This is a genomic window from Sphingomonas sp. BL-S-28 (assembly GCF_055521515.1).
This window is the reverse complement of the sequence record NZ_CM145484.1, coordinates 3,849,338-3,902,205: the sequence shown is the minus strand read 5'-3', so window position 1 is coordinate 3,902,205 and position 52,868 is coordinate 3,849,338. Positions and strand designations below refer to the sequence as shown.

The 52,868-nt window shown below is 64.6% G+C and carries 62 protein-coding genes and 1 tRNA gene (2 of these 63 running past the window's edge); 32 read left to right on the top strand and 31 right to left on the bottom strand.

Annotation, left to right across the window (positions count from 1 at the left end; translation table 11 throughout):
- From ACZ1JC_RS26850 to ACZ1JC_RS26840, 3 genes are all read right to left on the bottom strand, one after another.
- Window positions 1-227, bottom strand: the 5' portion of a protein-coding gene (locus ACZ1JC_RS26850; RefSeq protein WP_465137263.1) for an ArsR/SmtB family transcription factor. The gene continues 112 nt to the left of window position 1, outside the view; 227 of the gene's 339 nt are visible here — the first part of the coding sequence; it begins with the start codon at window positions 225-227; its stop codon lies beyond the left edge, outside the window.
- Entirely contained in the window at window positions 224-724 is a 501-nt protein-coding gene (locus ACZ1JC_RS26845) for an SRPBCC family protein (protein ID WP_465137264.1), read from the bottom strand. The genes ACZ1JC_RS26850 and ACZ1JC_RS26845 overlap by 4 nt, the downstream gene beginning before the upstream one ends.
- Window positions 725-796: 72 nt before the next feature.
- Window positions 797-2,074: a cytochrome P450 gene (locus tag ACZ1JC_RS26840; RefSeq protein ID WP_465137265.1), complete on the bottom strand. Its 1,278-nt coding sequence runs from the start codon at window positions 2,072-2,074 to the stop codon at window positions 797-799.
- A gap of 182 nt (window positions 2,075-2,256) precedes the next feature.
- Here ACZ1JC_RS26840 and ACZ1JC_RS26835 point away from each other — a divergent pair, with 182 nt between their 5' ends.
- The 3 genes from ACZ1JC_RS26835 to ACZ1JC_RS26825 all read left to right on the top strand — a co-directional run bounded on the left by ACZ1JC_RS26835 (window position 2,257) and on the right by ACZ1JC_RS26825 (window position 4,440).
- The gene (locus tag ACZ1JC_RS26835; protein ID WP_465137266.1) at window positions 2,257-3,525 is read left to right on the top strand and encodes an amidohydrolase family protein; all 1,269 of its coding nucleotides are present in this window, start codon (window positions 2,257-2,259) and stop codon (window positions 3,523-3,525) included.
- A gap of 169 nt (window positions 3,526-3,694) precedes the next feature.
- Window positions 3,695-3,964: a hypothetical protein gene (locus tag ACZ1JC_RS26830; protein ID WP_465137267.1), complete on the top strand. Its 270-nt coding sequence runs from the start codon at window positions 3,695-3,697 to the stop codon at window positions 3,962-3,964.
- A gap of 209 nt (window positions 3,965-4,173) precedes the next feature.
- Complete coding sequence (locus ACZ1JC_RS26825; protein WP_465137268.1) at window positions 4,174-4,440, top strand: hypothetical protein; 267 nt, start codon at window positions 4,174-4,176, stop codon at window positions 4,438-4,440.
- 226 nt (window positions 4,441-4,666) lie between these two features.
- On the opposite strand, the gene ACZ1JC_RS26820 is transcribed toward ACZ1JC_RS26825, so the two are convergent.
- The 7 genes from ACZ1JC_RS26820 to ACZ1JC_RS26790 all read right to left on the bottom strand — a co-directional run bounded on the left by ACZ1JC_RS26820 (window position 4,667) and on the right by ACZ1JC_RS26790 (window position 10,481).
- Complete coding sequence (locus ACZ1JC_RS26820) at window positions 4,667-5,503, bottom strand: alpha/beta fold hydrolase (protein ID WP_465137269.1); 837 nt, start codon at window positions 5,501-5,503, stop codon at window positions 4,667-4,669.
- A 210-nt stretch (window positions 5,504-5,713) separates the two neighbouring features.
- On the bottom strand, window positions 5,714-6,115 hold the full coding sequence (locus ACZ1JC_RS26815) for a DUF1489 family protein (protein ID WP_465137270.1): 402 nt from the start codon (window positions 6,113-6,115) through the stop codon (window positions 5,714-5,716).
- Window positions 6,116-6,218: 103 nt separating this feature from the next.
- Window positions 6,219-7,241 carry a zinc-dependent alcohol dehydrogenase gene (locus ACZ1JC_RS26810; protein WP_465137271.1) on the bottom strand — a complete coding sequence of 341 codons (1,023 nt, stop codon included), beginning with the start codon at window positions 7,239-7,241 and terminating at the stop codon, window positions 6,219-6,221.
- Window positions 7,242-7,598: 357 nt separating this feature from the next.
- Complete coding sequence (locus tag ACZ1JC_RS26805; RefSeq protein WP_465137272.1) at window positions 7,599-8,558, bottom strand: right-handed parallel beta-helix repeat-containing protein; 960 nt, start codon at window positions 8,556-8,558, stop codon at window positions 7,599-7,601.
- A gap of 482 nt (window positions 8,559-9,040) precedes the next feature.
- Window positions 9,041-9,343 carry a hypothetical protein gene (locus tag ACZ1JC_RS26800; protein WP_465137273.1) on the bottom strand — a complete coding sequence of 101 codons (303 nt, stop codon included), beginning with the start codon at window positions 9,341-9,343 and terminating at the stop codon, window positions 9,041-9,043.
- Complete coding sequence (locus ACZ1JC_RS26795; protein WP_465137274.1) at window positions 9,340-9,549, bottom strand: type II toxin-antitoxin system antitoxin; 210 nt, start codon at window positions 9,547-9,549, stop codon at window positions 9,340-9,342. The genes ACZ1JC_RS26800 and ACZ1JC_RS26795 overlap by 4 nt, the downstream gene beginning before the upstream one ends.
- 20 nt (window positions 9,550-9,569) lie before the next feature.
- On the bottom strand, window positions 9,570-10,481 hold the full coding sequence (locus tag ACZ1JC_RS26790; protein ID WP_465137275.1) for an SPFH domain-containing protein: 912 nt from the start codon (window positions 10,479-10,481) through the stop codon (window positions 9,570-9,572).
- A gap of 387 nt (window positions 10,482-10,868) precedes the next feature.
- On the opposite strand from ACZ1JC_RS26790, the gene ACZ1JC_RS26785 reads away from it, so the two are divergent.
- The 3 genes from ACZ1JC_RS26785 to ACZ1JC_RS26775 all read left to right on the top strand — a co-directional run bounded on the left by ACZ1JC_RS26785 (window position 10,869) and on the right by ACZ1JC_RS26775 (window position 12,748).
- Window positions 10,869-11,045, top strand: a complete 177-nt coding sequence (locus ACZ1JC_RS26785) for a DUF465 domain-containing protein (protein ID WP_465137276.1) — start codon at window positions 10,869-10,871, stop codon at window positions 11,043-11,045.
- A 103-nt stretch (window positions 11,046-11,148) separates the two neighbouring features.
- On the top strand, window positions 11,149-12,111 hold the full coding sequence (locus ACZ1JC_RS26780; protein WP_465138479.1) for a TerC family protein: 963 nt from the start codon (window positions 11,149-11,151) through the stop codon (window positions 12,109-12,111).
- An 88-nt stretch (window positions 12,112-12,199) separates the two neighbouring features.
- On the top strand, window positions 12,200-12,748 hold the full coding sequence (locus tag ACZ1JC_RS26775) for an rRNA large subunit pseudouridine synthase E (protein WP_465137277.1): 549 nt from the start codon (window positions 12,200-12,202) through the stop codon (window positions 12,746-12,748).
- A 159-nt stretch (window positions 12,749-12,907) separates the two neighbouring features.
- Here the strand turns inward: ACZ1JC_RS26775 and ACZ1JC_RS26770 are convergent, their stop codons facing one another.
- The gene (locus ACZ1JC_RS26770) at window positions 12,908-13,849 is read right to left on the bottom strand and encodes an MJ0042-type zinc finger domain-containing protein (protein WP_465138480.1); all 942 of its coding nucleotides are present in this window, start codon (window positions 13,847-13,849) and stop codon (window positions 12,908-12,910) included.
- A 207-nt stretch (window positions 13,850-14,056) separates the two neighbouring features.
- Here ACZ1JC_RS26770 and ftsE point away from each other — a divergent pair, with 207 nt between their 5' ends.
- From ftsE to ACZ1JC_RS26750, 4 genes are all read left to right on the top strand, one after another.
- Complete coding sequence (ftsE, locus tag ACZ1JC_RS26765) at window positions 14,057-14,770, top strand: cell division ATP-binding protein FtsE (protein WP_465137278.1); 714 nt, start codon at window positions 14,057-14,059, stop codon at window positions 14,768-14,770.
- A gap of 47 nt (window positions 14,771-14,817) precedes the next feature.
- The gene (locus ACZ1JC_RS26760; protein WP_465138481.1) at window positions 14,818-15,720 is read left to right on the top strand and encodes a cell division protein FtsX; all 903 of its coding nucleotides are present in this window, start codon (window positions 14,818-14,820) and stop codon (window positions 15,718-15,720) included.
- Between the two features lie 27 nt (window positions 15,721-15,747).
- Window positions 15,748-16,299 (top strand): YdcF family protein, encoded by a 552-nt coding sequence (locus ACZ1JC_RS26755; RefSeq protein ID WP_465137279.1) that lies wholly within the window; start codon window positions 15,748-15,750, stop codon window positions 16,297-16,299.
- Window positions 16,300-16,376: 77 nt separating this feature from the next.
- Complete coding sequence (locus ACZ1JC_RS26750) at window positions 16,377-17,006, top strand: lysophospholipid acyltransferase family protein (RefSeq protein ID WP_465138482.1); 630 nt, start codon at window positions 16,377-16,379, stop codon at window positions 17,004-17,006.
- 142 nt (window positions 17,007-17,148) lie between these two features.
- On the opposite strand, the gene ACZ1JC_RS26745 is transcribed toward ACZ1JC_RS26750, so the two are convergent.
- The 3 genes from ACZ1JC_RS26745 to ACZ1JC_RS26735 form a co-directional block, all read right to left on the bottom strand.
- Complete coding sequence (locus ACZ1JC_RS26745; protein ID WP_465137280.1) at window positions 17,149-17,928, bottom strand: transglutaminase-like domain-containing protein; 780 nt, start codon at window positions 17,926-17,928, stop codon at window positions 17,149-17,151.
- A gap of 72 nt (window positions 17,929-18,000) precedes the next feature.
- A complete protein-coding gene (locus ACZ1JC_RS26740) occupies window positions 18,001-18,918 on the bottom strand; it encodes a prephenate/arogenate dehydrogenase family protein (RefSeq protein ID WP_465137281.1) in 918 nt (305 codons plus the stop codon).
- A complete protein-coding gene (locus ACZ1JC_RS26735) occupies window positions 18,915-20,033 on the bottom strand; it encodes a pyridoxal phosphate-dependent aminotransferase (RefSeq protein WP_465137282.1) in 1,119 nt (372 codons plus the stop codon). The genes ACZ1JC_RS26740 and ACZ1JC_RS26735 overlap by 4 nt, the downstream gene beginning before the upstream one ends.
- A gap of 470 nt (window positions 20,034-20,503) precedes the next feature.
- On the opposite strand from ACZ1JC_RS26735, the gene metX reads away from it, so the two are divergent.
- The 5 genes from metX (at window position 20,504) to ACZ1JC_RS26710 (ending at window position 24,673) form a co-directional block, all read left to right on the top strand.
- A complete protein-coding gene (gene metX, locus ACZ1JC_RS26730) occupies window positions 20,504-21,619 on the top strand; it encodes a homoserine O-acetyltransferase MetX (protein ID WP_465137283.1) in 1,116 nt (371 codons plus the stop codon).
- 1 nt (window position 21,620) lies between these two features.
- Complete coding sequence (locus ACZ1JC_RS26725) at window positions 21,621-22,061, top strand: GNAT family N-acetyltransferase (protein ID WP_465137284.1); 441 nt, start codon at window positions 21,621-21,623, stop codon at window positions 22,059-22,061.
- Window positions 22,061-22,648 carry a methionine biosynthesis protein MetW gene (gene metW, locus ACZ1JC_RS26720; RefSeq protein ID WP_465138483.1) on the top strand — a complete coding sequence of 196 codons (588 nt, stop codon included), beginning with the start codon at window positions 22,061-22,063 and terminating at the stop codon, window positions 22,646-22,648. Before ACZ1JC_RS26725 ends, metW begins: the two co-directional genes overlap by 1 nt.
- A 287-nt stretch (window positions 22,649-22,935) precedes the next feature.
- Window positions 22,936-23,922 carry a sterol desaturase family protein gene (locus ACZ1JC_RS26715; protein ID WP_465137285.1) on the top strand — a complete coding sequence of 329 codons (987 nt, stop codon included), beginning with the start codon at window positions 22,936-22,938 and terminating at the stop codon, window positions 23,920-23,922.
- Between the two features lie 124 nt (window positions 23,923-24,046).
- A complete protein-coding gene (locus ACZ1JC_RS26710; RefSeq protein WP_465137286.1) occupies window positions 24,047-24,673 on the top strand; it encodes a hypothetical protein in 627 nt (208 codons plus the stop codon).
- A gap of 316 nt (window positions 24,674-24,989) precedes the next feature.
- Here the strand turns inward: ACZ1JC_RS26710 and ACZ1JC_RS26705 are convergent, their stop codons facing one another.
- On the bottom strand, window positions 24,990-25,376 hold the full coding sequence (locus ACZ1JC_RS26705) for a VOC family protein (protein ID WP_465137287.1): 387 nt from the start codon (window positions 25,374-25,376) through the stop codon (window positions 24,990-24,992).
- Window positions 25,377-25,434: 58 nt separating this feature from the next.
- Window positions 25,435-25,818, bottom strand: coding sequence for a VOC family protein (locus ACZ1JC_RS26700; protein ID WP_465137288.1), 384 nt, complete (start codon window positions 25,816-25,818; stop codon window positions 25,435-25,437).
- Between the two features lie 270 nt (window positions 25,819-26,088).
- On the opposite strand from ACZ1JC_RS26700, the gene ACZ1JC_RS26695 reads away from it, so the two are divergent.
- Window positions 26,089-26,760, top strand: coding sequence for a glutathione S-transferase family protein (locus ACZ1JC_RS26695; protein ID WP_395333964.1), 672 nt, complete (start codon window positions 26,089-26,091; stop codon window positions 26,758-26,760).
- A gap of 63 nt (window positions 26,761-26,823) precedes the next feature.
- Here ACZ1JC_RS26695 and ACZ1JC_RS26690 read toward each other — a convergent pair whose 3' ends face one another.
- Entirely contained in the window at window positions 26,824-27,777 is a 954-nt protein-coding gene (locus ACZ1JC_RS26690) for a complex I NDUFA9 subunit family protein (protein WP_465137289.1), read from the bottom strand.
- A gap of 267 nt (window positions 27,778-28,044) precedes the next feature.
- Here ACZ1JC_RS26690 and ACZ1JC_RS26685 point away from each other — a divergent pair.
- The 3 genes from ACZ1JC_RS26685 (at window position 28,045) to ACZ1JC_RS26675 (ending at window position 29,757) form a co-directional block, all read left to right on the top strand.
- Window positions 28,045-28,131 (top strand) — tRNA-Leu (locus ACZ1JC_RS26685).
- Between the two features lie 53 nt (window positions 28,132-28,184).
- On the top strand, window positions 28,185-28,739 hold the full coding sequence (locus ACZ1JC_RS26680; RefSeq protein ID WP_465169093.1) for a tyrosine-type recombinase/integrase: 555 nt from the start codon (window positions 28,185-28,187) through the stop codon (window positions 28,737-28,739).
- An 82-nt stretch (window positions 28,740-28,821) separates the two neighbouring features.
- Window positions 28,822-29,757: a tyrosine-type recombinase/integrase gene (locus tag ACZ1JC_RS26675; RefSeq protein WP_465137290.1), complete on the top strand. Its 936-nt coding sequence runs from the start codon at window positions 28,822-28,824 to the stop codon at window positions 29,755-29,757.
- A gap of 138 nt (window positions 29,758-29,895) precedes the next feature.
- Here the strand turns inward: ACZ1JC_RS26675 and ACZ1JC_RS26670 are convergent, their stop codons facing one another.
- Complete coding sequence (locus ACZ1JC_RS26670; RefSeq protein ID WP_465135341.1) at window positions 29,896-31,098, bottom strand: IS256 family transposase; 1,203 nt, start codon at window positions 31,096-31,098, stop codon at window positions 29,896-29,898.
- Between the two features lie 680 nt (window positions 31,099-31,778).
- Between ACZ1JC_RS26670 and ACZ1JC_RS26665 the strand changes: the two genes are divergently transcribed.
- Both ACZ1JC_RS26665 and ACZ1JC_RS26660 read left to right on the top strand, forming a co-directional pair.
- Entirely contained in the window at window positions 31,779-32,708 is a 930-nt protein-coding gene (locus tag ACZ1JC_RS26665) for a DUF1214 domain-containing protein (RefSeq protein WP_465137291.1), read from the top strand.
- A gap of 27 nt (window positions 32,709-32,735) precedes the next feature.
- A complete protein-coding gene (locus tag ACZ1JC_RS26660) occupies window positions 32,736-33,695 on the top strand; it encodes a DUF1214 domain-containing protein (RefSeq protein WP_465137292.1) in 960 nt (319 codons plus the stop codon).
- A gap of 376 nt (window positions 33,696-34,071) precedes the next feature.
- On the opposite strand, the gene ACZ1JC_RS26655 is transcribed toward ACZ1JC_RS26660, so the two are convergent.
- Entirely contained in the window at window positions 34,072-34,401 is a 330-nt protein-coding gene (locus ACZ1JC_RS26655; RefSeq protein WP_465148420.1) for a putative quinol monooxygenase, read from the bottom strand.
- 286 nt (window positions 34,402-34,687) lie between these two features.
- Between ACZ1JC_RS26655 and ACZ1JC_RS26650 the strand changes: the two genes are divergently transcribed.
- The 5 genes from ACZ1JC_RS26650 to ACZ1JC_RS26630 all read left to right on the top strand — a co-directional run bounded on the left by ACZ1JC_RS26650 (window position 34,688) and on the right by ACZ1JC_RS26630 (window position 38,148).
- Window positions 34,688-35,095, top strand: coding sequence for a (R)-mandelonitrile lyase (locus ACZ1JC_RS26650; protein WP_465137294.1), 408 nt, complete (start codon window positions 34,688-34,690; stop codon window positions 35,093-35,095).
- Window positions 35,092-35,562: a (R)-mandelonitrile lyase gene (locus ACZ1JC_RS26645; RefSeq protein WP_465148421.1), complete on the top strand. Its 471-nt coding sequence runs from the start codon at window positions 35,092-35,094 to the stop codon at window positions 35,560-35,562. Before ACZ1JC_RS26650 ends, ACZ1JC_RS26645 begins: the two co-directional genes overlap by 4 nt.
- Before the next feature lie 9 nt (window positions 35,563-35,571).
- The gene (locus tag ACZ1JC_RS26640) at window positions 35,572-36,339 is read left to right on the top strand and encodes a glucose 1-dehydrogenase (protein ID WP_465137296.1); all 768 of its coding nucleotides are present in this window, start codon (window positions 35,572-35,574) and stop codon (window positions 36,337-36,339) included.
- A 64-nt stretch (window positions 36,340-36,403) separates the two neighbouring features.
- On the top strand, window positions 36,404-37,117 hold the full coding sequence (locus ACZ1JC_RS26635) for a carboxymuconolactone decarboxylase family protein (RefSeq protein ID WP_465137297.1): 714 nt from the start codon (window positions 36,404-36,406) through the stop codon (window positions 37,115-37,117).
- A gap of 86 nt (window positions 37,118-37,203) precedes the next feature.
- Window positions 37,204-38,148 (top strand): LysR family transcriptional regulator, encoded by a 945-nt coding sequence (locus ACZ1JC_RS26630; protein ID WP_465137298.1) that lies wholly within the window; start codon window positions 37,204-37,206, stop codon window positions 38,146-38,148.
- 399 nt (window positions 38,149-38,547) lie between these two features.
- On the opposite strand, the gene ACZ1JC_RS26625 is transcribed toward ACZ1JC_RS26630, so the two are convergent.
- A complete protein-coding gene (locus tag ACZ1JC_RS26625) occupies window positions 38,548-39,576 on the bottom strand; it encodes an MBL fold metallo-hydrolase (protein WP_465137299.1) in 1,029 nt (342 codons plus the stop codon).
- 200 nt (window positions 39,577-39,776) lie between these two features.
- Here ACZ1JC_RS26625 and ACZ1JC_RS26620 point away from each other — a divergent pair, with 200 nt between their 5' ends.
- Window positions 39,777-40,259: a hypothetical protein gene (locus ACZ1JC_RS26620; protein ID WP_465137300.1), complete on the top strand. Its 483-nt coding sequence runs from the start codon at window positions 39,777-39,779 to the stop codon at window positions 40,257-40,259.
- Between the two features lie 138 nt (window positions 40,260-40,397).
- Here the strand turns inward: ACZ1JC_RS26620 and ACZ1JC_RS26615 are convergent, their stop codons facing one another.
- From ACZ1JC_RS26615 to ACZ1JC_RS26595, 5 genes are all read right to left on the bottom strand, one after another.
- Window positions 40,398-40,601, bottom strand: a complete 204-nt coding sequence (locus ACZ1JC_RS26615; RefSeq protein WP_465137301.1) for a hypothetical protein — start codon at window positions 40,599-40,601, stop codon at window positions 40,398-40,400.
- The gene (locus ACZ1JC_RS26610) at window positions 40,601-40,792 is read right to left on the bottom strand and encodes a DUF4169 family protein (protein ID WP_465137302.1); all 192 of its coding nucleotides are present in this window, start codon (window positions 40,790-40,792) and stop codon (window positions 40,601-40,603) included. The genes ACZ1JC_RS26615 and ACZ1JC_RS26610 overlap by 1 nt, the downstream gene beginning before the upstream one ends.
- Window positions 40,793-40,801: 9 nt before the next feature.
- Window positions 40,802-42,274 carry a helicase HerA domain-containing protein gene (locus ACZ1JC_RS26605; RefSeq protein ID WP_465137303.1) on the bottom strand — a complete coding sequence of 491 codons (1,473 nt, stop codon included), beginning with the start codon at window positions 42,272-42,274 and terminating at the stop codon, window positions 40,802-40,804.
- A gap of 84 nt (window positions 42,275-42,358) precedes the next feature.
- Window positions 42,359-42,952 carry a uracil-DNA glycosylase family protein gene (locus tag ACZ1JC_RS26600; protein ID WP_465137304.1) on the bottom strand — a complete coding sequence of 198 codons (594 nt, stop codon included), beginning with the start codon at window positions 42,950-42,952 and terminating at the stop codon, window positions 42,359-42,361.
- A 7-nt stretch (window positions 42,953-42,959) separates the two neighbouring features.
- Window positions 42,960-43,586 (bottom strand): SOS response-associated peptidase family protein, encoded by a 627-nt coding sequence (locus ACZ1JC_RS26595; RefSeq protein ID WP_465137305.1) that lies wholly within the window; start codon window positions 43,584-43,586, stop codon window positions 42,960-42,962.
- 246 nt (window positions 43,587-43,832) lie between these two features.
- On the opposite strand from ACZ1JC_RS26595, the gene thiC reads away from it, so the two are divergent.
- Together thiC and ACZ1JC_RS26585 are read left to right on the top strand one after the other, a co-directional pair.
- The gene (gene thiC, locus ACZ1JC_RS26590; RefSeq protein WP_465148422.1) at window positions 43,833-45,731 is read left to right on the top strand and encodes a phosphomethylpyrimidine synthase ThiC; all 1,899 of its coding nucleotides are present in this window, start codon (window positions 43,833-43,835) and stop codon (window positions 45,729-45,731) included.
- A gap of 122 nt (window positions 45,732-45,853) precedes the next feature.
- A complete protein-coding gene (locus tag ACZ1JC_RS26585; RefSeq protein WP_465137307.1) occupies window positions 45,854-46,138 on the top strand; it encodes a hypothetical protein in 285 nt (94 codons plus the stop codon).
- Between the two features lie 24 nt (window positions 46,139-46,162).
- Here the strand turns inward: ACZ1JC_RS26585 and ACZ1JC_RS26580 are convergent, their stop codons facing one another.
- Window positions 46,163-46,471, bottom strand: a complete 309-nt coding sequence (locus ACZ1JC_RS26580; RefSeq protein WP_132387184.1) for an alkylphosphonate utilization protein — start codon at window positions 46,469-46,471, stop codon at window positions 46,163-46,165.
- A 72-nt stretch (window positions 46,472-46,543) separates the two neighbouring features.
- On the opposite strand from ACZ1JC_RS26580, the gene ACZ1JC_RS26575 reads away from it, so the two are divergent.
- From ACZ1JC_RS26575 to ACZ1JC_RS26565, 3 genes are all read left to right on the top strand, one after another.
- The gene (locus tag ACZ1JC_RS26575; protein WP_465137308.1) at window positions 46,544-47,308 is read left to right on the top strand and encodes a DUF72 domain-containing protein; all 765 of its coding nucleotides are present in this window, start codon (window positions 46,544-46,546) and stop codon (window positions 47,306-47,308) included.
- A gap of 113 nt (window positions 47,309-47,421) precedes the next feature.
- The gene (locus ACZ1JC_RS26570) at window positions 47,422-48,024 is read left to right on the top strand and encodes a hypothetical protein (RefSeq protein ID WP_465137309.1); all 603 of its coding nucleotides are present in this window, start codon (window positions 47,422-47,424) and stop codon (window positions 48,022-48,024) included.
- 48 nt (window positions 48,025-48,072) lie between these two features.
- Window positions 48,073-49,353, top strand: coding sequence for a multidrug effflux MFS transporter (locus ACZ1JC_RS26565; RefSeq protein ID WP_465137310.1), 1,281 nt, complete (start codon window positions 48,073-48,075; stop codon window positions 49,351-49,353).
- Between the two features lie 151 nt (window positions 49,354-49,504).
- On the opposite strand, the gene ACZ1JC_RS26560 is transcribed toward ACZ1JC_RS26565, so the two are convergent.
- The 5 genes from ACZ1JC_RS26560 to ACZ1JC_RS26540 form a co-directional block, all read right to left on the bottom strand.
- Window positions 49,505-49,651 carry a lmo0937 family membrane protein gene (locus ACZ1JC_RS26560; protein ID WP_395327998.1) on the bottom strand — a complete coding sequence of 49 codons (147 nt, stop codon included), beginning with the start codon at window positions 49,649-49,651 and terminating at the stop codon, window positions 49,505-49,507.
- Window positions 49,652-49,947: 296 nt separating this feature from the next.
- The gene (locus tag ACZ1JC_RS26555) at window positions 49,948-50,937 is read right to left on the bottom strand and encodes a phytoene/squalene synthase family protein (protein WP_465137311.1); all 990 of its coding nucleotides are present in this window, start codon (window positions 50,935-50,937) and stop codon (window positions 49,948-49,950) included.
- An 8-nt stretch (window positions 50,938-50,945) separates the two neighbouring features.
- Window positions 50,946-51,542, bottom strand: coding sequence for an LOG family protein (locus ACZ1JC_RS26550; RefSeq protein ID WP_465137312.1), 597 nt, complete (start codon window positions 51,540-51,542; stop codon window positions 50,946-50,948).
- A gap of 1 nt (window position 51,543) precedes the next feature.
- Window positions 51,544-51,981: a hypothetical protein gene (locus tag ACZ1JC_RS26545; protein WP_465137313.1), complete on the bottom strand. Its 438-nt coding sequence runs from the start codon at window positions 51,979-51,981 to the stop codon at window positions 51,544-51,546.
- On the bottom strand, window positions 51,978-52,868 hold the 3' portion of the coding sequence (locus ACZ1JC_RS26540) for a phytoene desaturase (protein WP_465137314.1). Its footprint extends 606 nt past the window's final position; 891 of the gene's 1,497 nt are visible here — the last part of the coding sequence; its start codon lies beyond the right edge, outside the window; the stop codon is at window positions 51,978-51,980. The genes ACZ1JC_RS26545 and ACZ1JC_RS26540 overlap by 4 nt, the downstream gene beginning before the upstream one ends.

The following is a 52,868-nucleotide window of genomic DNA, read 5'->3' as shown; positions in this document are numbered from 1 at the left end:
TGCCAGTGGCGATCGCGGCCGACGCGGAAGCTTTCCACCAAGCCCGCTTGCTCCAGCACCCGCAAGTGTTTGGTCAGACCCTGCCGCGAAACCGCCAGTTCGGCGCTGTTCAGCCGCAGGGTCGAGAGCGGACCCTCCGCCCCCAGCCGCGTGACGATGGATAGCCGGCACATGTCACCCAGCGCCGCGAAAACCGGCGCGGTGCCCTGCAAGTCTCCGCCGATCACGCTGTGCCCGGATCTGTCTGCAACAGGTACTTGCCGATAAGCCGGGACTGATGTTCCCACCCACCGCTGTTGGCGTTGAAGGCATCCACCCGCCGGTCGGCCGGGATCTGCGCGAAGCCGGATTCGGTGATCGTCAGCCGAGTGCCGCCCTCCGCATCCCCCAGTTCGAAAGTCACGAGCGTCATCGGCTCATCGTCGTAGTTCCGCGCGGGATCGATGGCGAAGGGGTGCCAGCGGAACGCAAACAACGTCATCGGCTCGATCCGCTCGATGCGAAACCGTGCGGGCTTGCCGCGATGCGGCTCCTGCATTTGCGCGACCTCGGGATCGACCTGGGTGGGCACGATCCTGCCGGTGGCATCCTGCCCGGCCACGAAAGGCCTGTCGAATTCCATGCCGAACCACGCGCCGAAGCGGGCGGAATCGCTGATGGCGTTCCAAACGCGCTCGCGGCTGGCGCGCAGCACGACGGTCTTCTCGATGCGGTCTTGATCCATAAGCAACCTCCTGGTTGCTCCTTGCCTACCACGTGGCAGTGGCAGGGGCAACCGATCGGTTGCGTATGGGCCTCAGTTCACATCCCAGACGATCGGCAGGTTGCGGATCGAAAGCAGGCCAGGGAACACCGTGGTGTCCGCCCCCGGCTTCACCCGGAACGGGGGAATCCGCTTGAACCATTCCTCCAGCAGCACGCGCAATTCGCGCCGGGCGAGGTGTGCGCCCAGGCAGATGTGCACGCCGCCCACGAAGGTGAAATGGCGGTTCGCCTTGCGCTCCGGATCGAATTCACGCGGGTTTTCGAAGCGGGCGGGGTCGAAATTGCCGGCGGGGTTCAGGCAGGAGAACGAATCGCCCTTGCGCACCTGAATCCCGTGCCACTCGAAATCCTTCGTCGCCGATCGGGCGCTGGACAGGATCGGCTGGGTGCGCAGGAATTCCTCGACCGCCGAATTGATCAGTTCCGGATTCTCGCGGATGCGCCGTTGCAGATCGGGCTGCAGCGCCATGCGGCGGAACATCTGGGCGATGGTGGCGGCCACGGTATCGAGCCCGCCCAGCCAGAGGAACCAGACCATGCCGATCTTCTCGTCCTCGGTCGGCGCGCGGCCTTCGATCTTGCCGTGGACGATGGAGGAGACGAGATGCTCGTCGGGATTGGCCTCCTTCTCGGCGATGAAGGCACGCAGGAAATCGAGCACGCCGCGCAGCGCCGCCTGCATCTTTTCCAGGCTGCCGGAATGGAGAATGTCCCACTCCCAATCGAGGAACTGGTCGAACTTCTCGTCCGGAAAGCCCATCAGCCCCATGAAGATCCGCACCGGGAACACCCGCGCGAAGTCCCAGGCCATGTCGACCTCGCCCTTCGTTTCGATGGCGCCGATCATCTCGTCCACCACGTGGCGGATGCGCGGTTCCAGATCGCGGGTGATCCGCGCCGGGCTGAAATAGGGCATCAGGTAGAGCCGGTACTTCTGATGGTCCGGCGGATCGATGGCGAGGGGGATGGACTTGAAGGTCTCCCCGATCAGGCGCTGGAATTCGGCGGTTCCGGCGTTCGAGAAGTGGTCGTTGTCCGAATAGACGCGCTCGATATCCTCGTAATGCGTCACCACCCAGTTGCCGCGTCCCCGGCCGCTGATCGCGCCCAGGCCGTGCATGGCAGGCGGGTTGTAGAGCAGGCGCGGAATGTCATCCCCGGCCAGCCAGCCCATCGGCTCGTACGGGTCCACCAGATCGTTGGGCACGGTGCCCATCGCGAAGCCAAGGTCGACGATGCGGTCCTTCGGCACATTGTCCGGCGCATCGAAATCGACACGGATATCGTCGAGCGTCTGCATTTGTGGCATGATGTTCTCTCCCGAGAGCATGGATGCCCGGACGGCCCCTTCGCGGCAAGGCGAAGTGAGACTGCTGTATCATAGCAGCGCGGGCCAAAGACCATTCATCGTCTCGGCGTTGGGCTCATCGATTGATTGCAGCCCCGTGGGTTGCGACATGAGTCCCCAATACGTTTTTGGGAGATACGGCCATGGCCGACGCAGACACCAAGGAAATGAAGGACTCGGCACGCAAGTACTGGTCCTCCGAAGGCTACACCAAGGGCGGCGTGATCCGCGAGGTGGACTACGCCACCCAGTCCGGCGGGCTCGACCCGTCGCTGGAAGGGATCAAGATAGTCGATACCGACACGCACCTCAGCGAACCGCCGACGCTGTTCACCGACCGCGCGCCGATCGGCCTGAAGAGCAAGATGCCGTTCGTGAAGCGCGATGCCGATGGCGTCGACCGCTGGTACATCGGCGATCGCAACTGCGGCTCGCTGGGCGGCAACGTGATCCGCAAGGACAACAACAAGCTGCTCGGCCGCCTTGCTTTCCCGACGCTGGAAGAAGCGCATCCGGGCGGTCACGAGATTGCCCCGCGCCTTAAGGCGATGGACGACATGGGCGTCTATGCGCAGATCTGCTTCCAGAACTCGGGCGTCACCCAGGCGGGCATGCTGATGACGCTGGGCGACGACGATCTGGCCGTCACAATCATGAAGACGTTCAACGATTTCAACGCCGATTATCAGCGTGAATCGGGCGAACGCCTGTTCCCGATGGCGCACCTGCCGTTCTGGAACAAGGCGGAGATGGAGAAGGAAGCACGCCGCTGCATCGACATGGGTCTGCGCGGCTTCGTGCTACCCGACACGCCCGAGCGCGTGGGCGTGCCCAGCTTCAACCATGAATACTGGACGCCTTTCCTGGAGATGATCGACGCCGAAGGCATCTCGCTCAACTTCCATCTCAACGCCGCGATCGATCCGAACACGCTGACCTGGGAAGGCTTCCAGTTCGAGCAGACGCTGTCGGTCGTCGCGACGATGTTCTCGATCGGCAATGCGGCGACGCTGGGCAACTGGATGGTCTCGGGCCGTCTGGACCGCCACCCGAACCTCAAGATCGGCCTGATCGAAAGCGGCATGGGCTGGGTGCCCTTCGCGGTGGAAGCGCTGGAGCACCAGTTCCAGGAAATGCTGCCCAGCAAGCGCAACGTGCTGAAGAAGCAGCCCTGGGACTACTTCCGCGATCACTTCATGTGCACCTTCTGGTTCGAAAAGATCGCGCCCAAGCTGCTGCTGGAAACCATCGGCGTGGAGAACGTGATGTTCGAAACCGACTTCCCGCACCCCACCTCGCTCTATCCGGGCGTGCAGGCACACATCAAGGACGTGCTGGGCGGCTACGACTTCGCCACCAAGAAGAAGGTCCTGCAGGACAACGCAGTGCGGTTCTACAAGCTGCCGTTCTGATTTTTGGATTGAACCTCAAGAAAAAGGCCGGGGGCGGGCAACCGCTTCCCGGCCTTTTCTTTTGGGTGCGGCAGGGCTGGCGCAACGCCGCATCGTCGTCATGTGCTTCCGTAAGAATGCAAGGCATTCTCGTCGTCGTCGCGGGAGGGAGACACTTTCGGACAATTTGATGCGGGAACGGCAAAGCGCTGCGACATCCACCCGTCACAACGGCAGCATCGATTTCCTTAGAGAACGGGGTGCACCGCCGATGATCCGCCTTTTGCCTGCTCTGGCCGCCGTGGCCGCTTCATCCTCGCTTGCCTACGGCATTGCCCCCAAGCCGTCGGAACCTGCACGCGAGACCCACCGCGCCGAGGCGCCGGCCATCATCGGCAACGACAGACCGATTTTCCTCGGCCGCATGACCGTCACTGCAACGGCCCTGCCGTCGAATTGATGGAACGCTCCCAAGGGAGCGACCATTTGGCATTGCCTGCCTGACGCTGATCGGCGGTCTACAAGGTTCAATCTAAAAGCGGACAGTCGCCAAGCGCCCCATTTGGGCCGTTCAATTGCCTGGTGGCGCTTCCCGAAAGCAGCCGGTAAGCTAAGTCGATGACAGCATTCCCAGGAGCGCTACGCCCGTCGGCATTCGGATTTGCTGCGTTGGTCGCAATCGCTTCGTCATCTCTGCAAGCCGCACCCCAGATGCCGCTGGCAGCAGGAACCGACGCGCAGTTGAGTTTGGTGAAAGCGGCAGCGAAAAAGTGCGGATTCCGGCGTTTCCGCGTCGGGGAGAGCGCATTCTCGTATAGGTATCTCTATACTGACGACGATCTCGGGTCCTATCCCTGCATCAAAAGCTGGCTGAAAAAGTCGGCACGAGGCATCGGCCTTGCACCTCGTTACGAAGGTGATGCCTACGAGCGCTGAAAAGCACAACGTCCGCTATCTACGACCCGTTTCCTCAGAGCGCCATGTCAGCAATCCCACCCATCTCAGCCATACAAAGGCCGAACGGGCGGTAAGCCCGCACCTCAAACCCCGTCATCCCCGAGAAGGCGGGGATCCCGCTTGTTCTTGCGCGCGTGGCGAAAGGCAAGCCGGGCCCCCGCCTGCGCGGGGGCGACGGAGCGTGAGGCAAGCGGACGACGCGCGATCAGCTCTTGATGAATTCCAGCAGATCGGCGTTGATCGTATCCGCGTGGGTGGTGTGCATGCCATGCGGGAAGCCGGCGCGGACCTTGATCGTTCCGTTGGGCAGCAGTTCCACCGACTTGCGCGAGGCATCGTCGATCGGCACGATCTGGTCGTCGTCGCCGTGCAGGCAGAGCGTCGGCACGGTGATCGCCTTCAGATCTTCGGTCTGGTCGGTTTCGGAGAAGGCCTTGATCCCTTCGTAATGCGCCTTGGCGCTGCCGATCATGCCCTGCCGCCACCAGTTGTCGATGGCGCCCTGGATCACCGTCGCGCCCGGGCGGTTGAAGCCGTAGAACGGGCCGGCCGGCACATCGATGTAGAACTGCGCGCGGTTGGCGGCGAGGGCGGCGCGGAAACCGTCGAACACCTCGATCGGCAGGCCGCCGGGGTTGTCGGGCGTCTTCAGCATCAGCGGTGGCACCGCGCTCATCAGCACCGCCTTCGCCACGCGCCCGGCCGGCTGGCCGTGCCGCGCGACATAGCGGGCGACTTCGCCGCCGCCGGTCGAATGGCCGATGTGGACGGCGTTCTTCAGGTCCAGGTGCTCCACAACGGCAAAGGCGTCGGCAGCGTAGTGGTCCATCGTGTGCCCCTCGCTCACTTGCGAGGATCGGCCGTGGCCGCGCCGGTCATGCGCGATTACGCGGAAGCCCTGGCCCAGGAAGAACAGCATCTGCGCGTCCCAGTCGTCGGCCGAAAGCGGCCAGCCGTGATGGAACATGATCGGCGGGGCATCCTTCGGGCCCCAGTCCTTGAAGAAGATGTCTACGCCGTCCTTGGTCGTGACGAAGCTCATGGCACGGTCCTTTCCATTGCGTTGGGGAGAGTGGAAATGGCACGGGGGCTCGAATATCGCCGCGTAAGTGGCGGCAACATCGAAGAATTCATGGCTTATGGGGCGACGGGCGAAAGCTAGTGAAGGTGCGGCGAGCTTGCAAGCGCAAGCGGGAAGGCGAACGCGACGGGGCGGGCCTTGCGCGCCGCAGGCCGTTGCGGAAAGCGGCGGTCAGACCAGCCCGAGCTTCGCCAGTTCGCGGGCGAGGGCAGGGGGCATGGCGTCGCCGGCGGTTTCGCCTTCACCCAAATCGCGCGGGGCGTCCTTCTCGGCCAGATAGCGCCAGCCCTGATGCGCGCGCTTGGGCTGGGTGACCACCGGGATCAGCGCGGGGGCAAGCCGGATCCACCAGCGCCCGTCCTCGCGCTGTTCGAAGCCGAGGATCGGCGATCGGCCGATCAGCGCATGTTCGTAGATCCAGTAGAGCGATCCGCCCACCATCTCTTCCTGCCGCTTGGGCAGATAGCGCGTGGTGAGGCGCGCCTCGCCGATGTCGCCGTGGCTTTCCAGCCATGCGCGAAGGTCCGCCGGGCTGTCGGCGGAGAAGGCGATCTTGGTCATGTGCAGCGGCATGACCGTTAGATAGGATGCGGGGCGGAGAGAGGCCAGAGGCCTGTTGCCAAAACATGGGGCGAAGGCGCGCGGCCCCCGCCCCGTGTCGTCGGGAGCGGTATGCTTACAGCGTCAGCGCGACGCGGCCGTCGATCCGGCCATGGCGCAGATCGTCGAGTACCTCATTCACATCTTCCAGCGGTCGCGCGGCGACTTTCGCCTTCACTTTGCCTTGCGAGGCAAAGGCAATGGCCTCGTCCAGATCGTAGCGGGTGCCGACGATCGAACCGCGAATGGTGATGCGCTTCAGCACCACGTCGAAGATCGGCGTGGGGAAGTCGCCCGGCGGCAGGCCGATCAGGCTGACGGTGGCGCGGCGGCGGGCGCAGGCGATGGCCTGCGAAAAGGCGGCCGGGGATACGGCGGTGACGATCACGCCATGGGCGCCGCCGCCGGTCTCGCGCTGGATCTTGGCGACCAGTTCGGGATCGGTGGCGTCGAAGGCCAGTTCGGCGCCGAGGTCCTTGGCCAGCTTCAGCTTGGATTCGCCGATGTCGATGCCGATGACGTTCAGGCCCATGGCCTTGGCGTATTGCACCGCCACGTGACCCAGCCCGCCGACGCCGGAGACGACCACCCACTGGCCGGGCCGCGCCTCCGTTTCCTTCAGGCCCTTGTAGACGGTGACGCCGGCGCAGAGGATCGGTGCCATCGACACGAAATCCACGTCCGCAGGCAGGCGGCCGACGAAGGGCGCGGCGGCGATCACGTATTCGGCATAGCCGCCGTTGACCGAATAGCCGGTGTTGGCCTGCTTTTCGCAGAGCGTTTCCCAGCCCGTCTCGCAATATTCGCACTCACGGCAGGCATGGTGCAGCCAGGGCACGCCCACGGCATAGCCTTCCTTGAGATCGGTGACGCCCGCGCCCAGCGCGACGACATGGCCCACGCCTTCATGCCCGGGGATCAGCGGCAGCGATGCCTTGACCGGCCAGTCGCCGTCGATGGCGTGAAGGTCGGTATGGCATACGCCGCTGGCCACCACTTTCACCAGCACTTCGCCGGGGCCGGGGGTGGGGATCGGCACTTCCTCGATGGTGAGCGGGGCGCCGAATTCGCGGGCGACGGCTGCGCGCATGGTCTGCATCGGATCTCTCCTCGATCTCGTTACCGCGAGGGGGGAACTCGCGGGTGTTTCGGATGCCGGGCAGCTTCGTCGTGAGATGCGAAGATCGGGCCCGGACAGGCTGCGACCCATCCGCAAACAGTCTTAGGCCGCGCCGTAAAATCGAGGCAACAGGGCGCGCCGGTGCGGCACGCAGTCTATGCCGAAGGGTGTTTCATCCCTGCGACAGTTGGGTTTGCTTGAAAATCCGCGACGCGCGGATTTTGCGGCACCGGCCCACTCCCCCACCCGACCACCCACGAGCGTATCCTAATGGGTGGTCGGGTGGGGGAGTGGGCCGGTGCCGCTTCCGGACGTCAGTCCGGACAAATAAGCCGTTCAACGCTTCTCGTAGCGCGCCAGGCCCGGCCCCAGAACATTGGCGCCCAGCTTCACCGCATCGCCCGACCAGTCCGCCACGAAAGCGCTCTTGCGGTCCAGACCCGGCGCGAAGCGGGCATTGTTGCCGTCCACCACCAACCCTTGCGAGGGGTGGTTGCGATGCTCTGCGGCGACGGCGATGAAGGCGGAGTAGTTCTCCTTGTCGCGCCCCTGCACGAACCAGTTGTTGACGATGCGCCCGGTGGCGCCATCGGCAAGGTCGATCATGTAATTGGTGCCGCGCCCGGCCGAATCGTCGAAGCTGCAGTCGCTCACTTCGATGCGTGCCGCACGGCTCTTGAGATAGTGGCCGCCGGTGCCCGCCTCGAACCGGCTGCGGGTGACGGTGAGGCTGCCGTAGTTGCCGACATAGATCGAATGCGCGCAGCCCGAACCCTCGCACGTGCCAAGGCGGCTGAAGGTGGACTTGTCGATGGTGATCGTGCCCTGCTGGTCGTCGCCGGTCAGCAGCCCCTGCTCGCTGTCACGGAACCACGCCTGCGATACGGTGAGACTGCCGTGTTCCAGGCGGATGCCCGCGCCGTTCTTGTCGCCCACGCGGATGTTGGCGAAGACCATGCCGTCCACATGCGCGCCGCGCCCGCGCAGCACCAGCGCCGCCTTGTCCTCGCAAGCGACACCGTCAAGGATCGACTGGCCGGGGACCGAGGCCTGATAGGTGACCTCGCCTTTGTTCTGCACGGCGCAGTCGGCAAAGCGCATCGAGGCGAAACGGATCGTGCCGCGCCCATCGCCGATCGCGTCCACCGCGTCCTGAAGCCGCGCATAGCTGCGACCTGTCTCGACCACGCTGTAGGGTGCAGTGGCAGTCTGGGCCTGCGACAGCGAGGCGGGCAGAGCCAGAAGCGGCAAGGCAAGGAGCGGAAGAGCGGGCGCGATTCGGGCGATGCGGTTCATGCGAAGGAGACTAGCGGCTCTCGCGCCGGTTGGCGCAAGTCACTTTGCCAGCGTCTCTTTGCGGGACAGGCAGGGCGAGCAAGCCGGCCCCGTTAACATCCGCCCCACATCCAGGATTTCCGATGGCGCCTTAAATAAAGGCGATGATCGAAATGACCAAGATGTCCTTCGATAACGACCGTGCTTAATATTTTTTCCTGAAATTTAACCATACAAATGTGGGAGATAGTGCTCTGCATCAATAAAGAATCACTCTTGTTTTATTGATAGCGATACCATAGTTTTTCTTCGCAGTCTTCCGGGGCATCTTCCCTCCGCAGCCTCTGGAAGATTCGGTGCCGGCGGGGCTCCTTCGCCTCCTAACCCCCCGCGCGTTTATGGGGTCTCGCCGGCATTATTGTCCTATTGCCGTATTTGCCTTTTGCATTGCCCGGCCCCGTGATTGCCTTGGCACAAGCCGGGCAATCACGGGGCCGGGTGCTTCAATCCTTTCTGCCCCACCGCCATTTCCAGCCGCCGCGCGTGCGGCGGGCGACGATGACGAGGAACAATCCCGTCGCCAGCAGGAACAGCACGAAGGCGGCGATACGCGGTCCACTTATGCCTTTGTCGATGCCCATGCGATTGAGCAGGCTGATCCCGGCGAGCGAGGCGACATAGCCCGCGACCACCAGCCAGCCCTGCCAGGCAATCGGCAGGCCCGCGCCATAGCCATGGCGTTTGGCGGCGAACCATGCGCCGTCGTTAGTGGAGGCGTCGATCGAAGGGGGCGTCTTGTCCGTCATGTTTCATCCTCCTGCTTCGGCGGGCGGCCGCGTCTTGCGGGTTCGCTGGTCGCCACATTCACGCCGCGCCGGGCCAGGGCCTCTCGCAGCAGCACTTCGACTTGGGCGTTGATCGAGCGGAAGTCGGCCGCCGCGCAGCGTTCGAGCGCGGCGTGGAGCGCCGGATCGATCCGCAGCGGAAAGGCCTTCTTTGCCGGGCTAGGCATGGCTATGGGACATGGCGTGATTACTGGTACAGCGTGCCGGCGTTCACCACCGGCTGGGTGTCGCGCTCGCCGCAGAGCACCACCATCAGGTTGGACACCATCGCGGCGCGGCGTTCGTCGTCGAGTTCGACCACGTTCTTTTCGGAAAGCTGCGTCAGCGCCATTTCCACCATGGAAACAGCGCCTTCCACCAGCTTGCGCCGCGCGCCGATCACCGCTTCGGCCTGCTGGCGGCGTAGCATGGCGCCGGCGATTTCGGGCGCATAGGCAAGGTGGGTCAGGCCGCATTCGTCAACGGTGATGCCGGCCACGCGCAGCCGCTCGATCAGTTCGGCGCGCAGTTCGGCGTTCACTTCCTCGTGGCTGCCGCGCAGGGTGATCTCGGCATGCTCGACGTCGTCATAGGGATAGCGCGATCCGATCGAGCGCACTGCGGCCTCTATCTGCACTTCGACGAAGGCCTTGTAATCGTCCACGTCGTAGAGCGCCTGCGCGGTGTCGGCCACGCGCCAGACCACGTTGGTGGCGATCTCGATCGGATTGCCGCGCAAGTCGTTCACTTTCAGCTTTTCGGACACGACATTGTTCGCGCGGACGGAGATCTTGCGCTTGGCCATCCACGGCCAGGTCCAACGCAGGCCGGCATTGCGGTCCGTGCCGCGGTACGATCCGAACAGAGTGACGGCCACGGCCTGATTCGGCTGGATCATGAAGAAGCCCGACGCGATCAGCACTTCGCAGACCACGGCAGGCAGGATGAACCCCAGAAAGGCGAGCACGGTGCCGCCGCCGGGATTGCCGCTGGCCAGCGTGATCACGCTGAACACGATGGCGGCCAGCAGCACCAGAAACACGCCCAGCATCAGATAGCCGCTGGTGCTGCCGGCGGCGCTTTCGCGGCTGGCATTGATGGGAAGATGCGACTCGGACATCGGCGGCTCGCTCCATTTAATTTGATATCACTTTAATATCGAATTCATGTGCGGGGTCAACCTGCCGAATTTCCTCCATTTCTCGCCGTCGGTTGGCCACGCGGCGGGTGTGACGGCGGCGGCGGACGGACGCAGAGGCGGGCCGAATGGTCAAAAGCATACGTATCCGGGGTTGAAATCGGATCGATTCGCTCATATTGGGTCCGTGCGGGCCGGGCCCCTCTGGCGCGGCGCCTCATAACAGGCGCCACGTGATGTCGGACCGCATCGGGTTGATCCCCGGTGCAGGTTTCCGAGTGCCCCTTCAAGGCCCCGTCAGCTCGGCAACCAGAATGTGCCGTCGGGATCGTCCGATCGAACCAACCTTTGTTCGATAGGGATGCTGTTATGACCGACCGTATGTTCCACCTGCTTGAGCGCTTCCAGATGCTCGACGCCCAGTTGCGCCGTGCGCAGGGCTCGACGCGCCGTAATCTGTTTCAGATCGCGGACTTGGAGCGAAGGAAATTGAGAATAAGGGCCAGGCTGGCCCGGCTGTTCGTCCCCCCGACGGCCGTAGTGTAAGCCTGTAACCCTCGCGCCGGCGCGCTGCCCCCCATGTACGCGCCGGCGCTTCCTTCCTTCATTGGCATGGACATGATCCGAGGAACTCCTTTTCGCTGATTGGCTGGGCACCCCGGCCTGGTTCTGGCTGGCCTTTGCCGGCCTCGTTTTCGTACTTACCGCCTTTGACCTCGGCTTCCTGCACAAGGATGACCGGGAGATGGGCATTGCCGAATCGCTTAAGCTTTCGGTCTTCTACATCGCCATCGCCGTCGTGTTCGGCGGCTGGGTGTGGTGGGCCAAGGGATCGGCCGACGGTATCGCCTGGTACACCGGCTATTTTCTGGAGAAGGCGCTTTCGATCGATAACGTCTTCGTCATCTCGATGATCTTCGGCTTCTTCGCCATCGCGCCCAAGTACCAGTACCGCGCGCTGCTCTGGGGCATCATCGCGGTAATCCTGCTGCGCGGCCTCATGATCGCGGGCGGCGTGGCGCTGGTCTCTCAGGCGCACTGGGTCATGTATATCTTCGCCGCGTTCCTGGTCTTCACCGGCGTGAAGATGCTGTTTTCCGGCGATCATGAGCCTGATGTTGCCCACAACCCGGTGGTCCGCTGGATCTCCCGCCACATGCGCGTGACCAAGCAGCACCACGGCCATCACTTCTTCGTGAAGGAGGCGAACGACGCCGGCCGCATCGTCTGGGCCGCGACGCCGCTGTTTCTGGCGCTCGTAGTGATCAACCTGGCTGACCTGGTGTTCGCGGTGGACTCGGTGCCGGCGATCTTCTCGATCACCACCGATACGTTCATCGTCTACACCTCGAACATCATGGCGATCCTCGGCCTGCGCGCGCTCTATTTCGCGCTGGCGGCGATGGTGCACCGCTTCCACTACCTGAAGTATGCGCTGGCTATGGTGCTGGTGTTCATCGGCGGCAAGATCCTGGTGGCCGAACTGCTGCTGGATGGCGCCAAGTTCCCGCCCTTGCTGAGCCTTGGCGTCACTGTAGGCCTGATCGGCGGCGGCGTGGGTTGGTCGCTGTGGAAGACGCGCGGGCAAGAGACGGAAAACGGCCACGCTTGATTGAGGGAGGCGCGCTGCGTTTGTTTTTCGCATTTTCCAAGTCGTCAGGCGACTTCACCTGACTTGAAAATGCTCTAGGGAAAACCGGATGGCGCGCCTTATCCTCTTCAACAAGCCCTTCGATGTCCTGCCGCAGTTCACCGACGCGCGCTCTCCTACCCCGCGCGCGACGCTGTCGGACTATATCGACGTACCCGGCGTCTACCCCGCCGGGCGGCTGGACCGTGACAGTGAGGGGCTGATGCTGCTGACCGACGATGGCCGCCTGCAGGCGCGCATCTCCGACCCGCGCTTCAAGACGGCGAAGACTTATCTGGTGCAAGTGGAGGGTGAGCCGGACGAGGCGGCGCTGGCCGCGTTGCGTAAGGGCGTCGTGCTGAACGATGGCCCGACCCGCCCGGCCGAAGCGCGGCGGATCGATCCGCCCGAACTCTGGCCGCGCAATCCGCCGGTGCGCTTCCGCAAGACGGTGCCGGACTGTTGGATCGAGCTGACCATCCGCGAAGGCCGCAACCGGCAGGTGCGGCGCATGACGGCAGCCGTCGGCCATCCGACCTTGCGGCTGGTGCGTTGGGCGATCGGCGGCTGGTCGCTGGACGGCATCGCGCAGGGTGAGTGGCGCGAGATTTCGGTTTGAAAATTTCCTTACCGTAAAACCACTTCGTCGCCCCCGCGAAGGCGGGGGGCCCGCTTACTTGCGGCACGCCGCCGACGTAGCAGAAGAAGCGGGATCCCCGCCTGCGCGGGGATGACGGATGTATTTAGCGTGTCTTGTATAGGCGGGGCAGCCCCCCGATCAATCCGGCTTCCAGCCGATCTCGGCGGCAGAGGCGGACTTGGGAATGTCGGTCAGGGCTTCGTTCACGGTGATCGCCTCGCCCGGCTTCAGCTTGCGCTTGGAAGGGACGACTTCCTTTTCGTAGACGATGCGGTCGCGCTTGTCGCGCAGCACCACCAGTAGCGAAGGCACGTAACGCGTCTCGCTGCCGGTATTGCTGATCGTGCCCGAAACCGAGAAGAACTCGCTGCCGTCGGGCAGGGGCTTGCGATCCTGTCGCTTGCGCGGGAAGTCCAGTTGCAGGTCGGGCTGCGCCTGCGAGAAGGTCTGGCGCGGGATCGGCAGCCAGTCCGGCAACCCGCCGAAGGCCACCGCGCCGGTCAGCGCCAGGGTCGCGCCCGCGAACACGACCGAGGCGATTGTCGCCAGCTTGGCCCAGTTGCGGCGCGGGCGGAACGGCGGTGCGAAATCGAAGCTGGACGGGCCCTCGTCCGCATAGTGCGGCATCGTGGTGTCGTCGTAATAGCCTTCGCCGCCGTGGCCCTTGCGCCCGGCCGCGCCGGAGGGTGAGGGCGGAGAGGCGCGCAGCGGATCGGCTTCCTCGTCCTCGGCAACCGGCTGGGGCACGCGTACTGCCGGTGCGCGTGGCGGCACCGAGAAGCCCGGGCGGGGCGCGGAACTTGGCTGCTGCGGGGCCGGCGCAGGCTCGGCCGCAACGGGTGCGGGCGCTGACGGTTGCGGCGCAGCGGCAGGTTGAGGCTGAGGCGCAGGCGTTGGGGCGGGAGCCGCGGCCGGCGCGGGTGCGGCAACCGCCTCCGCAGCCAGCACGTCCGCCACTTCCGGGCCATCCTGAAACCAGCTGTGGCGGCACTTGGCGCAGCGCACGGTGCGGCCATCGATACCGATCGCGCTGTCCGGCACGGCATATCGCGTAGAGCAGGCTGGGCAGGCGATAATCATAGTCACAAAACTATAAGCACGACTGGCTTGCCCCCGACAAGCGCCAGACCTGTGGGCACAGGGCGGAGCGCCCTTTTTTCCACATTGAATGCGGGTTAGGTGATCGCAAAATGGCCTCTTGGCGCATTTTCAAACCGACTCTATCACGCTTCCGGTCGCCCGTTCGGATCGACTTGCCCTCAGATTAGGCCCCTAGACCAGACGAGCATGACCGCGGACGGCGAAATCATCCACTTCGACAATGTCGGCCTGCGCTATGGCACTGATCGAGAGGTGCTGAGCGACCTGACGTTCACGCTGTTCGCCGGGCGGTTCTATTTCCTCACCGGGGCCAGCGGCGCGGGCAAGACCTCGCTGCTGCGGCTGCTCTATCTGGCCCAGCGCCCGTCGCGCGGGGCGATCCGCATGTTCGGGACGGACGCGATCACCCTGCCGCGCGCGCGCCTGCCGATGCTGCGGCGGCGGATCGGCGTGGTGTTTCAGGACTTCCGCCTGATCCCGCACCTCTCCGCCTTCGACAACGTGGCGCTGCCGCTGCGCGTCGCCGGCCATCAGGAGCGCGACATCTTCGGCCCGGTGCGCGACATTCTGGAGTGGGTTGGCCTTGCCGACCGGCTGGACGCCCGCCCCGCCACGCTTTCGGGCGGCGAGCAGCAGCGCGTTGCCATCGCCCGCGCCGTGATCGCGCGCCCGGCGATGCTGGTGGCGGACGAGCCGACCGGCAACGTCGATCCCGAAATGGCGCAAAAGCTGATGCGCCTGTTCGAAATGCTCAACCGGCAGGGCACCACCGTGGTTGTCGCCACGCACGATCTGGACCTGCTGCGCAAGGTGTCCGACAGCCTGATCATGCGGCTCGATCGCGGGCGGCTGTCCGATCCCACCGGCGCGCTGCGCTATCCGCCCAGGAAGCCGGCATGATCTTCGGCCCCCTTTCCGGAAAGCCCGCGGAAGACGGCGCCCCGCGCATGGGCTGGCGGCGGCTGGGCGTGCGCGGTGCCGAACTGGTGCCGCAGGCGCGCATGGCTGGGCCGATGCCCTGGGTGATCGCGATCATGGTGGCGCTGACCGCCATCGCACTGGCCGCCGGTCTGGCGCTGGGCAATGCGATCACGTCCGCCAAGGCGGAGATCGAGGGCGGCGTTACCGTTCAACTCCTCGAACCGCGCGAGGATGTGCGCACGCGCGAGGCGAAGGCCGCTGCCGATGCACTGAAGCGCCAGCCGCATGTCGCCGGGCTGCGTCAGGTGCCGCAGGCCGAACTCGACGCGCTGATCGAACCCTGGTTGGGCGCCGACGTGGGGGAGGCGACCAATGCCTCCATCCCCGTGCCCGCGCTGATCGACGTGCGGCTGGACGGTCCGGCCACTCCGGCGAGGCTGAAGGCGCTGCAGCAGGCGCTGACCAAAGTGGCGCCCTCTGCCCGCGTCGATGCCCAGTCGGGCTGGTTGAAGCCGGTGTTCGACGCGATGATCTCGCTGCAGGTTCTGGCCATCGCGCTGGTTGCCCTGCTGGCCTTTGCGCTGGCGGCGGCGGTCCTGCTGGCGGCGCGGTCGGCACTGGGCGCCAATCGCGAGGTGATCGAGATCGTCCACCTCTTGGGCGGCACCGATACGCAAGTCGCCCGCGTGTTCCAGCGATCGATCGGCTTCGATGCGGCGGGCGGCGGCACCGTGGGGCTGGCGTTGGCCTTGGTGGTGATCCTGTCGATCGGCCGCCGTTTCGGCGGGCTGGGCGCCGGGCTTGTCGATAGCGGCGCGCTGATATGGACCGACTGGCTGCTGCTGGCGCTGGTGCCGCTGCTGTCCACCCTGCTCGCCATGCTCACGGCACGATTCACGGTGCTGCACGCGCTGCGCAAGATGCTATAGTGCGCATAAGCTATTAGATATCGTATCATGTTCCGTCGCACTGCCGCCTTTATCCTGCTGTTCTGGCTGTTCGGCTTCGTCTGGTTCGCCGTCGCGCTTCCGGATGCGCTCGACATGTCGGTGAAGACCGATGCGGTGATCGTGCTCACCGGCAGTCGCGGGCGTATCGAACGCTCGCTGGACGTGCTGAAGGAGCGCCGCGCGCCGCGCCTGCTGATCTCCGGCGTGGACCGCGAAGTGCGCCCCGGTGAACTCGCGGCGGAATACCGCATTCCCGACGCACTGATGAAGTGCTGCATCACGCTGGGCTACCAGGCCTACGACACGCGCTCCAACGCGCTGGAGGCCGCGGACTGGGTGAAGCGGCATGGAATCCGGTCGATCCGGCTGGTCACGGCGGACTGGCACATGCGCCGCGCCGCTTACGAACTGGCCCGCGAATTGCCCAAGGGCGTGGTCATCCGCGAGGATGCCGTGCCGTCGCGCCCCAGCCTTGGCACCCTGTTCCTAGAGTTTCACAAGTATTTCGGGCGCATGGCGCTGGATACCTGGAACCGTCCACCCTGGAAGAAATCTTGAACCGCACCGATTCTGGAACGTCGCCGCTCGACGTGATCCGCAGCCTTGCCTTCTATCTGGTGTTCTATCCGGGCACGATGGTCTGCGTCCTGCTGGTCTGGCTGGCCGCGTTCGCGGGCGATGGGCCGATGCGCCGCCGGGTGCGCGGGTGGGCGCGGTTCCACCGTTTCTGCTGCCGCTGGTTGCTGGGGATCAAGCTGCGGATCGAGGGGCAATTGCCCGATGAGGGCGTGTTGGTGGCGCTGAAACACGAAAGCTTTTTCGAAGCGATCGACCTGCCCGCGATGATGAGCTACCCGGCGCCGTTCCCGAAGGCGGAATTGATGGACCTTCCCGGCTGGGGCTGGGCGGCAAGCCGCTACGGCGCGGTAACGGTGATGCGCGACGAGGGCGCCAAGGCGCTGCGGGCGATGGTCTCCTCCGCGCGCGGTTTCGCCGCGCAAGGGCGTCCGCTGGCGATCTTTCCGGAAGGCACGCGCGTGCCGCACGGGAAGGTGGTGCCGCTGCAATCGGGCTTTGCCGGGCTCTATAAGCTGCTGAACCTGCCGGTAGTGCCGGTGGCGGTGGATTCGGGGCAATACTACCACCGGCTCTGGAAGAAGCGGGGTACGGTGGTGATCCGGGTCGGCCAGCGCATCGAACCCGGCCTGCCGCGCGAGGAAGTAGAAGCGCGGGTGCAGCAAGCGATCAACGCGCTGAACGGGTGAGGGGGGCTATCCCTCACACCCTACACCCCGTCGCCCCCGCGAAGGCGGGGGCCCCGCTTGTTCTTTCTGGCGAGGCTGGAGCAAGTAAGCGGGATCCCCGCCTTCGCGGGGATGACGAAGAATGCGGGAGGGAAGATGGTGCTCAGTCCGCCTCGCTCACGTCGACCGACTGGCTGATCATCTCCACCGGTGCATAGCTGGTCAGGAACGCCACCGCCGCCGCATCGGCCCCGACGCCGATCTTGGCGGTGCTTTCGGGCCTGCTCATGCCGGTGGCGTCGACCAGATGCCACGCCCCGTCCAGAAACACTTCGGCCACCGCGTGAAAGTCCTGCGGTTCGACGCCGAGCGCATAGACGCTGGCAAAGCGGGCGGGGATCGCGGCGGCGCGGCACAGGCTGATGACGAGGTGGGCATAATCGCGGCAGACGCCTTCGCCGGATCGGAAGCTGTCGGCCGCCGTGGTCTGGGCGTCGCTGGCGCCGGGCGTATAGGCCATGTGGCCGGAAACCCAGTCGCGGATCGCGGTCACTTTTGAGCCGCCACCCAGCGTGCCGAAGCGCTCCAGCACGAAGTCCTGAAACCGGTCGGACGGGCAGAATCGGGAGGGCAGCAGGTAGTCCACCGTCTCCGCCGGCAACATGTGCGGTGGCAGCGCGGCGAGGCCGTCCAGCGGGGCGAGCAGCCGACATGGCTCTACCGTGGCGGTATATTCCACCGTCAACGTGCCGGAGAGATGGAGCCAGAGCCGGTCGCCGATATCGTCATGCCCCGGCAGCCGCGCGAAATGTTCCAGCGGAGGCAGCGCGATATGCGCGTGATGCACCACCTGTTCCGGGATCATCGCCGCCTCCAGTTGCAGGAGCACGTCGGTGGGGCCGGGCAGGCTGTATTCAAGCCGGGTGGTAATCGCGAGCTTCATCGGCATGGGCTCCGAGCGGAGGACTTATCCGCTCAAAGCGCCAGCAAGGTTCGGGCTCCCGTTACCGGAAAACTATTTCCCGTTCTCGTGATCGTTGCGGCCGAAGTCGGGTCGGGAATCGTCCTGGCCTTCGTCGATGATCGAGCGGCGGATCGTGCGCGTGCGCTTGAACTGGTCGAACAGCGCATCGCCGTCGCCCACGCGGATCGCGCGTTGCAGGGCGGTCAGGTCCTCGGTGAAGCGCTGCAGCATCGTCAGCACCGCGTCCTTGTTGGACAGGAACACGTCGCGCCACATCGTCGGGTCCGAAGCGGCGATGCGCGTGAAATCGCGGAAGCCGCCGGCCGAATACTTGATCACCTCGCTCTGCGTAACATCCTCAAGGTCGGACGCGGTGCCGACGATGGTATAGGCGATCAGGTGCGGCAGGTGGCTGGTGACGGCGAGAACAAGGTCATGATGCTCGGGCGTCATGATCTCGACATTGGCGCCGAGAGCCTCCCAGAAGCAGACGAGTTCGCTCAGCTTCACCATGTCCGTGGTGGCGGGCGGGGTGACGATGCACCAGCGGTTGCGGAACAGGTGCGCAAAGCCGGCGTCGGGGCCGGAATTCTCGGTGCCGGCCACCGGGTGCGCGGGGATCACCATGTGGTCGGGCAGCGCCGCGCCAAGGTCCCGCGCGATGGCCTGCTTGCTGGAGCCGACGTCGCTGACCAGGCAATGCGCGGGCAGGGCATCGCGCACTTGCTCGGCCGCCATGCCCATCGCGCCCGGCGGCACGCAGAAGATGACGAGATCGGCGTCGCGCACGGCATCGCCCGGCGTCTCGCAGACCTCGTTCACCAGACCGCGCTCGGCGGCGCGGGCGCGGTGGGCGGGGCTGATGTCGTAGCCGGTGGTGCGCGCTTCGGGCAGGTATTCCTTCACGGCAAGGCCGATGGAGCCGCCCTGCAGGCCAAGCCCGATGATGGCGATAGTGTTCAGGCTCATCGTGCGGCTTCCGCCATTGCGCGCAGGCCTTCGGCGATCGCGTCCATATCCTCGGGCTTGCCGATGGTGATGCGCAGCGCTTGCGGCAGGCCTTGCCCCGGCAACCAGCGGACGATGTAGCCGCGGTCGGCCAGACCCTCGAACGCCGCTTCCGCTGTCAGCGCGCCTTCGAACAGCACCAGCACGAAGTTCGCCTGCGTCGGCAGCGGGCGCAGCCCGTGGTTGCCCAGCGCCGCCAGCTTGCCCACGAAACGGGCGCGCTCGTCGCGGTTGTGGACGCGGCTCGCCTCGACGAAGGCATCGTCGGCCAGCGCCGCTAGCGCCATGGCCTGCCCGGTGGCGGAGACGTTGAACGGCCCGCGAATGCGGTTGAGCGTGGCGACCAGCCCCGGCGCGCCGGTGGCCCAGCCGATGCGCTCACCCGCAAGGCCGAAGATCTTCGAGAAGGTGCGCGTCACCAGCACATTGTCATGCGCAGCGGCGAGCGCCAGCGAACCGTCGTCATCCTCCGGCGCGACATATTCGCCGTATGCCTGATCGAGCACCAGCAGCACGTCGGCGGGCAGGCCAGCATGCAGACGGGCAATCTCGCCGCCCGGCAGGAAGGATCCGGTGGGGTTGTTCGGATTGGCCACGAAGACCACGCGCGTACGCTCGGTCACCAGCGCCAGCAGCGCGTCGACATCGGTGCCGAAATCGGCATCGGGCGCGACAATCGGCGTCGCGCCGCAGCGCCGCGCGGCAATGTCGTAGACCGAGAAGCCATAGCGCACGTAGATCACTTCGTCGCCAAGGCCGGCATAGCCCTGCGCGGCCAGGTTCAGCAGCTCGTCGGAGCCGGTGCCCATCACCACGCGCGCGGCGTCGAGCCCGTGCTTGGCGGCGATCGCGGCGCGCAGCGCGGTGCTGTCCGGATCGGGATAGAGCGCCGGCGCCTGCGCCCGCGCATCGAGCGCGTGCTGGCTAGTGCCCAGCGGGTTTTCGTTGGCGGACAGCTTGATCAGCGGCTTGCCGTCCTTGCCCTTCGACTTGCCGGGCACATAGGCATGGATCGCGTCGATCCACGGCTTGGGCTGCGGGGCTTGGCGGGTGCTGATGGTCTGGCTGTCGGTCATGATGGCCCGGCCTTTAACCCAGCGGGGCGGCGAAGGACAGGGGGCGATTTCGGCGTGGGGGAACGGATCGATCCGGCGCTGGGCTGCCGCTCGTCACAATGCTGCGCCGTTCCTGAGCCAAGCTTCCGACATATTACTCCGTCGCCCCCGCGAAGGCGGGGGCCCGCTTATTCTTGTTCTTGTTTGCGGCGTGGCAAAAAGGAAGCGGGATCCCCGCCTTTGCGGGGATGACGGAGTTTGGGTTGGCAGGACTTGTTGAAAGTGCTCCTTCGGCCCCACTCCGCTCATCCTGAGCTTGTCGAAGGATGTGGGCCCAGCGCTACGCCTCCGGGGGCTTCGACAAGCTCAGCCTGAGCGGGGTTGGAGACGGCCACGCAGGTAAAGTAACGAAAATGCGCACCCGCGCACTTTTCAAACCGGCCAGAACAATTGACAGCGGGAACACCGTCCCCCACTTGGCTCAGTTCATCATGGCTACCACGCAGATCACCGACTCCAGTCAGGTTCTCGAACTGACCCAGCCGCTCCCGCTCGATGGCGGGCAGAGCCTTCCCGGCGTGCGCATCGCTTACGAGACGCACGGCACGCTCAATGCGGCGAAGGACAACGCGATCCTGATCTGCCACGCGCTTACCGGGGACCACCACGTCGTCTCCAACCATCCCAAGACCGGCAAGCCCGGCTGGTGGGTGCGCATGGTTGGCCCCGGCAAACCGATCGATACCGATCGCTTCTTCGTGATCTGCGCCAATGTCATCGGCTCCTGCATGGGCTCCACCGGGCCGGCCAGCCTGGCCGAAGACGGCAAGCCTTGGGGCATGCGCTTCCCGGTGATCACCGTGCGCGACATGGTGCGCGGCCACGTCGCCCTGCTGGACGCGCTGGGGATCGGCAGCCTCTATGCCGTGGTCGGCGGATCGATGGGCGGGATGCAGGCGCTCAGCCTTGCCGCCAACTTCGCCGATCGCACGCGCGCGGCCTTGGTGATCGCCTCCACCGCGCGCCACTCCGCGCAGAACATCGCGTTCCACGAAGTCGGCCGCCAGGCGATCATGGCCGATCCGGAATGGCGCGAGGGTGCTTACTACGATCACGGCAAAGGCCCCGAAAAGGGCCTCTCCGTCGCGCGCATGGCCGCGCATATCACCTATCTGTCCGAAGCGGGGCTGACCGAGAAGTTCGGCCGCCGGCTGCAGGACCGTGAGGAAAAGACTTTCGGCTTCGACGCCGATTTCCAGATCGAGTCCTACCTGCGCTATCAGGGCCTGGCCTTTACCGACCGCTTCGACGCGAACTCGTACCTCTACATCACCCGCGCGATGGACTACTTCGATCTGGCCGAGGAACATGGCGGGTTGCTCGCCAATGCTTTCGCCAAGTCGAAGGCGCGCTTCTGCCTCGTCAGCTTCGATACCGACTGGCTCTACCCCACGGCGGATTCGCGCAACGTGGTCCACGCGCTCAATGCCGCCGGCCTGCCGGTGAGCTTCGTCGAACTCTCCGCCCCGTTCGGGCACGACTCGTTCCTGCTGGACGTGCCGGCGCTGGACCGCGTGGTCGAAGGCTTCCTGGGTGAAGGCCGCTGAGATGCCCGAAATCGAACTGAGCGACGATGCATCGCGGCTGGACGTTGCCCGCATCCACGGCTGGCTGACCTCCAGCTACTGGACCCCCGGCGTCGAGCGCGCGCAAGTGGAGCGCCAGATCGCCGGATCGCACTGCCTGGGCGCGTACCTGCCGGATGGCACGCAGGTCGGCTTCGCGCGCGTGATCTCTGACCGCGCCAGCTTCGCCTGGCTGGCCGACGTCTGGGTGGATGAGCCGGCGCGCGGGCAGGGCCTTGGCCGCCGCATGGTCGGCTGGTTCCTCGACAACGCGGACTATGCCGATATTCGCCGCTTCATGCTCGCCACCAAGGATGCCCACGGCGTCTATGCCAAGCTGGGCTTCAACCCACTGGTGCGGCCCGACCGGCTGATGGAGCGGCTGTCCGGGCCTTTCGCCGCCATTCTGCAAACGGATTCCTGATCATGCTGCGTCCCGATCTCGCGGTGATTGCCGCCAATGTCGCGCCGGGATCGCGCGTGCTGGACGTCGGCTGCGGCGACGGCACGCTGATGCAGGCGCTGCGTGATGACAAGCGCTGCGATGCGCGCGGCATGGAACTCGATTCCCATGATGTCGGCGTCTGCGTCGGCAAGGGGCTCTCGGTGATCCAGGGCGATGCCGACAAGGATCTGGCGTTCTATCCCGACCAGTCGGTGGACTACGCGATCCTTTCGCAGACCCTGCAGACGACCATGCGGCCCGATGTGGTGCTGGAAGAACTGCTGCGCATCGGCCGCCGCGCCTTCGTCAGCTTCCCCAACTTCGCGCACTGGCGCGTGCGCGTGTCGTTGCTGTGGGGCGGGCGGATGCCGGTCACGCGTCTGTTGCCGGTGCCGTGGTACGCCACGCCGAACATCCACCACTTGACCGTGGAAGACTTCCGCGAACTGGTGAAGGAACGCGGGATCAAGGTGGAAGGCGCGTGGTTCCTTTCGGGCGACAAGAAGTGCAGCGACGCCGCCGCCAACTTCCGCGCCGAACATGCGGTGTTCCTGCTCTCGCGCTGATTTTTTGAAAATCCACTGAGGGCGGATTCGGGGGGGCGCCAGCCCGCGCCCTCACGAATGCCCTGCTGGGGCATTTTCCAACCCAACAACGATTCGCTGCGATTGCGCAGAGGCCAGCCCCGGCGCGGCCTGCGGATTGGCGTGTGCGCAACAAATATGCGAGAATGGCGCCGAAACTGCGATTCTTCGCACCTGCAATATGATCTGGACGAACCATTGCGTTCGTATTACGATGCCTTCAATTAGTATTACTGATGCGGGCAGCCTAGTATTACGGGGTCAGGGGTATGGACGGAGTTCTGGTTGGTAAGAGGCTGATAGGCACCCAATCGCCGGTCACCGTGGGGTGGGAAAACGTCCCCCGCGTGGAAGGCGGTCCGGTGAAGCAATTCATCTTCACCTGGTTCCAGCCCACCGTCCTCTTCGCGCTGCTGGCGTTCTGGTACTACGCCCCCAATTCCATCGCCAAAGCATCGACCGCCATTGCCATCGGCATCGGTTTCAAGGTGCTGCTGATGGCCATGGAATGGTTCTTCCCGCGCCATGAAAGCTGGCAGATCACCTGGAAGGAAGTCACTGTCGACCTGTTCTATGTCGGCCTTGGCTATACCGCGCTGAGCCTGGTGGAAAACTACATCGGCGACGGCGTGATGACGGAAGCGATCCAGCACGCGTTCAACTGGGAAAAGTTCGGCTGGTTTACCGGTCTTCCTCTGCTGGTGCAGGCGTTCCTGATCCTGTTCATCTTCGATTTCGGGCAGTATTGGATGCATCGCGGGATGCATAACTGGTATCCGCTCTGGCTCAGCCATTCGGTGCACCACTACATCACCCAGTTGAACATCAACAAAGGCGCGGTGGGAAACCCGACCGAACTGTTCCTGATCGGCCTCGGTTTCGGCGGCTTCTTCGATTTCCTGCCGCGCGCGGCGCTGCTGGCCGGCAGTTTCGGCATGGCCGTCGGCGCCTACCAGCACATCAACGTGCGCTTCAATTCGCCGCGCTGGTGGCGGTTCCTGTTCAACACCACCGAACACCACAGCGTCCACCATTCGCGCGACTATGAAGCCAGCCGCAGCAACTATTCCAACACCTTCATCTTCATCGATCGCATGTTCGGCACCTGCATCGATGGCGAGGCGGAACTGCTGGGCATGGAAGGCGGCCGCCGTATGTCGATCCGCGAACAGATGACCTTCCCCTTCACCGAAGCGTGGAAGACGATGAAGGAACGCTTCCGCCGGGAAGATCCGGTCGCGGTTCCTGCCGAGTAACGCCTGCCGGGCAGCGGGACCGGCCCGCCCTTTCACAAACTATTCCAGCTGCTCAGGCCGGGTCGCCCATGACCGGTTCGGCCCGAGTGCTGTCGCCAAGAAACGCTCCCAAAAAGGGGATACCATGACCGCGCGCTTCATCGACTGGATCTGGCACATCAGGGGCAGCCTGACGCTCGCCCCCGGGCAATCGAGCGATGATGCTTTCAAGCGGCTCGATTCGCTGTTCGATGAATATGGCACCAATCACGAACGGACCGACGACAGGCTGACTTTCCGCAAGAAGGATCAGGCCGCGCAGGACAAGATGGCGGTGTTCGATGGCGGCGTGCTGCAGATCGAACAGGGCGCTGGCGGCTCGGTGCTGCATTATCACCTGACCAGCCGGGCGCTGCTGTTTTGCTTTCTGGCACCGCTGCTGTTCCTGGCCTTCGGGCAATTGACAGTGGTGCTGGGCGCGCTGGAAAAGCCGCCGACGGCAGCGGAAAAGGCGGCGGCCGAAAAAGCCGAAAAGGAGAAGGCGCAGGCGCCGATGAACCCGATCGACAAGGCCCTCGGCGCGCCCGAACCCGAAAAGCCCGACGCCAAGAAGGACAAGGAAAAGGACGGCAAGGATGAGGGGAAGGACAAGAGTTCGCCCACGGCCGCCTATGTCTTCGCCGGAATCTTCGCGACGCTTTATGTGATCGGGCGCATCCTTGAGGACAGGCTGGTGCGTAAGCTGTTCCGCAAGAAGCTGGCGGGGGCGTAAGCGCCGGGCGGGCCGGCTCGGGTCCTGCCGGCAGGCCCATTCCTCACATCGTCGCCCCCTCGCAGGCGCGGTCCCCTCCTCTCTCGCCCCTGAGCAAGAGAAGCACCGCCTTCGCGGCGATCACGGGGAGTACGGGCATCGGATTCGGCCGCTATCCAACATCAACCTGATCGGCGATCCGGGGCGCAATTTCTCCGCGATCATGAAGGGCGGCACGCTCTACAAGCGCGAGGACGTGTAAGCGCGCTGTGGTGTGCCTAGGTGCCTTTAGGTGCCGTTCGGGTCACGCTCGCCTGAGGTGACCCGAACCGCCCGCTCAGCCCATCTTGAGCCCGGCGTACATGCCCAGCTTGTTGCCGTCCGGATCGCGCATATAGGCGCCGAAAGCGCCGCGCGCCTGCGGCTTCGCCTCGGGCTGGCCCTCGCACGCGCCGCCATGGGCGATGCCGGCGGCATGCCACGCGCGCACGGTGTCCTCGTCCGGCGCCTCGAAGATGATCGTGCCGCCATTGGCATGGGTGGCCGGCTGCCCGTCGCGGGCAGGGCCCAGCAGGAATTTCAGGCCATCGACATCCCACATCACGATCGGCCATTCGGGCGTCGACTGGCAGGGCGCGATGCCCATCGTCGCGAATGTCGCGTCGTAAAATTCGCGTGCTTTTTCAAGGTCATTGGTGCCAAGGCGCAGGCTCTTCAGGATCATCGTCTCTCTCCCGGAAAGGCCGGCCCGCGTCGCTGCACGGGCCGGTGCTGAAGGCAGATCAGCCCGCGCGGTACATCGCGCAGAGCTTGTTGTTATCGGGGTCGCGCAAGTAGGCGAGATAGAGCGTGCCGAACGGAAATTCGCGCGGCCCCGGCGCATCCTCGCAGCTCGCGCCGCCCGCCGCGCAACCGGCGGCATGCCAGGCGTCTACTGCCTCGGTACTGTCCATCGTGAAGCCCACAGTGCCGCCGTTGGCGAAAGTGGCCGTATTGCCGTCCAGCGGGCTCACCACCATGAAATTCGCGCCGTTGTGGCCATAGGCAAGACGGCCGGCGGCGGGATCCGCCATCAGCGGCGTCGCGCCCATCGTGCCGAATACGGCGTCATAGAAGGTCTTGGCGGAGTGAAGGTCGTTGCTGCCGACGCAGATGTGGCTGAACATTTCAGAGTCCCTTGCGGTGGTCCGGTTTTCGGGTGGCGATGGTTTCGCCGCAGCACGCCTTCGGGTCAATCGACAGCGCGCGCAAGACGGGGAATATCGCGGTGGTGCTCGCATCGCCCCGGTAAGCTACACCCCGGCAGGCTGCACGGCGCATCGCCGGGGCGCGTGATCGGCAAGATGCGCAGTTATCCACGCGTTTCGCCGCGCGAGCGCTGGCCCGGAAGCGCTTCGGGTGGACGCTTGCGGGCGGGTTTGGCATTCAAAATCGCCATGTGGCACATCTTCCAGTTCCCGCTCTGCCCGTTCAGCCGCAAGGTTCGCCTGCTGATGGCCGAAAAGGGCATCGCCTACGAACTCCAGACCGCGCGCCCTTGGGAGGGTGAGGACAGGCTCTTCGCGATGAACCCGGCGGGCCGCACCCCCGTGGTGAAGGAGGCGGAACGCAACATCGTCCTGTCGGACAGCCGGGCAATCTGCGAATATTTCGAGGAAACGGTGGAGCGGAACCCGCAGATCAGCGGCACCGTGCAGCAGCGCGCCGAAATCCGCCGCCTGATCGCGATGTTCGATGAGAATTTCTTCAACGACGTGTCCGGCCCGCTGCTGCACGAACGCATGAAGAAGCGCCTCGTCCTGCGCCAATCGCCCGATGCCAAGATCCTGCGCGAATCGATGAAGCTGGCGCATGATTACCTCGACTACATCGATTACCTGATCGACAACCGGCCCTGGCTGGCGGGTTCGACGATGACCTTGGCCGATCTGGCCGCCGCCGCGCAGATTTCGGTGGCGGACTATCTGGGCGGCCTCGACTGGTCGAGCCACGAACAGGCGCGCGGCTGGTATCTGGTGATGAAGTCGCGCCCCTCGTTCCGCCCGCTGCTCAGCGAGCGCATGGAAGTGATCCAGCCGCCCAGCCACTACGCCGAAGTCGACGCCTGACGCTCGGGATCCCCCGAAGCGCTACAACGGAAAGGGCCACCCTCAAGGGTGGCCCTTTCCGTTTCAGGCACTGGCGGGCTTGGTGCCGAAGCGGCCGTGATTGCGGAACTGGGTCATCCAGCGATCGATGAAGAGTTCCAGCGGGCGCGGCGTCACGCCGATCTCGGCAAGGCCGGGAAGGGTTCCGCTGGCAAGATTGCCCGCTTTCAGCAGCTTGAACTGGTCGGTGGAAATCGGCGTGCCGGGCAGGGCGGCGATCAGGCCGCCTACCGCGTCGGAGAAGGGAACCAGCGCGCGATGGCGACCTTGCGCGGCCATGATGCGCTTGTTGAAATCGAGCATCGTGTAGATTTCGGGGCCCGCCAGTTCGAACGTCTTGCCGCCATGCACTTCGGGTACGCTCAGCGCGATGGCGATCGCTTCGGCCACGTCGTCCACGAAGACCGGCTGCAGCTTCGCCTCAGGCGCGAAGACCGGCATTAGCGGCGCACGGGCGATCAGGTCGCCGAACATCATCACGAAGTTATCATCCGGGCCGAACATGATGGAGGGACGCACGATCGTGGCGGTGGGAAACTCGGCCAGCACGGCCTGCTCGCCTTCCGCCTTGGTGCGGGCATAGGCGACGTCCGATCCCGCATCGGCGCCGATGGCGGAGACGTGGACCATGGCCTGCGCTCCGGCCGCCCGGGCGGCAGCGGCGATGCGGCCGGCGCCGGAACCCTGTACGGCATCCAGATTGCCGTCGAAGGCGCCGACAAGGTTCACCACCGCGTCGGATCCTTCCAACACACGCGCCAGTGAGTCGAGCTTGGTCACGTCCGCGCGGGCGAACTGGATCTGGCCAAGGTTGCTCAACGGCTTGATCGACCATGCCTTGTCCGGATTGCGGCTGGCCACGCGTACGCGCGCGCCACGCTCGAACAGTTCCTGCACGACATGCCTGCCGAGAAATCCACTACCGCCCAGCAGGGTGACGATCTTGCCGGAAAGGGAATCGGGGTTGCCTGGGCTCATGGTCTGATCGGCTCCTTCAGCATGGTGTCGGCGCGGCGAAGGGGGAAAACGCCGCCAGCGCCGCCTTCGCGCATGGGCGATAGGATTGGCACAAGGCAGGTCCGCGGGCAACCGAGGGGAGGGGCGGATCGGCGTGAAGACGAATTTTCGCCCATTTTCGAAAGAATTGAAAAAACTTGGCTGAGGGGCGTTGACACGAATCAAGGAGCCCCTTAGAGGCGCCCTCCTACCCGGCGAGGACGGCAACAACGGCCCCCTCGCTTCCGTGCCCAGATGGCGGAATTGGTAGACGCACCAGCTTCAGGTGCTGGCGCTCGCAAGGGCGTGGAGGTTCGAGTCCTCTTCTGGGCACCAAGCTCTCATCCGCGGACGTCCACCGGCGTCCGCGGAGAGGCTGAAAAACCTCAATTTTTCCGCTATATATCGTCCGCTCACATTCGGGTGGATCCGGCGCCAATCGGGAACAAACTTGGTATCCCGCGAGGTATCGAAATCCGTCCTGCAGCAAGGACGCTTTCCCTATAGCCTCGCTCTTCGCCACCGCAGTCGCCAGCGCAAAATCTCGCGACAAGGATTACAAACTGTCTGATGGTGGCGGGCTCTATTTGCTCGTCCGGCCCAACGGCTCGAAGCTCTGGCGCCTCAATTACACCTACCTCGGCAAACAGCGCACGTTGGCCTTCGGTCCCTGGCCGGAGATCGGACTCGCTGACGCGCGTGTGCGGCGTGAGGAGGCAAAGCGGCTCCTGGCCAATGGCGTCGACACTTCTCATCAGAAGAAGGTCGATGCGGCCCGGGCGCGAGTGGGGGAGAGTGAGACGTTCAAGGCGGTGGCCGTGGAGTGGATCGCGAAGAACGAGCACGAGGGCATGGCCGAAATTACGGTCAGTAAGCTCAAGTGGTTGCTCGACAAGGCCGACCCCAAGGTCGGCAATCGCCCCGTCGCGAAAATCACGACGTAAGAGGTTCTGAGCGTTCTGCGGTCAATTGAGGCAACCGGACGCTATGAGAGCGCCCGGCGCATGCGCAAGCGTGCTCAGTCGGGTGTTTCGCTACGCCATTGCAACCACGCGCGCCGAGCGCGATCCTGCGAGCGATCTGAGAGGCGCGCTGACGGTGCCCAAAACCAAACATCTGGCTGCGATCACCACGCCCGATCGTGCGGGCGACCCCATGCGTGCGACCGAAGCTTTCGCGGGTCATGGTGTGACACATTATGCGCTCAGGCTATCAGCGCACCTCTTTGTACGCCCTGGCGAGCTTGGTCAGGCGGAATGGGCGGAATTCGATTTCGAGCGGGCAATCTGGAATCTACCTGCCCACAAAATGAAGATGCGCCGCCCACACAGGGTTCCGCTATCCTTTCAGGTCATGGGCCTGTTCGAGGAGCTATGGGAGCTCACGGGTCATGCCCCCTATTGCTTTTCATCCAATCGCGGCTGGCGGCGGCCAATGTCCGAGAACACGGTGAACGCGGCGCTGCGCACTCTAGGGTTTGCGCAGGAAGAAATGTCGGCGCCCGGTTTCCGGGCGATGGCAGCAACGCTGCTCAATGAGACCGGACGCTTCAATCCGGATGCCATTGAGCGCCAATTGGCTCACATGGAGAACAATGGCGTGCGTCGGGCTTACACCCGGGGCAAGTATTGGAATGAGCGAGTTTCGATGATGCAGTTCTGGTCCGATGAGCTTGAGCTGCTGCGGGACGGCGCGCGCGACCCAGCAACGCTGCGCCGTTTTGTCTTCAAGCTGGAACTGCGTCCGCTGGGCCCGGGAGAAGCGGCGAAGGCGTTCGAAAGCTGGTTTTCGCACAAGGCGCCTGCGTCGCTGGCGGCGCTTGGTACGTTGACCCCGGGGGACTTCGCCTTCGTTGCCCGCCAGTTGCGCCATGCCCCTGCGGTCAGCGCCGAGGATATCGTCGAACGTCTTGCCGCCGAATGCGCGATCAAGCCTCAAGGCGGGAGGAGGATAGGGTTTTGAGCAGAATTCTTGCTCGACGGTTTACCAGAGACGAGCTCGCGTCGGTCCTTGTTAAACGAGGTGGACGCTAGACTGTGTCCCGGGGCGTGGTGTAGCTGAAGCCGAGGCGCCGCGCATTTCGGCATCCGTCTGGGCCGTTCATGCTCCTGGGACTGCTGAGAGCATGGTGATTGGATTGTCGCTGACCGGCGCCATGGTTTCAAGGGTCATATAGCGGGCACGCTGGACGGCCCATTCGTCTGACTGTTCCATGAGGATAGCGCCGATGAGTCGGGTGATGGCAGCCTCATTGGGGAAGATGCCGACGACATCCGTGCGGCGTTTGATTTCGCCGTTGAGGCGCTCGATGGGGTTTGTGCTGTGTAATTTGGCGCGATGCTCGCGCGGGAAGGTCATGTAGGCCAGCACATCGGGTTCGGCTTCATCCATCAGGTTTGCCAGTTTGGGCAGTTTGGGTCGCACCTGATCGGCCACGGCACGCCATTGCTGGCTGGCGGCCTCGGGTGTTTCCTGAGCGAAGGCGGTGGCGATGAAGGCGGAGACAACCCTGCGGCCGCTTTTACCGGCATGAGCCAGCGCATTGCGCATGAAGTGAACCCGGCAGCGCTGCCACGTGGCACAGAGCAGTTTGGAGACGGCTGCCTTGATGCCTTCGTGCGCGTCGGAGATGACCAGCTTGACGCCGCGCAGTCCTCGGCGCGTCAACTTGCGCAGGAAGGCGGTCCAGAAAGGCTCGGCTTCCGAGGCGCCGATGTCCATGCCCAGCACTTCGCGGCGACCGTCGCTGTTCACGCCTACCGCGACGATCACCGCCACCGAGACGATCCGCCCATTCTGCCGAACCTTCACGTAGGTTGCGTCGATCCAAAGGTACGGCCAATCCCCTTCGATCGGGCGGTCCAGGAAGGTATGCACGCGCTCGTCGAGCTCCTCACATAGGCGGCTCACTTGGCTCTTGGAGATGCCGTCCATGCCAAGCGCTTTGACCAGATCGTCCACTGAGCGGGTGGAAATGCCCTGGATGTAGGCCTCCTGGATCACCGCAGTCAGCGCCCGCTCCGCCATCCGACGTGGTTCGAGGAAAACGGGAAAGTAGCTGCCTTTGCGCAACTTTGGGATCCGCAGCTCGACAGTGCCGGCCCGCGTCTGCCAGTCGCGCTCGCGGTGCCCGTTGCGCTGAACAAGCCGGTCGGGAGACTTCTCGCCGTAGCCAGCGCCAGTCAGGTTGCCGACTTCCATCTCCATCAGCCGCTCGGCGGCAAACGAGATCATCTCGCGTAGAATATCCGCGTCCGGGGTCTTCTCTACCAGCGAACGCAGGTGCATCATCGGATCGGTCATCGTGATTCCTTCCGTCAGGTTCGAGTTTCGCAACCCAAACCTATCCGAAAATCACGGTGACCACCTCAACCCTCAGCTACACCACCTCCCGGGACACGATCGGACGCTATGCGAATAGAGCTTCGCTTGGTGCAGGTAGACCGTGCAGTCAGAGAGCAGCGGAGAAAGGCATAGGCCCCCTCCACTGCAGCTCCAGGACCATACAGATCTTCCAGGCGTGGCTTCGGCGATCGAAAGCTTCAATCGTGCAACTCACCCGAAGCTACCGGACCGGCGAGGAAATGGTCTTGGAATAGCGACAAGCAGCCCCTTCCTCCCTCGACCCATCTTTGTCGTTCATGGGCAAAATTTCGATCCCCAGGTCCGGACCTTCAGCTATTCAAACCTCGCACCCTCTAATGACGGCAAGGCACTGATCGCCTTCGAAACAAAGACACTCCAGCCGTCCGTAGACTGGCAGATTCGCGGGGGCAGATTCCCTGCTTGCTACTCCTACTATCGACCGTTCAATTCCTACCGGGACGATCCTCCGCATCCAAGACCAGCTAAGTCCTTTCCCCCCAAACGTCTGCGGGTTCGCCCCGATTGGCGGGAACCAAGAGGGCGGGCGACTGTATTGCCCGGGCTGTCGGCGGATTCGCGATGGAGCAGGTATGACAGGATCTACGGCAACCGTTCCGGTGACGGTGGACAATTTCAGGCGCGCCGAAACGGAGCTTTACCTCAAACAGCTGTCTGCGCAGGGAGCGTACGGTCAATTCAAACATGACCGCGACGCGCCAGCCGTGGACAATCAGGCCGTCATCCGCCTGAACCGCGACACGCTCTACAGCTATGCGGTGCTGGACCTGACTTCGCCCGCGACCATTGTGAAGGCCGATACCGGCACACGCTTTCAGTCGCTGATGGTGATCAACCAGGATCATTATATCAAGCTGGTCGTCTACAAGCCGGGCACCTACCAGCTCACCCACGATATGGTGGGCACGCGCTATGCGGTAGTAGCCTGCCGCACCTTCCTGAACCCGGCCGATCCGCAGGATGTACAGGCCGCGCACGCCGCCCAAGACGGAATCGTTTTGAGCCAGGCCGACGCGGGGACGCTTGAACTGGTGGATTTCGACCAGGCCCAGCGCGCCAGACTGCATGACCTGCTGAACGAACTGGCCGCGTTCGAGCCGGATCCGAAGGGGCGCTTTGGCGACGAGAAGGCTGTCGATCCGGTGCATCACCTGATCTACACCTCGGCCGGCTGGGGCGGGAACGCGGCCGAGGACGCAATGTATATCTCGGGCAGCGTGACGGCGAACGACGGCACGACCCCCTATGTGATGACGCTGGCCAACGTTCCGGTGGACGGCTTCTGGAGCCTGATCGTCTACAACAAGGACGGATTTTTCGAGGCCCCAGTGGACGCTGTTTCCTTCAACAGCGTCACCGCGACACCGAATGCGGACGGCACGGTGACGCTGCATTTCGGCGGCAATCCCAAGGCGCCCAATTACCTCCGTATCATGCCCGGCTGGAATTACATGCTGCGGCTATATCAGCCGCAACAGTCGGTACTGGACGGCAGCTGGAGCGCACCGATTCCGACGCTGGCAGAATAGGGGGAAGGCATGACTGCGAACACGACGATGGCCGCCGCGCCGCTGGTACCGGTCAATCTCGACAATTTCATCCGGGTCGAAACACATCATTATATGAAGCAAGCGGTGGACAAGGGCTGCTTCGCCAAACTCTTGCATGCGCGTGGCCCAACGCCGGTGGACCAGCAGATCATCATCCGCCTTAACCTCGACACGCCCTACAGCGAAGGCGTGTTCGACTTGACCTCGCCGCTGACGATCACGATGCCGGACCCAAAGGGCCGCTTCCAGTCGCTATTGGTGATCAGCGAAGACCATTATATCCAGCATGTTAGCTATGGCGCCGGCACCTACAGCTTCACGGCTGACAGCGTCGGAAGCCGCTTTGCCTATGTCTTCATACGGACCTTCATGGACTCGCTCAGTCCCGACGATCTGGCGGCCGGTGCCGCCCTGCAGGATCAGATCCAAGTGGAGCAGGCGTCGGTGGGTTCATTTGAAGTGCCCGCCTGGGATCCGCAGAATCTCGCCAATGTGCGCGCGGCGCTTCTGGCCGGGGCTGTATACATGCCGGATGCAAAGCGGGCCTTCGGACGGCCGGACCAGGTGGACCCGGTGCGACGGCTGTTCGGAACGGCGGGCGGCTGGGGCGGCAATAACGAGCATGACGCTTTCTATTTCCCGTTCCAGCCCGCCGATAATGACGGCAACACGCCCTATGTGCTGACGGTCGGGGCTGTGCCGGTGGACGCCTTCTGGTCGATCACCGTCTATAATCAGAAGGGCTATTATGAGGCGCCCGAAAACGCGATCTCGGTGAACAACGTTACCGCCAGCCCGAACGAGGATGGCACGGTAACGGTCCATTTCGGCGGCGATCCCCAAGCACCCAACTACCTGCGGATCATGCCCGGCTGGAATTATCTGGTGCGATTATACCGTCCGCAGCAAGTGATCGTGGACGGCGACTGGCATTTTCCCACGGCCTCTCCAGCGGCAAAGTTATGAGTGGCGTGACCAACTCAGGGACAGGGTGCTGCCCACCGCTAATTGCAACTCTTAAGGCTGAACTTGAGTTTCGAGCGAGCAAGGCGGGATGATTTTCTGCTGTCCTGCGTCGACCCCTATCGGACTCTCAGACGCAGATTTTCCGCTCTCAGGTGCGGACCGACAGCTTCCTTATTTTGGATGCCTTGGACGGGCGGGAAGCTGACCACGATTCAGGCGACTGCAAGCGTAGACCTAAACTCGAAGCGATACCGGTAGCTTCCAAGTCCGTCGCACGAGCTTAGCTGGTGGTAGCAGCGAACACATCGAAGGGCGCAATGAATTCGTTTTCCCATTCCCAGTGCTTGACAGTGCCAATGCTGAAGCGAGCAAGCCCTCAATCTGCAGGAAGGCTTTTGCTTTCGAGCGAGATCGGATCCGTATCAGTCAGCGTCAATGATCGCAACATGTTCGCTGTCGCCATCTTGTACTTCAGGAAATGGGCGCTGCGAATATGCGCGTCGTAGGCGGCCTGGTCGGCATAGACTTCGGTCAGGCGAATCTGGTTAGGCTGCCCCCGAACGGCGACGGCGTAGAGCATCAGCACGCCGGGTTCGCTGCGCATGGAAACTTCGATCTCCTCCCGCAAATGCACCTTATAAGCCTCGATGCTTTCGGGTGCGATTTCGAGTTCGGCAAGTCGGACCATCGGCACGGTTTCGGCCATTGCGGACATACTCCAAACCAGAAACGAAAACCCGGCCACAGCCTTCCAGCAGATATGCTTCATGAAGTGATCCTCAACGCTGCGGCAGGGCGGGACGCGGGACTGTCCCGCATTTCAGGCAATATCTGCATTGTACGCGAGGTAGACGATCTCGCACGTTGAATTCCGCGCAAGAGTTCGTGGCGATCTTCTCATGACGTGGAAGGCGCGCGGAGGTGCATCCTGAGACGCATTCGATGGACCGCCGAACAGTACGGCCTGTCGTTCAATCCGAAGGACATTCTCCATGCATCTCAAACGTGCAGGATCGCAGCCATCTCTCGCCGGTCCGGCTGGGTGGTTCACCGGAACGGTGCGGATCGATCCGCTCAACACCGCCACGGAACCGGCGCGCCACAGCTGCGCTGCCGTTACTTTCGAGCCCGGCGCGCGTAGCAACTGGCACACACATCCTCTCGGCCAGACCCTGATCGTCACCAGCGGTTGCGGCTGGACCCAGTGCGAAGGCGAGGAGATCGTCGAAATCCGCGCCGGAGACGTCATCTGGTGCCCGCCCGGCCACAAGCACTGGCACGGCGCCAGCCCGACCACGGCAATGACCCACATCGCCATTCAGGAGGCGTTGGACGGCAAGAACGTGGATTGGCTCGAACCGGTGACGGATGAGCAGTATCTGGCTGGTCCGCAGGCATGAGGGTGGCTACGCTCATAGCCATTGCTTCTCTCGCGGCAGGCGCCGCAGGGCATGCGCAAGTTGTCCATCAGCACGAAATACCGGTGGTAAAAGGATCGCCGGATAGCTTCACCGGTGATGTCTCGGTAGGAATTCTGGCCAAACCGCAGCCGCCGGCACAGGCGTCGGTCGGATCGGTGACATTTGCTCCGGGTGCGCGGTCGCATTGGCACACGCACTCGGCCGGGCAGACCCTGATCGTGACCGATGGATGCGGCTGGACTCAGGAAGCAGGTGCTCCCGTGCGTCGTATCTGCAAGGGCGACACTGTCACCGTCGCACCCGGTGTGCGGCACTGGCATGGAGCCACGGCCAACGGCGCCATGACCCACCTTGCGATTACCGAAACGGTCGATGGCCGCAATGTCGACTGGAAAGAACCGGTGAGCGCCGCCGAATATCAGGCCGCCGCGCTTACCGCACGATAGGAACAGGCAATGAATCCGACGTATGATTTCAACGGCCAGGTCGCGCTCGTGACCGGGGCGGCCAAGGGCATGGGCCTGGCCACCGCCCGCATGTTCGCGCAGAGTGGCGCCTCCGTATTGCTCGCTGATCTGGAAGGCGATCGCGCCGAGCAGGAGGCCGCGCGCATCGTCCGCGAAGGTGGCCGTGCCATTGCGTTCGCCTGCGATGTCGCGGACGAAACGCAAGTCTCGGCCATGGTGGACAAGGCGGTGGCCGAGTTCGGCCGCCTCGACATGGCATTCAACAATGCCGGCATTCAGGTGCCGCCCTCCGATGCGGCGGACGAGCCGGGCGACCAGTTCGACCGCGTGACCGCCGTCAACCAGCGCGGGGTCTGGGCCTGCATGAAGCACGAATTGCGGGTGATGCGCGCGCAAGGTTCGGGTGCCATCGTCAACTGTTCCTCGCTTGGCGGGCTCGTCGGCCTGCCGCAGCGCGCGGCCTATCACGGCACCAAACACGCAGTGCTCGGCATGACCAAGAGCGCGGCCATGGAATATGCGCCGCGCGGCATCCGCATCAACGCGGTCTGCCCCGGAACCATCGATACGCCGATGGTCGCCGACATGCTCGAAGGCCAGCGCGAAGCCATGGCCGAGATCATGCGCGAACAGGTGATCGGCCGCCTTGGGCACGCCGACGAGGTAGCCGCCGCAGTGCTGTGGCTGTGCAGCCCCGGCGCCAGCTTCGTGATCGGCGTGGGACTTCCCGTTGATGGCGGCTTCACCGCGCATTGACATATATCCAAGGCAGGAGCCGACCATGAAAGCTCTGCTTCCCCTACTGGCAGGATTGACGACTATGACCGCAGGTGACCTTGAAGCGAAGATAACCGCGCCTTCAGGCAGCGTATCGCCGGCGCTGGCGGCGCACACCGAACAGCGCATCGACGGCGATCTCTGGAAGCGGACAGGGCTCTCCCCACGAGATCGTGCCCTCGTGGCAATCGCCGCACTGATCGCGCGCGACGAGAGTGCCGGAGTGGGTGCCTACGCTGAGAAGGCCCTCGAATACGGTGTGAAGCCCGCCGAACTGTCGGAAGCCGTGCTGCACCTTGCCTATTATACCGGCTGGGGCAATGCGATGAACGCTGTTGCACCCATAGCTGCCGTGTTCGAAAGACGCGGCATCGGCGCCGATCAGTTGCCGGACGTTTCCCCCCGACTGCTTCCGCTCGACGAAGCGGCGGAGGCGGCGCGCAGTACCCATGTCAGCGCACAGTTCGCCGCCGTCACGCCGGGGCTGGTCGACTACACCACCAACTATCTCTTCCGCGATCTCTGGCTGCGCCCCGATCTCGCCCCGCGCGACCGCAGCATGGTCACGGTGGCCGCACTGATGACGATGGGACAAGCGGAACAGATTCCCTTCCACCTGAACAAGGCGATGGACAATGGCCTGACCGCGACCGAGGCTGGAGAAATAGTCACGACGATTGCCTTCTACGCCGGTTGGCCCAAGGCGTTCTCGGCGGCACCGGTCGTCGCCAAAGTGCTGGAGCAGCGCGGAGGCTGACGCTTGGCCTGCAGGATGGCAGTCTGCCTGACTCCGGCTTAAGATGAGCGAAACTCAACGCGCCAACTGCTGGACCCGACCTCACGATGGACAACGAACCCCGGACCCCGCCCGGCCGCAAATCGCGATTTCGGCGTTCGGATATCGCGAGCCTCGGATACTTCCTCGCCATCGCGCGGCATCGCAATTTCCGGCTGGCGGGGCTGGAAATCGGGGTTAGCACCTCGGCGATCAGCCATTCGCTGCGCGGTCTGGAGGAAAGCATCGGCGTCCGCCTGTTCAACCGGACCAATCGCAGCGTGACGCTGACTGCGGCAGGCGAGGAACTGCTTGGCGAGATTGCCGAACCGTTCGACCGGATCGACAATGCCATCGATGTCCTGAACCGCTTCCGGGGATCGCCGGCCGGGCGCATCAGGTTGAATGTGCTCGACATCGCCGCGACATATCTGATCGCGCCGATCATGCCTGCCTTTCTCGACCGCTATCCCGATGTCGAGATCGACCTGCGCGTATCGAACAGCATCGACGATATAGTTGGCGGCGGTTTCGATGCAGGAATCCGTTATGGCGGCACGGTGCCCGAAGACATGATCGCGCAGCGTCTCTCAGCGCCCATCCGCTGGGTAGCTGTTGGCGCACCGGCCTATTTCGAGCGCTTCGGCATACCCCGTCATCCCGACGATCTGCTTGCGCATCGCTGCGTGCAGATACGTCTGGGAGACGACCGGATCTATCGCTGGGAGTTCGATCGCGGATCGGAATTGGTTGCCCTTGCCGTGCCCGGCGCGATCACGATTGACTCCAGCGACACCGCCCGCGCACTGGCACTCAATGGCGCGGCGATCATGTACGCTCCCGAACCCGCCATTGCCCGCGAGGTGGCGCGCGGCGAGCTGCAGATCGTGCTGGAGGACTGGGCCTCTCCCGGTCCGGCCATGCACATCTACTATCCCGGTCGCCGCCAGGTGCCAGTAGGCCTGCGCCTGCTGATCGATCTTGTCCGCGAACTGCGCCCATTGGGCTACTAACGTGAATGGTCTTGAATGCACCTCAACGCGGGATCGCGATCCTCGCGGCTGATCTGTTTCGGTCGTGTGGGCGCCAGTGACCGTTCGTGCATGGCAAGTTTCAGCAAGATTAATGGGACTCGAAAGGGGCTGCAATGGGCGGCAGCGTGGCTGCCTTCCCGCCGTCGACCCTTCATTGCCGTTCAGCCGCCAAATTTCGATGCCCAGGACCGGACCGGCAGCTATCCCGGTTTCGACCAGAAAGCGCCGTTAGCGATTGTGTTTGGAATGGCAGGTCACGCCAGAACCAGCCATTCCCCATTCTGTCCCTGCCATTCTCGGCCGTTCAGCGCTTTGAGGCGTAACCGGAACGGCAGCTTAGATGCGTTCCCGAAAGCCCGCATTTTAGTCGCGGCCGACCTACCCCTCCAACGCATACCCCGCCTCGCGCCAGGCCTGCATCCCGCCATCCAGCGCACTGGCGCGGGGGAAACCGAGGTCGCGCAGGGTGGCTGCCGCCAGCGTCGAGATTTTGCCGAACTCGCAGCAGGTCACGATCTTCACGGTAGGATCGCAGAGCATCGCGTTGACGCGCAGTTCCAGTTGGCCGCGCGGCAGGTGGATCGCGCCGGGGACGTGGCCTGCCTCGAACGCGTCCTTCTCGCGCACGTCCAGCACGACCAGGGCGTTGCCATTGCGGCCGATCCGCGCGGCCAGTTCCTCCAGCGCGATGAAGGGCACTTTGGCGGCGGCCTCGGCCAGCAGTTGGGCCACCGTCTTGCCGCCATGCATGTTGGTGCGCAGTGCCTCGGTCAGATGGGTCGGCGCGGCGAGGTCCAGTTGCTGCATCATCGCCACGAATTCGGCCCGATCGGTCTTCTGCAGGCGCGGGTTTTCGGCAATCTCGGCGCCGATGGTCGAGTGGCTGCGGCCCTTGTAGTCGTGCGCGGGGTAGACCAGCTTATCCGCCGACAGGGTCAGCAGCTTGCCGAAGAGGCTGTCGAACAGCGCCTCGGGATCGCCGCTGGGCAGGTCGGTGCGGCCGGTGCCGCCGATCAGCAGGGTATCGCCGGTGAACACCCGGTCCGCCGCGACGAGGCACAGGGAATCGCGCGTGTGCCCCGGCGTATGCATCGCGCGCAGGCGCAAGTTGCCGACGATCAGCGTATCCCCGTCATCCAACCGCATGTCCGCATAGGGCGCCGGACTCAGCCGGTTCATTACCACCGGGGCATGGAGCAGGTGGGCAAGCTCCCGGCTGGCAGAGAAGTGATCGGCGTGGGTATGCGTGTCCAGCACGTAGCGGACGTGAACGCCCATCTGCCCGGCCAGACCCATATAGCGATCTATCTGCGACTGTTCGGGATCGATCAGCACCGCCGCGCGCGTTTCCGGGCAGGCGAGGAGGTAGGACTGGCAGCCCCCCGTTGCGATTTGCTCGAAAAGCATAGGCGCATCTCCCGGCGATGAAGGCTCTTTCTGCCCGTCTCCATCGGGCCCAACAAGGCCGCGTCTCCGTTTCGGGCGCATATCTTTCGGGTGGGGCGAGCCTTGGCCGGGGTGGATCGAATCCGCACGGCTTGCCTCGGCAGGGGCGGGAATCCTAACCCTCGGCGTCCGGGTCACATTTTTCAGATCAAGGACATATCATGAAATTCGCACTCGCCGCGCTGACCGCGCTTGCCGGCTTTGCCGCCGCCACGCCTGCCATGGCCGATGTCGTGACCGCAGAGGCCAACGTCGCCCGTTCCGAAGGCGATTGGGGCGGCGAACTGGCCGTGGGCGTGCCGGTGGTCCAGGACGGCGGCTTCGCGATCACGCCGGGCGTCGGCCTGTTCTTCCACGACCGCGATCATCCGAACTACTACCACGACAATGGCGACTGCTTCAGCAAGCAGAGCGGCGATCAGGTGTCCGGCGGCAAGTGCGACGATTCCGGCACCAAGGTCTTCGCGAAGGTGGAGGCGACCTATCGCCTGCCGATGTTGTTGGCGCTTGGCGTCGGCGCGCGGCTGAGCGGGGATAATGTGCGGTCCTATGGCACGGTATCGATGCCGGTGTTTCCGCATATCGATGTGAAGGGCAACGTGGGCGACCACTATGTCGCAGCGGGGCTGCAGGCGCGGTTCTGAACTGATGCAGGTCCTCCCCCGTGGGGGAGGGGGACCGCCCGAAGGGTGGTGGAGGGGGCTGGCACAGCGCTGCCGAAAGCCCCATCCGTCAGCGCTGCGCGCTGCCACCTCCCCCGGTGGGGGAGGAGCTTTGGCGGTTTAGCCTTCCAGCAGGTCCAGATAGGCGATCACGTCATTGTCGGTGGCGATGAACAGGCCGTCCTGCACGTCCTCGGTCTGCTGAGAGGCGACCTCCATCGCTTCCCATAACGACCCGTAGAACAGCGTGGTCACCCCGCCGCCCTCGGGGCCGCCGTCAAGGTGGTAGAGCCGCACCGAAGCTTCGCCTGAAGTGGTGCGCATCAGGCCTTGTCCTCTGGTCGTTCGCGCTTGGCTCCATCGACTACGCGGTCGATCCGGGCGACTTCCGCCTCGGTGGCCTTGCGCTCGTTCTTGCTGCGGCCGTGCTGCGCGCGATTGGCGTCTGCCTGCACCTTGCTTTCCGAACGGGCCTTGGCCTTGCGGGCCATGCGCAGGTTGACGATCTCGGCCATGAGACCCTTCTACGCCTCGACGGGCGCGGTGGTAACCCCCAGATCGGGCAGGCCGACGGAGCGCTTGCCGGAAAAGTCCGTGCGCACGACGATCAGCCCGTCCTTCTCAAGGAAATCGAGCAGTCGCTGCACGCGGCGCGGGCTGCTGGTGCCGTAAGTCCTGGCCAGCACCATGTCGTCCGGGCAGGGCTGATCGTTCATCGCGGCGAGCGCGATCAGATAGAACGGCGCCAGCGCATCGTCGGGCACGTGCTTGGCCAGATTGAACAGGTCGAACCACTTTTCGTCGTCCGGGTCCTCGATCCCTGCCAGCGCGGCGGCGAAGCCGCGGCGGAAGGTCGTGGCGTCCAGCCCGCGCACCGAAATGCCCTTCATGCGGCAGCGGATCGTGAAGTCCTGGAACAGCGTGGTGGCCGGCTGGAACGCGCAATCGTCGTCCTTCGCCATCAGGTTCAGGATTTCGACCATCGCCGCGCGGTTTTCCTCGGGCTCCGGCTCCGGGCGCTCGGGGCGCGGGGGCGGGGCGGCGGCGAGGGTGGGCGATTGCTCGATGGAGGCGGACAGGTCCTCCACATCGATCACCGGGCGCGGCGGCGGGCGGTGGAACTCCTGCCGCTCCGGCTCCACGTGCAGATTGTCGTGCAGCAGCTCGCGCAGTTCGTCGGTAGAGGCGGTGGGCAGCGGCATCAGGCCGGGCGTGATCGACTTGGCGCCGGTGCGCACGGTGCCGATGTTGACCGCCACCGGGCGGCGGCTGATTGCCGGGCCAAGGCCCAGGAACTGGCCGCGCGCAAGATCGCGGATCGATTCCGCCTGCCGCCGCTCCATGCCCAGCAGGTCTGCCGCGCGGATCATGTCGATGTCCAGGAAGGTGCGGCCCATCAGGAAGTTGCTGGCTTCCGCCGCCACGTTCTTGGCAAGCTTGGCGAGACGCTGGGTGGCGATGACGCCCGCCAGACCGCGCTTGCGGCCACGGCACATCAGGTTGGTCATTGCCGCCAGGCTGACGCGGCGCGCCTCTTCGGTGACTTCGCCGGCGGCGGCGGGCGCGAACATCTGCGCTTCGTCCACCACCACCAGAACCGGATACCACTGCTCACGCGGGGCATCGAACAGGGCGTTCAGGAACTGCGCGGCGCACTTCATCTGCTGGTCGATTTCCAGCTCGTCCAGCGCCAGCACGACCGAGGCGCGATGCTGGCGGATGCGCGCGCCAAGGCGGACGATCTCCGCCTCCGCATAAGCAGCGCCGTCGATCACCACGTGGCCGAATTCCTCGGCCAGACTCACGAAGTCGCCTTCCGGATCGATCACCACCTGCTGCACGATCGGCGCGCTCTCTTCCAGCAGGCGGCGCAGCAGGTGCGACTTGCCGGACCCGGAATTGCCCTGCACCAGCAGGCGGGTCGCGAGAAGTTCCTTGATGTCGATCTCGATCGGTTCGCCCTGCGGCATCTGCCCGATCACGATGTTGGCGCTCACGAGGGGCCTAATGGCAAAGCCGGGCGGCGGGGCGCAAGGGGGCGGGCCGCCTTTATCCATAGGTAGCGGATCGGGGTGGCGGCCTCAGTCCGCCAGCGCGCTCCTCATGCGCGCCTGCAGTTCGGGCAGCAGCTCATTCTCGAACCAGCGATTCCGCGCCATCCACAGGCGGCTGCGCCATGCGGGATGGGGCAGGGGGAAAAACCCTTCGGGCGCATCGCGCCACTGGCGGACGGCTTCGGTCAGGTTCGGCGCGAATCCGCGCGGCAGGTAGCGTTTCTGTGCGTATTGGCCGACCAACAGCGTCAGCCGCACGTCCGGCAGAGCGGCGCGCAGGCGCGGATGCCACAGCGGCGCGCATTCCGGACGCGGCGGCAGATCGCCGCCGCTGCCCTTGCCCGGATAGCAGAAGCCGCTGGGCATATGCGCCACGCGCTGCGGATCGTAGAAGGTTTCGGGCGAAAGGCCGGTCCAGTCGCGCAGGCGGTCTCCGCTGTCGTCATCCCAGGCAATGCCGCTGGCGTGGACCTTGCTGCCCGGCGCCTGACCGATCACCAGAATCCGCGCGCCGCTGCCGGCCTGCACCACCGGACGCGGCGGGTGCGGCAGGGAATCGGCACAGACGCGGCAGGCGCGGATGGCGGCTAGCAGACCGTCCAGATCGGGCTCCCCCTCCACGGTGCCGCTATCCGGCGACCCGCAGCGAGGTGAGCGAGGACGAATAAGGCGCAACCAGTTCCGCCGCGCGCTTCCAGTCGCCCCTCAGCCACAGATCGTGCGCGGCGGGATCGGCGGGCAGGATCACCGGCATCGTATCGCGCCCCTCGGCCCGAAGCGCGGCATTGGCGGGGGTGGTGAGCAGCGCGAAGCTGGGCACTTCGCTGTCCTTCCACACCGCCGCCATCGCAAAGATCGGCTGGTCCGCCGCGCCGAACCAGCACTGGCGGCGCTTGCCGTCACGCGGATCCACTTTGCCCCATTCCATGAAAGCGCTGGCGGGCACGAGGCAGCGAAACTCGCTGTTGCGCAAGTTGCCGATCCAGAACGGGCTTTCCAGACTGCGCACGGTGAGGATGCCGTGGCGCCTTTCATCCCAGCCCTGCGGCGGCGGTGGTACGCCCCAGAGGCGGGGAATCATCCGGCGCGGCAGGCGCTTTTCCGGGCGTGGACCCGCCACGAATTCGCGCCCCATGGTGATCACCGGCGCAAAGCCGCCCGCCGAAACCGAGCCGCCGGGCCAGGGATCGTCGCCTGCATCGAACCCGAAAGTGCGGGCAACTTCGCGGGCGGGCGCGTCAAGGCGATAGATCATCGGCATGTCTGCTTCGGGCCCTAGACGCAGGAAAAAGCCGCGTCTATCGTCCCGCCATCCCCGGGGAGCTTGTGCCCAAGGCTTTCGAATCCCGAAAGCCGAACGGAAACAAATGGCTGAGAGGGGCAGGTCACGCTGCCCGACCCGTTGAACCTGAACCCGTTAACACGGGCGGAGGGAAGGGCGGGCCACAGGACACTTCTGTCGCGACCTTTCTTTCGTCCATAAGTCGAAGGAAAATCGCTTATGGCCGACATCAATTCCAAACTGGAAATCGGCGTTACCACCGGACCCATTCGCGGGTCGAAGAAGATTCATGTCGGGCCGCTTGGCGTCGCCATGCGGGAAATTCACCTTGAACCCGGATCGGGCGAGGCACCAGTTCGTGTCTACGACACTTCCGGTCCTTACACCGATCCCAGCGTAACCATCGACATTGCCGCCGGCCTTGCCGCCAAACGCCGCGAATGGATCCTCGCCCGCGGCGACGTGGAGGATTACGAGGCCCGCGCGGTGAAACCGGAGGACAACGGCCAGCTCGGCCCGGACCGTTCGGGCGGCGTTCCGGCGTTCCCCAACGTGGTAAAGCGCCCGCTGCGCGCCAAGCCCGGCATGAACGTCAGCCAGATGCACTACGCCCGCCGAGGCATCATCACGCCGGAGATGGAATACGTCGCCGAGCGTGAGAACCTCGGCCGCGCGATGCTGAAGGAATATGCGCGTGACGGGCAGGCCAGAGATGGTGAAAGTTGGGGTGCCGCGATCCCGGACTACGTGACGCCCGAATTCGTGCGCGAAGAAGTGGCGCGCGGCCGGGCCATCATCCCCTCCAACATCAACCACCCCGAAAGCGAGCCGATGGCGATCGGCCGCAATTTCCTGGTCAAGATCAACGCCAATATCGGCAACTCCGCCGTCGCCTCGGATGTGGCGAGCGAGGTGGACAAGATGGTCTGGTCGATCCGCTGGGGCGCGGACACGGTGATGGACCTGTCCACCGGGCGCAACATCCACGACACCCGCGAATGGATCATTCGGAACTCGCCCGTGCCGATCGGCACCGTGCCGATCTATCAGGCGCTGGAAAAGGTCGGCGGTATTGCCGAGGACCTGACTTGGGACGTGTTCCGCGACACCCTGATCGAACAGGCCGAACAGGGCGTGGACTACTTCACCATCCACGCCGGCGTGCGCCTGCCTTTCGTGCCGCTCGCTGCTAAGCGCGTGACCGGCATCGTCAGCCGGGGCGGTTCGATCATGGCCAAGTGGTGCCTTGCCCATCACAAGGAATCGTTCCTCTACGAACGCTTCGACGAGATCACCGAGATCATGAAGGCCTACGATGTCGCCTACTCGCTGGGCGACGGCTTGCGCCCCGGCTCGATCGCGGACGCCAATGACGAGGCGCAGTTCGCCGAACTCTACACCCTTGGCGAACTGACCAAGCGCGCCTGGGCGCAGGACGTGCAGGTGATGATCGAGGGGCCGGGCCATGTGCCGATGCACAAGGTGAAGGAGAACATGGACAAGCAGCTTGAGGCTTGCGGCGAGGCGCCGTTCTACACCCTCGGGCCGCTCGTGACCGACATTGCGCCGGGCTACGACCACATCACCAGCGGCATCGGCGCGGCCATGATCGGCTGGTACGGCACGGCGATGCTCTGTTACGTCACGCCCAAGGAACACCTTGGCCTGCCGAACCGCGACGACGTGAAAGTGGGCGTCGTCACCTACAAGCTGGCCGCCCATGCCGCCGATCTGGCCAAAGGCCATCCGGCCGCCAAGGTCCGAGACGATGCGCTGTCCCGCGCCCGTTTCGAATTCCGCTGGCGCGACCAGTTCAACCTCAGCCTCGATCCCGACACCGCCGAGCAGTACCACGACCAGACGCTTCCGGCCGAGGGTGCCAAGTCCGCGCATTTCTGTTCGATGTGCGGGCCGAAGTTCTGTTCGATGAAGATCAGCCAGGAAGTGCGGGACTTCGCGGCGAAGCAGAACCAGCCGAGCACCGGCTTCATCGCCGCCGAGGAAGGCGGCAAGCTGGCCATTCTTGAGGCAGAGGCGGGCATGGCCGAGATGAGCAAGGTGTTCAAGGAAACCGGCAGCGAACTCTACATGGGCGCGGGCGGCCGAGAGCACGACTGAGTTCGGCTGCAATTCCCGAGACCCCGCTTTTTGCGCTGCATTGCAAGAAAAGCGGGGTCTTCCGCCTTCGCACCTGCGGAATGGGGTGCTAGGATGAGGGCCCCCTCAGGAGCCTCGATTCCATGCGCAACCCCACCGCCGACTGGATGAAGCTGGCCACCGACAGCTATTTGCTATGGGCCGATTCCATGATGGTGATCGGAATGCGCACCTCGGACATGATGACCGGGCGCGGCAGCAGCCATGAAAACGTGCGCATGGTCACCGAAAAGGTGCAGGCCAATGCGGAATTGGCGGCCAAGCTGTTCTGGGGCGGCCCGACGACGCCCGAACGCGCGGCGCACAAGGCCGTGCGCCATTATCGCAAGCGCGTAAGGGCCAACCGCCGCCGACTTTCGAAGCGGTAAGGGGGAGGGCGCGCCTCGCCTGGATCACCGCTTGCGCACGAACTCCGCGCGCAGCACCAGACCCTTGATGCCGGGATACTTGCAGTCGATTTCCTGCGCGTCGCCGGTCAGCCGGATCGAGGGGATCAGCGTGCCGCGCTTCAGCGTCTGGCCGGCGCCCTTCACGTCCAGATCCTTGATCAGCGTTACCGCGTCGCCATCGGCCAGCAGGTTGCCCACCGCGTCGCGCACTTCGATGGTGTCCGCCGCCGCGCGTTTGGCCGCGAGTTCGGATGCGGGCAGCCATTCGCCGCTCTCTTCGTCGTAGATATAGTCTTCGTCGTCGCCCGACATGTCGTATTCTCCTGTTTTTCAGGCCCATGACAGGGCAAGTTGGGTTTGGCGAGCACCAAGGAGAGGTTGGGCATGAGCGCAGATAATCAGGGCAGCGTCCACATCGGCATCGGCGGCTGGAGCTATGACCCCTGGCGCGAGACCTTCTACCCCAAGACCGTCTCCAAGGCGCGCGAATTGGAATATGTCGGCCAGAACCTGACCGGAACGGAGATCAACGCCACCTTCTACGGCCGCCAGAAACCCGCCAGCTACATCAAGTGGCGCGATACGGTGCCGGACGGTTTCCGCTTCACGCTGAAGGGGTCGCGCTATTGCACCAACCGCAAGAACCTTGCCGAAGCGGGCGAGAGCGTGACCAACTTCGTCGAACAGGGCATCGTCGAACTGGGCGAGAAGCTGGGCCCGATCAACTGGCAGCTTGCCGCCACCAAGAAGTTCGACGCGGACGAGATCGCCGCGTTCTTCGCCCTGCTTCCGAAGGAGCATGAGGGTCTGCATTTGCGCCACGCCATCGAGGCCCGGCACGAAAGCTTCGACGATCCCGCCTTCTTCGATCTGGCGCGCAAGGCCGGAGTGGCGGTGATTCTGGCGGAAAGCCCGAAATACCCGGCCTTCGAAGCGGCAGCGGACGCCGCGCCCTTCGTCTACGCCCGCCTGCAAAACGCCCGCGCCGAGATCGAGCAGGGCTATCCCGACGCCGAACTCGACGCGTGGGCGGGGAAAATCCGGGGCTGGTCGAAAGACGGCAAGGATGTCTTCGTCTTCTTCATCGCCGGCGACAAACAGAGGAACCCGGCGGCAGCCATGGCGCTGATCGCGAAGCTGGCAGGATGAGGGGCAGTGGTCGCTCCACCCCTCCATCCCGCTCAGGATGAGCGGGATGGAAGGGGAGACTTGGTCCAAGCCGGTCGCTCGGAACCTCCATCGCACTCCTCCGTTCCCTTGAGATGAGAAACCTCCTCGCCGCATCCTTGCTCGCCGTGGCCCTTGCGGCCTGTTCCTCCGAACCCGCCAAGGCGCCCGAGCAGGCCAGCGAGACGGCGACCGCGCCGGCTGTGCCGGATGAGGCCGTAACCGAGGTCCCCACGGCTCCGACGTCCGCCGCGCCTGCGGCCGGTACCAACGTGCTGGCACTGGAAGGGCTGGGCGATCTGCGCATCGGTGAGCCGGTACCGGCCGGATCGTCCTGGGCAGAGCGCGGGGCGCAGGCGTCCGACACCTGTCGCACGGTCACCTCGCCGGACTATCCGGGCGTCTATGCCATCGTCGAGCAGGGCAAGGTGCGGCGCATCACGGTGGGTGAGCGATCGCAGGTCAAGCTGGTCGAAGGCGTGGGCGTCGGTTCCAGCGAGGCGGATGTGACGAAGTGGTTCGCCGGCTTCCGCGCGGAACCGCACAAGTACGAGGCGGCGCCGGCCAAGTACCTGACCGCGCCCAACGCCAAGAGCGGCGATCCCGCGCTGCGGTTCGAAATCGATCACGAGGGCAAGGTCAGCGCGATCCACGTCGGCACGATGCCCGTGCTTGCCTATGTCGAAGGTTGCGCCTGAGCGCCCTTAGGGCTGGCGCTCGCTTCGCACATGCGGCATGGGCAAGTCATGCGTTCCCCCGATGCCCCCGATGTCAGGTCCGACCGCTTCCCCATGGGGGAAGTCGAATTCGTCCTGCTGATGGCCTCGCTCCAGGCGCTGATGGCGCTTTCGATCGATGTCATGTTGCCCGCGCTGGGCGCGATTTCGCACGATCTGCGACTGACCGATCCCAACCAGCGGCAGCTTATCGTCGGCGTCTTCCTGATCTGCTCCGGCCTGGGATCGCTGTTTCCCGGCGCGCTGGCGGACCGGTTCGGGCGGCGGCCGGTGGTGCTGACCGCGATCGCGGCTTACGTGATTACCGCCTTCCTTTGCGCGATTTCCGGCAGTTTCATGCTGCTGCTGATCGCGCGCGGGTTCATGGGGGCGTTCTGTTCGGCGATGATGGTCATGCCGATGACCATCCTGCGCGACCGGTTTGATGGCGACCGGATGGCGCGCACGCAGTCGCTGGTGGCGATGACGTTCATGGTGGTGCCGATGGTGGCGCCGATGATCGGGCAGACCGTGCTGCTGTTCGCCGGCTGGCGCTGGATCTTCGGGATCATGTGCACGATGGGCGTGATCGTGCTGGTCTGGAGCTGGATGCGCCTGCCGGAAACGCTCCACGCCGATTATCGCCAGCCGATCCGGCCGCGCGTGATCGCCGGCAACATGGTGATGGCGATGAAGGAGCGCGCCTCGCTGGGATACTTCCTGGGCGCGGCATTCGTGCAGGGCGCACTGTTCGGCTACATCAACTCCGCCCAGCAGCTGGTGGGTGAACATTTCGGCGCCGGCACGCTGTTTCCGGTGGTGTTCGGCGGCATGGCGCTGGTCATGGCCTGCAGCAACTTCGCCAATTCGCGCATCGTGGAGCGGTTTGGCGCCCGGCGCGTCTCTCACGCGGCGCTGTGCTGCTACATCCTGTTCGCCGCGATCCACCTGGTGCTGGCGATGCGGGGTGAAAGCCTGTGGATGTTCATCCCGCTGATGACGGCGACGATGTGCATGATGAGCTTCATCGGCGCGAACTTCCAGGCTATCTCGCTCCAGCCCTTCGCGCGGATCGCGGGGGCGGCGGCCTCTGTCATGTCGTTCGTGCGGACGGTGCTGGGCGCGGCGCTGGGATCGCTGATCGGGCAGGCGTATGATGGCACGGCACGGCCGATCCTGGCGGCGATGGTGGTCTGCGGGCTGACCTCTTTGGCGCTGGTGCTCTATTCGGAGAAAGGGCAGCTTTTCCGCCGGGTCAATCCGCCGGGCTTCTACAAGGCCCATCCGCCAGCGGCGGGACACGAGTTCTGACGGTGATTCGGGGGCGCACCACCCCCGAATGTCATTCCGCTATGGTGGTTAGAGCATTTTCCAATCAGATGGAATCATCTGATGACTCGGAAAATGCGTCAAACCAGAAGCTTAGAGCAGTTGATCCGATGCAATCGGATCGGAAACTGCTCTAGACCCTTCGACCACGGAACAGCTGCACCAGTCCGACGACGATCGCGACGACCAGCAGCACGTGGATCAGCGCGCCCGTAACGTGGAATACGACGAAGCCCAGCAGCCACAGAATGATGAGGATGGCGGCTATGGTGAAAAGCATGGCATCTTCTCCTTGGTGAGATACCGGTACAAACGCGCAAGGCCTCACTTGGCTGCAAATGAATGCGGCGAATGCAACTCGTCTCAGGGGAGGGGCAGGCGGCAGATTGCAACGTTTGCAGCTGTTGCCGCGCCGCGGCGTGCCGGGCATGGTCCGGATGCGACCGCGAATCGCCCTTGCGCGCATCCCGCTGCCGCCCTTCGGGTCCACCGTTCAATACGATAGACAAGCGAAACAGACCGGCCGGGATAACCGACCGGTCTGTTTCGCTTGTGGTGCAAGCTGCCTTTGAAGGTTTAGTTTGGGCTGGGTGGCGGGCGCCGGTGGGCCATGTCGGCAAGTTCGCGCCGGGACACGGCCGGGCGCGGCGCCTGCGTTTCCGGCTGCAGCCTTGCACGTGCTTCGCGCCACGATTGCCAGAGCAGCGCCGCCTTGCGCGGGCCGGATACGCGCACGCGGTGGTCCCAGGCATGAGCGCCCAGTTTCTCCACTTCGCGCGCGATGTCGCCATAGATATCGGCGGCGGCCAGCACCGCCCAGCGTTGACGGAAAGCCAGCCGCGCCGCGCCTACACGCGCGGAGGCTTCGTAGTCCCGCGCCAGCGCACAGGCGCGCGCCACCAGCGGCACCAGCGCGCCGCGATAGTGGGGCTTGGTCACTTCGCCGGGCGGAATGTCCGCTTCGGCCAGCCATTCCTCCGGCAGATAGCAGCGGCCCAGCGCATCATCTTCCCAGACGTCGCGCACGATGTTGGCCAGCTGGAAGGCAATGCCAAGGTCGCAGGCGCGGTCCAGCGTATCGTCGTCGGCCGGGTCCACGCCCATGACCAGCGCCATGATCACGCCCACCGCGCCGGCCACGTGATAGCAATAGCGCAGCATGTCCGCCTCGCTGCGTGGGCGCCATCCGCTGGCGTCCAGCGCGAAGCCGGCCAGCACGTCCTCGATCAATCCATCGGCGATCGGCACCTCGCGCCGCAATTGGCCCAGCGCGTCGAAGGCCGGGGTGCCGGTGCCTTCGCCCGCAAGCGCGAGTTCGGTCAGCGTGCGGATCGTCGCCAGCCGGTCCTGCGGGGCGAGGCGTGTGCCCAAGGGAGCCCGGCGCGCGGCCCGGCCGTGGTCCTGCTCATCGGCAATATCGTCGCAGGCCCGGCACCAGGCATAGAGCAGCCACACGCGTTCGCGCGTGGTCCGATCGAACAGCCGGCTGGCCGCGGCAAAGCTTTTCGAACCCTTGCGGATCGAGCTTTGCGCGGCTTGCACCAGGTCTGCGCGATCGGACGTCATGGCCGGTCCTAGAGCGTGCTGGGATCCATTTTGACGATCGGCACGATCGGCTCATGCGCCGCCATGCGCGTCAACAGGGGTTCCAGTTCGGTATCGTCGATGATGATGCCCTGATGCGCCGGGCGGACGAAGCCCACTTCGGCCATGTGGCGGTTGAAGGCCAGCAGCAGGTCGTAGAAGCCGAAGGAATTGAGCACGCCCACCGGCTTGTCGTGATAGCCCAGCTGCGCCCAGCTGACCGCTTCCCATAGTTCGTCCATGGTGCCGACGCCGCCGGGGATGACCACGAAGCCGTCCGACAGGCGGGTGAATTCCGCCTTGCGCTCATGCATGGTCTTCACGATGTGCAGTTCGGTGCAGTCGTTGTTGGCGACCTCACCGCCGCGCCCGTTGCCGCCGACGAGCGCTTCGGGAATCACGCCGATCACTTCGCCGCCTTCGGCCAGCGCACCGGCCGCCACGGCGCCCATCAGGCCCAGCCGGCCGCCGCCATAGACCACGCCGATGCCCTTGCGCGCCAGCGTGGCGCCCACTTCACGGGCCAGTTCGATGTAGCGCGGGTCGGCAGGGGTGGCCGAACCGCAATAGACGGCGATACGCTTCATTTCAGTCGATAACCTTCAGTTGTACCGCCGCACCATCGGGCAGATCGCGTGTCTGCCGCGCCAGGTCGCCGGTTAGGTAGATCAGTTTGACCAGATCGATGCTGATCAGGTTCTCGGGCGCATAGTCGCCCGCGATCAGGGCCGGAAGCGTCAGGCTGTAGACTTCCCCCATCCCCGTCCAGCCCAGCCGCTTCGTCGCCGCATCGATCAGCGCATCGGCGCGCCAGATCGCCTGCGTTTCCTCCAGCGCCATGTGATCGCGCGCGGCCGCTTCGTCGCCCAGCAGGGTGACGGTGCCCATTTCGGGATCGACATAATGGAACGCGCCGGCCTTGTCGGTAACCAGCAGATGCCCCATCAGGCTGTGCGCCACCACTTCGGCGAAAGTCACGCCGGTCCAGCCCCACGCGGTGTTGAGGGCGTTGACTTCGCGGCTCATCGCAATTGCTCCACCATCAGCTTGGCGGTCGCCTTGGCACTGCCGACCACGCCGGGAATGCCCGCGCCGGGATGGGTGCCGGCGCCGACGAGGTAGAAGTTCTTCAGCTTGTCATCGCGGTTATGGCCGCGGAACCACGCGCTTTGCGTCAGCAGCGGCTCCAGGCTGAAGGCATTGCCCTTGTAGGCGCTCATGTCGCGTTCGAAATCGGGCGGGGCATAGTGGAACTTGGTGACGATGCGGTCGTCCAGATCGGGGATCAGGCGGCGGCTGACTTCGGCCAGCACGCGCCGTTCCAGCACCGGGCCCACTTCGTTCCAGTCCACCGGCAGCTTGCCCATGTTGGCCACGGGGACAAGCGCATAGAACGTGCTCTTGCCCGCCGGCGCCATCGACGGATCGGTGACGCTGGGGTGGTGCAGATAGATCGAGAAATCGCGCGGCAGCACGCCGTGTTCGTAGATGTCGTCCAGCAGGCCCTTGTAGCGCGGGCCGAACAGCACGCTGTGATGCGGGATGCCCGGCCAGGTGCCCTCCAGCCCGAAATGGACGACGAAGACGCTGGGCGAGAAGCGCTTGTGCGCCAGCTTCTTCGCCATTTCCTGCCCGCGCAGGCTGCCCGCCAGCAGATCGCGATAGGAATGCATGATGTCGCCATTGCTGGCCACCGCGTCGAACCGGCCCTTCCAGCCGCTTTCGCATTCCACTTCGGTCACGCGGTCGCCCACCGTGTGGATATGCGCGACCTTGTCGCCCAGCCGGATGGTGCCGCCGATGCGTTCGAACTGGCGGGCCATCGCCTGCGCCAGCTTGTTGGTGCCGCCGCGCGCCCACCAGACACCGCCGTCCTTTTCCAGCTTGTGGATCAAGGCATAGATCGCGCTGGT

Excerpts from the sequence above, each read along its gene's own strand:
- ACZ1JC_RS26845 (WP_465137264.1), bottom strand. The coding sequence starts at position 724 with ATGGATCAAGACCGCATCGAGAAGACCGTCGTGCTGCGCGCCAGCCGC.
- ACZ1JC_RS26840 (WP_465137265.1), bottom strand. The coding sequence starts at position 2,074 with ATGCCACAAATGCAGACGCTCGACGATATCCGTGTCGATTTCGATGCG.
- ACZ1JC_RS26835 (WP_465137266.1), top strand. The coding sequence starts at position 2,257 with ATGGCCGACGCAGACACCAAGGAAATGAAGGACTCGGCACGCAAGTAC.
- ACZ1JC_RS26830 (WP_465137267.1), top strand. The coding sequence starts at position 3,695 with ATGCGGGAACGGCAAAGCGCTGCGACATCCACCCGTCACAACGGCAGC.
- ACZ1JC_RS26820 (WP_465137269.1), bottom strand. The coding sequence starts at position 5,503 with ATGAGCTTCGTCACGACCAAGGACGGCGTAGACATCTTCTTCAAGGAC.
- ACZ1JC_RS26815 (WP_465137270.1), bottom strand. The coding sequence starts at position 6,115 with ATGCCGCTGCACATGACCAAGATCGCCTTCTCCGCCGACAGCCCGGCG.
- ACZ1JC_RS26810 (WP_465137271.1), bottom strand. The coding sequence starts at position 7,241 with ATGCAGACCATGCGCGCAGCCGTCGCCCGCGAATTCGGCGCCCCGCTC.
- ACZ1JC_RS26805 (WP_465137272.1), bottom strand. The coding sequence starts at position 8,558 with ATGAACCGCATCGCCCGAATCGCGCCCGCTCTTCCGCTCCTTGCCTTG.
- ACZ1JC_RS26800 (WP_465137273.1), bottom strand. The coding sequence starts at position 9,343 with ATGACGGACAAGACGCCCCCTTCGATCGACGCCTCCACTAACGACGGC.
- ACZ1JC_RS26795 (WP_465137274.1), bottom strand. The coding sequence starts at position 9,549 with ATGCCTAGCCCGGCAAAGAAGGCCTTTCCGCTGCGGATCGATCCGGCG.
- ACZ1JC_RS26790 (WP_465137275.1), bottom strand. The coding sequence starts at position 10,481 with ATGTCCGAGTCGCATCTTCCCATCAATGCCAGCCGCGAAAGCGCCGCC.
- ACZ1JC_RS26785 (WP_465137276.1), top strand. The coding sequence starts at position 10,869 with ATGACCGACCGTATGTTCCACCTGCTTGAGCGCTTCCAGATGCTCGAC.
- ACZ1JC_RS26775 (WP_465137277.1), top strand. The coding sequence starts at position 12,200 with ATGGCGCGCCTTATCCTCTTCAACAAGCCCTTCGATGTCCTGCCGCAG.
- ACZ1JC_RS26770 (WP_465138480.1), bottom strand. The coding sequence starts at position 13,849 with ATGATTATCGCCTGCCCAGCCTGCTCTACGCGATATGCCGTGCCGGAC.
- ftsE (WP_465137278.1), top strand. The coding sequence starts at position 14,057 with ATGACCGCGGACGGCGAAATCATCCACTTCGACAATGTCGGCCTGCGC.
- ACZ1JC_RS26760 (WP_465138481.1), top strand. The coding sequence starts at position 14,818 with ATGGGCTGGCGGCGGCTGGGCGTGCGCGGTGCCGAACTGGTGCCGCAG.
- ACZ1JC_RS26755 (WP_465137279.1), top strand. The coding sequence starts at position 15,748 with ATGTTCCGTCGCACTGCCGCCTTTATCCTGCTGTTCTGGCTGTTCGGC.
- ACZ1JC_RS26750 (WP_465138482.1), top strand. The coding sequence starts at position 16,377 with ATGGTCTGCGTCCTGCTGGTCTGGCTGGCCGCGTTCGCGGGCGATGGG.
- ACZ1JC_RS26745 (WP_465137280.1), bottom strand. The coding sequence starts at position 17,928 with ATGAAGCTCGCGATTACCACCCGGCTTGAATACAGCCTGCCCGGCCCC.
- ACZ1JC_RS26740 (WP_465137281.1), bottom strand. The coding sequence starts at position 18,918 with ATGAGCCTGAACACTATCGCCATCATCGGGCTTGGCCTGCAGGGCGGC.
- ACZ1JC_RS26735 (WP_465137282.1), bottom strand. The coding sequence starts at position 20,033 with ATGACCGACAGCCAGACCATCAGCACCCGCCAAGCCCCGCAGCCCAAG.
- metX (WP_465137283.1), top strand. The coding sequence starts at position 20,504 with ATGGCTACCACGCAGATCACCGACTCCAGTCAGGTTCTCGAACTGACC.
- ACZ1JC_RS26725 (WP_465137284.1), top strand. The coding sequence starts at position 21,621 with ATGCCCGAAATCGAACTGAGCGACGATGCATCGCGGCTGGACGTTGCC.
- ACZ1JC_RS26715 (WP_465137285.1), top strand. The coding sequence starts at position 22,936 with ATGGACGGAGTTCTGGTTGGTAAGAGGCTGATAGGCACCCAATCGCCG.
- ACZ1JC_RS26710 (WP_465137286.1), top strand. The coding sequence starts at position 24,047 with ATGACCGCGCGCTTCATCGACTGGATCTGGCACATCAGGGGCAGCCTG.
- ACZ1JC_RS26705 (WP_465137287.1), bottom strand. The coding sequence starts at position 25,376 with ATGATCCTGAAGAGCCTGCGCCTTGGCACCAATGACCTTGAAAAAGCA.
- ACZ1JC_RS26700 (WP_465137288.1), bottom strand. The coding sequence starts at position 25,818 with ATGTTCAGCCACATCTGCGTCGGCAGCAACGACCTTCACTCCGCCAAG.
- ACZ1JC_RS26695 (WP_395333964.1), top strand. The coding sequence starts at position 26,089 with ATGTGGCACATCTTCCAGTTCCCGCTCTGCCCGTTCAGCCGCAAGGTT.
- ACZ1JC_RS26690 (WP_465137289.1), bottom strand. The coding sequence starts at position 27,777 with ATGAGCCCAGGCAACCCCGATTCCCTTTCCGGCAAGATCGTCACCCTG.
- ACZ1JC_RS26670 (WP_465135341.1), bottom strand. The coding sequence starts at position 31,098 with ATGACCGATCCGATGATGCACCTGCGTTCGCTGGTAGAGAAGACCCCG.
- ACZ1JC_RS26660 (WP_465137292.1), top strand. The coding sequence starts at position 32,736 with ATGGCCGCCGCGCCGCTGGTACCGGTCAATCTCGACAATTTCATCCGG.
- ACZ1JC_RS26655 (WP_465148420.1), bottom strand. The coding sequence starts at position 34,401 with ATGGCCGAAACCGTGCCGATGGTCCGACTTGCCGAACTCGAAATCGCA.
- ACZ1JC_RS26650 (WP_465137294.1), top strand. The coding sequence starts at position 34,688 with ATGCATCTCAAACGTGCAGGATCGCAGCCATCTCTCGCCGGTCCGGCT.
- ACZ1JC_RS26645 (WP_465148421.1), top strand. The coding sequence starts at position 35,092 with ATGAGGGTGGCTACGCTCATAGCCATTGCTTCTCTCGCGGCAGGCGCC.
- ACZ1JC_RS26640 (WP_465137296.1), top strand. The coding sequence starts at position 35,572 with ATGAATCCGACGTATGATTTCAACGGCCAGGTCGCGCTCGTGACCGGG.
- ACZ1JC_RS26635 (WP_465137297.1), top strand. The coding sequence starts at position 36,404 with ATGACCGCAGGTGACCTTGAAGCGAAGATAACCGCGCCTTCAGGCAGC.
- ACZ1JC_RS26630 (WP_465137298.1), top strand. The coding sequence starts at position 37,204 with ATGGACAACGAACCCCGGACCCCGCCCGGCCGCAAATCGCGATTTCGG.
- ACZ1JC_RS26625 (WP_465137299.1), bottom strand. The coding sequence starts at position 39,576 with ATGCTTTTCGAGCAAATCGCAACGGGGGGCTGCCAGTCCTACCTCCTC.
- ACZ1JC_RS26620 (WP_465137300.1), top strand. The coding sequence starts at position 39,777 with ATGAAATTCGCACTCGCCGCGCTGACCGCGCTTGCCGGCTTTGCCGCC.
- ACZ1JC_RS26615 (WP_465137301.1), bottom strand. The coding sequence starts at position 40,601 with ATGCGCACCACTTCAGGCGAAGCTTCGGTGCGGCTCTACCACCTTGAC.
- ACZ1JC_RS26610 (WP_465137302.1), bottom strand. The coding sequence starts at position 40,792 with ATGGCCGAGATCGTCAACCTGCGCATGGCCCGCAAGGCCAAGGCCCGT.
- ACZ1JC_RS26595 (WP_465137305.1), bottom strand. The coding sequence starts at position 43,586 with ATGATCTATCGCCTTGACGCGCCCGCCCGCGAAGTTGCCCGCACTTTC.
- thiC (WP_465148422.1), top strand. The coding sequence starts at position 43,833 with ATGGCCGACATCAATTCCAAACTGGAAATCGGCGTTACCACCGGACCC.
- ACZ1JC_RS26585 (WP_465137307.1), top strand. The coding sequence starts at position 45,854 with ATGCGCAACCCCACCGCCGACTGGATGAAGCTGGCCACCGACAGCTAT.
- ACZ1JC_RS26580 (WP_132387184.1), bottom strand. The coding sequence starts at position 46,471 with ATGTCGGGCGACGACGAAGACTATATCTACGACGAAGAGAGCGGCGAA.
- ACZ1JC_RS26575 (WP_465137308.1), top strand. The coding sequence starts at position 46,544 with ATGAGCGCAGATAATCAGGGCAGCGTCCACATCGGCATCGGCGGCTGG.
- ACZ1JC_RS26570 (WP_465137309.1), top strand. The coding sequence starts at position 47,422 with ATGAGAAACCTCCTCGCCGCATCCTTGCTCGCCGTGGCCCTTGCGGCC.
- ACZ1JC_RS26565 (WP_465137310.1), top strand. The coding sequence starts at position 48,073 with ATGCGTTCCCCCGATGCCCCCGATGTCAGGTCCGACCGCTTCCCCATG.
- ACZ1JC_RS26560 (WP_395327998.1), bottom strand. The coding sequence starts at position 49,651 with ATGCTTTTCACCATAGCCGCCATCCTCATCATTCTGTGGCTGCTGGGC.
- ACZ1JC_RS26555 (WP_465137311.1), bottom strand. The coding sequence starts at position 50,937 with ATGACGTCCGATCGCGCAGACCTGGTGCAAGCCGCGCAAAGCTCGATC.
- ACZ1JC_RS26550 (WP_465137312.1), bottom strand. The coding sequence starts at position 51,542 with ATGAAGCGTATCGCCGTCTATTGCGGTTCGGCCACCCCTGCCGACCCG.
- ACZ1JC_RS26545 (WP_465137313.1), bottom strand. The coding sequence starts at position 51,981 with ATGAGCCGCGAAGTCAACGCCCTCAACACCGCGTGGGGCTGGACCGGC.